This is a genomic window from Ramlibacter sp. (genome assembly GCF_035548915.1).
In the GTDB taxonomy this organism is placed as follows: domain Bacteria; phylum Pseudomonadota; class Gammaproteobacteria; order Burkholderiales; family Burkholderiaceae_C; genus Ramlibacter.
This window is the reverse complement of record NZ_DASZSE010000042.1, coordinates 54621-110419: the sequence shown is the minus strand read 5'-3', so window position 1 is coordinate 110419 and position 55799 is coordinate 54621. Positions and strand designations below refer to the sequence as shown.

The window sequence follows — 55799 nt, the reverse complement described above, 5'->3', positions numbered from 1 at the left end:
CTGGGACGTTTCGATGCATGTTCGACAGGGCGAGCTGCTGTGCGTCGTGGGCCCGAACGGCGCGGGCAAGACGACGCTCGTGAACACGCTCGCGGGCATCCTGCGACCGATCTCCGGCCGCATCGTCATGGACGGCCGCGACATCACGCAAGTGGCGCCGCACCGCTATTGCGAAGCGGGCATCGCTCTCGTGCCGGAGGGCCGAAGGCTCTTCACGGGCATGACGGTGGCGGAGAACCTCGATGTCGGCAGCCTCTTGCCGGCCGCGAAGGCGAAGCGCCGCGAAAGCCTCGGCGAAGTGCTGCAACTCTTTCCCGCGCTGAGAGAGAAGCTGAAGTCGCCCGCGGGCGAGCTCTCGGGCGGGCAGCAGCAGATGGTGGCGATCGCGCGCGCGCTGATGGCGCGGCCGCGGCTGCTGCTGCTCGACGAGCCGTCGCTCGGCCTGTCCCCGCTCATCGTGACGGACATGTTCCGCGCGATTCGGAAGATCAGCGCGAGCGGCATCACCATCGTGCTCGTGGAGCAGAACGTCGCGACGGCGCTGGGCATCTCGCATCGCGCGTGCGTGCTGGAGCTGGGGCGCGTCGTCGCCGAAGGCGCGCCCGACGAATTGATGAAGCGCAGCGAGATTCGGCGAGCCTATCTGGGCAGCTGAAGTCCGCGCGGCAACGAGACGAAGAGAAGGAGATCGAGTCATGCTTTTTCCCACCACCATCGTCGGCAGCTTTCCGCAGCCCGAATGGCTGATCGATCGCGCGAAGCTCGCGGGGCGTTTTCCGCCGCGCGTGCGCGCGAAGGAGTTGTGGCGGTTGCAGGAGCCCTACCTCGCGCAGGCGCAGGACGATGCGACCTTGCTCGCGATCCGCTTCCAGGAAGAGGCGGGGCTCGATATCGTCTCCGACGGCGAGATCCGGCGCGAGAGCTATTCGAACCGTTTCGCGACCGCCCTGGAAGGCGTGGACCTGGACAACCCCGGCACCGCGCTCGACCGGTCGGGCCATCCGAATCCGGTGCCGCGCATCGTCGGAAAGATTCGCCGCAAGCATGCGGTGGAGGTGGAGGACCTTCAGTTTCTCAAGCGCAACACGACGCGCAGGACGAAGATCACCGTGCCCGGCCCGTTCACGATGCTGCAGCAGGCGCAGAACGACTTCTACAGGAGCGAGGAAGAGGCCGCGGCCGACTATGCGGAAGCGGTGAATGCGGAGATCAAGGACCTCTTCGCGGCGGGCGCGGATGTGGTGCAGATCGACGAGCCGTACATGCAGGCGCGGCCGGAGAAGGCGCGGCAGTATGGCCTGGCGGCGCTCAATCGCGCGCTGGAAGGAGTTGAAGGGACGACCTGCGTGCACATCTGCTTCGGCTATGCCGCGATCATCCATCAGCGGCCGAGCGGCTACTCGTTCCTGCCGGAGATGAAGGGCTGCCGCTGCAATCAGGTGTCGATCGAGACGGCGCAGTCGAATCTGGACACGAGCGTGCTGCGCGAACTCGGCGACAAGCAGGTGCTCGTGGGCTGCATCGATCTGAACGACATGAACGTGGAGACGCCGGAGGTGATCGCCGACCGCATCCGCAAGGCGCTGAAGCATGTCGAGCCGCGGCAGGTGGTGCTCGCGCCGGATTGCGGCATGAAGTACCTGCCGCGCGATGTGGCGCGGGGGAAGTTGCAAGCGATGGTCCGCGCCGCTGCGACGCTGCGTGAAGAGCACGGCTACGCCTGAGCCGTCGGGCGGCGCAGGAAGCGAGCCGGACGCCTCGCAAGGCTCGCAAGCCGCGCCCGCGGCTTGCCCGCGGGCAAGACCCGCGTACCGCATCCTCGCGGCCGTCAGCGCATCGCACATGGTCGACGACATGATGCAGTCGCTGATCCTCGCGATGTACCCGGTGCTGAAGGGCAACTTCGCGCTGAGCTTCGCGCTATGGCTTCCTCGTGCGCGCGCTCGCGGCGGGAGGGTTCAGGCGCGGGTCGATGGCGAGCCGTTCCTGCAACGCCATCGCCTTCCAGCGGCTACTGCGCGAGGCGGGTGCGGGAAGACTGGTGAAACCGTCGCGTCCCGCGCCCGCGAGGCATGGAATCTCCGGTCGAGGCCGGTATGGTGTTCGGCTCGCCCACCTACCTGGGAGGCGTGCTGGGCCCGTTCAAGTCGTTCATGGACGCCACGGCACCCGGCATCGACCGGACAGGCCCGACGCTGCGTCGATCATTCCGCCCGCCACGGGGTGATCCGCGGTATCCAGCGCGGGACGGCGGCGCGGAACGCCTCGTACTCTGCGCCGAACGTCTGCTCGAGCGTCGGCTCTTCGTACGCGACGACGAAGACGTGGAAGAAAAGCCAAAGCAGCGCGCCGTAGACGATGAGGCGCCCATCGCCCATCAGCACCGCTTGACCCAGGATGATCGCAACGACCGCGACGTAGATGGGATTGCGCACATACCGGTAGAGACCGGTCACCACGAGATTGCGGGGTGGCGCGATGGGCGCGGGGGTGCCGAGACCCTGCAGCGCGAATCGCGCGAATGCGTCGACGAGCCCAGGCACGCCCGCGAGAATCATGATCGCACCGAGGCCGCGCGTCAGCTCCAGGCCAAGGAACGGCGGCTGGAGTTGCCACCCCGTGATGGACCATGGAACGAGCCCCGCCAGCGTGCACGGAGCGACGACGAAGAACACCGTCGACCCCAGGACGGCGGCGGCGCGTGCGATGAACAGGCCGGACGAACTTCCTTCAGTAGATGGCTTCATTTCTTTCCTCCTCGCGGCTCACCGCCTTGCAGGTACTCGCGCAGAAGTGCTCTGCCGCGATGAATCCGGCTCTTGCAGGCTTCGCGAGTGATGCGCAGGCGATCGGCCGCCTCGGTGATGGTGAGCTGCTCCATGTCGCGCAGCAGGATCACTTCGCGGTACATGTCCGGCAGCGACTCCAGCGCCCGGACGACGTCGATGCGCAGCTCGTCCTGCGGAACATGCGCGAAGTACTCCGCCTCGTGCCGCTGCGTGAGCTCTTCCGCGCCGCGTATCAGCCCGAGCACGGGAAGCATGCACAGCCGGGTGACCACGCGGAATATCCAGCCGGCGATGGCCAGAGGGTCGCGCACATTGCCCAGGCGGCGGTACAGCACGATCAGCGCTTCCTGAACCACGTCCTCGATGGCTGTCGTGCGGTGGCACTGGTGTCTTGCATAGCGGCGGATGTCGGGCTGGAGATCGCGCAGCATCCTCTCCATGGCGACCGGATCGCCGGCCTGGGCGGCGGCGAACAAGGCTGCATCGACGCGGATCATCGTGGACTTTCGCGTGGCTTGCGGCCGGCCATGGCACAAGCGGGGCAGAAGCCGATCAGCCCCGTGAGCGCCGTCACGGCGCCACTTGCGGCAAGCACCAGGCCGAGCAGCGTCGGACCGATTTGGGCGAGCGAGCACGCCACGATCAGCGTGCCGCCGATCGCCCGCGCCCAGCTTTCCATGAAACCCATGTTCTTGCGGTAAACCATCTCGTCACCTCGGTCTGCCCGATCACAGCGGACATCGTAGGCAAGGAGGGGCATTCTGTCGAAAAGGATTCGCATCGAACAAGGCGACGATGCCGAGCATGGAAGTCACTCACCGGATGATCGAGGCTTTCCGGGCCGCCATGCTGAACGGGGGCGTCAGTGCGGGCGCGGACGCGCTCGGAATCCCTCAGCCCTCGATGAGCAGGTTGATCGCCGACTTGCAGCGCGTGGTGGGATTCCCCCTGTTCCAGAAAAGCGGGCGCTCGGTCAAGCCTACGGACGAAGCACTTGTGCTCATGACGAAGGTGCAGCAGTCGTTCATCGGTCTCGAAGAGATCACCGGCTTTTCCGAGCAGTTGCGCAAGCAGAGAATGGGCAGGTTCTCGATCTGCACCATTCCGTCGATCGGCCATTGGTTCAGATCCCTTGCATCGAGCGCAATGCGCTCGCCTCCGTCAAGGCGATCAATGCCGCGCGGATGGCCCTGCATGGGGACGGCACCCACCATGTGAGTCTCGACCAGGTGATCAAGACGATGCGCGAGACCGGCGCGGACATGATGACCAAGTACAAGGAAACCTCGCTCGGCGGCCTTGCCGTCAACATCGTCGCGTGCTAGTTGGCTCCAGCGATCGTTCGACGACGGCGACGCGAATCAGTCCCCGAAAGAGATCGTGATCCGCGTCGGCCCGCCATCGCGCGACTCCGCGCGCATCCAACCGCCGTGCCGATCCAGCAGCCTCTTGGCAGCGGCGAGGCAGAGGCCGACCCCGAGGTAGGCGGGGTCCTGCGTGAGCTGCACGAACGTCTCGAACGTGCCTGCCCCTTTCGTCATCGGGAACCCCACGCCGTTGTCGATCACTTGCAGCGCGCCGCTCGCGTCGAGCGAGACCTCCACGGCGGGTTCGGGCGCCAGCGCCGAATGCCTGAAGGCATTGGTGATCACGTTGACGAGCACGTGCCGCACGACGATCGGGTCGGCATGGATGATTGGCAGCTCGCTCGAGATGACGCGTGTCGCGGGGTAGCCGGGCTGCGTCTCGCGAAGCACGTCGCGCACGAATTCGTCCAATGGCAGGTCGCGCTTTTCCATTTCGAGGCGCTCGGCGCATGCGAGCGCCACCGCGTCATCGATCGCGCGCTCCATCTTCGACACGGCGTGCGCAATTCGCCGCAGGCGCGATCGGTTCGCCGGAGCAAGACACTGGGCGTCGAGTTCGATGGCGCGTGCGAACCCGCCGATCGAGAACAGGGATTCGCGCAATTCGTGCGAGGCGGCGACGACGAACGTGTCGAGTTCCGCCAGACGCTGCTCGAGCCGCGGCGCGTCCTGCGGGAAAATCGTGATGTCCTTTTGAGGTTCAGGCATGGGTGTTGGGCGGTGATGTCATTGACCGTCACTTGGTGCGATGATGCGAACGAGCAACCCGGGCTTTGTTCCGCCTGGAACAATGGGGTCGAATTTGAGCCGGAATGTCCCCCCGGGAAACATTCGCGGCGGCAGGAGCGGTCATGCCTGAAGCCAGACCGGGGTACGCGCGGATCCGCCTTGGGTTCGGCAAGAGCGCTTATTTTCGGGATTTGCCCGCAGCCACGCTGGACACACTCGCTGCCGCCTCGACCCTCGCTCGAGATCTGGCCGGCGCCTTGCACGGTCCCAACGAAGCGGCGAAGACATTCTGGCTGGTGCTCGAAGGCAGCCTCATCGTTTCCTGGCCCGACGCGGCTGGCGAAAGCGTACCTGTGGCGGCGATCGGAGAGGGGAGTTTCTATTGCGCGGCTTCGCTCGTGGAGGGCAGTGTGACGGTGACCGAGGCGCGCGCGCAACGCAATACGGTGGGCGCCGCGATGCCCTCCGCCACATTTCGAGCGATCGCTCGCGCCGACCCGGATCTGGCCGCGCTCGTGCCGAAACTGCTGCTCCAGCGCTTCGAGGCGGCGCTTTCCTTCGCTGCCGCGGCGGTGTCCGCGAAATTGCCGCAGCGCCTGGCACGGCGGCTTCTCGCACATGGGCTCGCCGTCGGTCCGCACGACAGCGGCCGGCAAGTGGAATTGCGTGTCTCGCAGACCGACCTCGCGCGGATGCTGGGCGCGAGCCGTTCAAGAGTGAACGAAGAACTGCGCCGGCTGCAGGACGCCGGCTTCATCCGCATCGGGTATGGGCGCATCCATCTGCTGCACTGCGAGGGGCTGGCCGACGTCGCGGGAGGGTGGGTGCCGATGCTGTGACGGCGTGCGGATGGCGCTGTGTGGGCGTGCGAGCTTCGCGGCGGCTATCGGCGCCTGTGGGGTAGCTTCCCGCGCCCCGAGCGTGAAGTAGAACCTCGCGCCGCCGCCAGGACTCGACTCCGCCCACACGCGCCCCTTGTGCCGCTCGACGATCTTGCGGACCAGGGCGAGCCCGATGCCCGTGCCGGGAAATTCTTCCTGCGTGTGCAGGCGCTCGAAGGCGCCGAAGAGGCGCGACGCATGCGACATGTCGAATCCCACGCCGTTGTCGCTGACGCAATACGCCGCCGAGCCGTCGGGCGCCGCCACCGATGCAAGCTCGACACGGGGCCGCTCGCTGCGCGCGCTGAACTTCCAGGCGTTGGACAGCAGGTTTTGCATGACGTGCGTCAGCAGCACTTCGTCACCGACGGCGGCCAGGGCCGGCGGCGCGACGAACTCCACGTCCCGATCCGGGGTCGCGTCGCGCAGCAGCATCGCGACGTTGCGGCCGATCTCGGCCAGATCGACGGGCTGGGGCTCGAGGCGCGCCTTCGTGAGTCTCGCCAGGCCGAGCAGGCCCTCGGTCATCGCATCCATCTGCTTGCCCGCGGCGAGCAGCCGCGAGAGGAAGCGCCGGCCGCGCGCACTGAGTGCGCTGCCTTCCGAATCGGTGAGCATCTGGGCATAGCCGCAGACGGCGGACAGCGGCGCGCGCAGGTCGTGGGCGACGGAGTACGAGAACGCCTCCAGCTCGCGCGACGCCGCCTGCAATTCGGCGGTGCGCTCCTGCACGCGCTCCTCCAGTGCCACGGTGAGCCGCAGGATTTCCTGCTGCGCCTCGACTTGCGCGGTGATGTCGCGAAACGACACGGCCAGGCCTTGCGGCGACGGGAACGCGCGCACCTGTACCCAGATGCCCAGCGGCGGGTAGTACTCCTCGAACTCGACCGGCTGGTTCCCATCCATTGCGTGCCGGTACATGCTGTGGAACTTGCTGCCGACGGCCTCGGGGAACATCTTCCAGATGGATTGCTCGATCAGTTCGTGGCGCGCACGTGCGAGCATCCGCTCGGCGGGCTTGTTCACGTAGGTGAAGCGCCACTGGCGGTCCAAGGTGAAGAAGCCGTCGGTGAGGCTCTCGAGCGTCATCGTCAGGCGCTCGGCCAGCTCGCGCGAACGCTCGGCCGCCTGCTTGGCCTGCGTGATGTCCTGGAAGGCGCCGCGCACGCGCACGATGCGGCCCGTCGCATCTCGTTCGGCTTCGCCCATCGAGCGAACCCAGATCCACTCGTCGCGCGCCGTGACGAGCTGCAGTTCGAGGTCGTAGGGACGGCCTTCCTCGGCGCACAGCCGAAAGGCCTCGGCCATGACCGGCCGCGCCCACGGCGCGTAGAACTCGACGGCCTGCTCCACGCTGCAGGTGAAGCCGCGCGGCACCTGGTGAATGTCGCAGACCTCGTCGGACCAATGCAGCTTCATTCCATCCAGCTCGACGCTCCACGCGCCGAGCCGCCCCATCGTCGCCGCAATCCGCAGCAGCGCCTGCGCATCGCGCAGGTCCGTCGTGCCGCCGAACCGGGCATCCTCGCACGCTACTTCGGCAAGATGCGCCATGGCAGACTACCCCTCGTGTATTTGTGAATCCAGTATCCCGGAACGGTCACGGGACGCGGATAAGGAAATTGCGTAAGGCTTTCGGTGTAGCACCGCGGGCGACTCGATCGTTTCGGGTTTGCGCATGTTCAGGCAGGAAATGGGGCAGGGAATGGGGCAGGGAAGGACTCAGTACTCGACCGTCAGGCTCACGGAGGTCGAATAGAGCCCGGGTGGGAGTGCCTTGAAGTCGGCGGCACGAATCGCTCCATACAGCGTGACCGTCTGGTTCGTTCCGTCGCGGGGGAATGCAAGCGGTGCGCCCGGCGTGGCGGCAGGCAGGTCGCCGGCGCCGGGTGCGACGAGACTGAGTCGGAACGGCAGGCTCATCGCGCCGTACTGCATCACGCGCGCGGTGCCGGAGTAGAGCCGCGGCGCCGCGGTGACTTCGCTGTTGCAGTTGATCCAGAAGCTGCCGGCGCTGTCGGTCGTGCGGTCGCCCGTGCTCTCCAGCGCGATCACCGTGCCGAAATCGAGTCGCGCATTCGTCGACACGGAACATTGCGGCGCCGCGGATGCTGCTGCGGTCGCAGCCGCGGCCGCGGCCGCGATGCTCGCGCGCAGCAGGTTCCGCGGCCCACGGCCACCGTTGCTGCCTCGCCGTGTCATGGCGTGACACTCCCGCAGGTCAAGGGGCCGATGCGCGCTTCGGCGGGCGCCGCGGCGTCGAGCTTCAGCGGCAGTTCGCACCCGCCGGACTTCCACCGGACGGCGATGCTGCCTTGCGAGGCGATGTCGGTCAGGTACACCTCGCCGCGCCTGGCGACGACGAACTCCCGCCCGCCGGGCAGCAGCGCGACCCGCGCTCCCGCAGGGACCGGCGTGCCGTCCGCCTGTTGCAGGGTCACGAGGACATTGCGTGACCGCTTCACCGGAAACGACACCATGACGCCGCTGCGCGCGCCCGGCACGGCGGTCTCCCGAACACCCGCCACATCGACGTTCATCGGCAGGGCTTCCGGATCGATGCTCAGCTGGTTGCGTTGGTACGGCAGCAAGCCCGTGACGAGCGCGAGGCCCTTGCCGTTGGTGGTCGCGGCGACCTGGTTGCTCCTCGACACGGCAACGTCCTCGAGATCGCCGACTCGCACGACCGCGAAAGCACCGTCGCCGATGCGCCGCGAAGCGAACGCCAGGCCGCCCATCCATCCCAGCGAGCCGTTGATGCCGAGTCTCACCGCGTTGTTGTTCCTGCCCGCATTGATTTCGCCGGTGAATTGCGCGGCGTTGGTGTTGAGCGTCGCCCTGGCTTGCGCGAGCTGGCCCGGCACGTCGCTCGCGCCCACCGTCCAGCCCCATCCGGGGCCTTGCGGCGCGGAGCGTGTCGCCTGCGTCTGGGTCGCAATGCCGCCGTCGAAGTTGCGCCGCGTCGACCCGCTCATGCTCACTTGCGCGTCGAGCGGCACGACGAGGCTCGCGCCCGCGCTCCAGCCCGGCGATGTGCCGAACTGCGTGCCCGCGTACGCGGAGAGATAGACGTGCGCAGTGAGCTTCACCCCCACGTTCATCGCGAGCAGCGCATAGGTGTCGCCTTCCCAGGTTGTCTGCCGGATGAAGCTCGCACCGACGTCCACGCCGCGACCGAGTGGCATGCCCGCGCCGGCCTGCAGGCGGTCGCGCGGTCGCGCTTCGTTGGCGGCAGCGGCCAGCGGCCGGAAGCCGGCGCTGAAGTGTTCCGCCTGCACCGACACACCGCCGCCGGGCGTGACACGCTCGAAGCGCGCGAGCCAGCGCGTCCCGCTCGCAGCGCCCGTCGGATCCGCTTCGGTCGTGCGCGACGCGGCGACTGCGCCCTGCACGACGGCATAGGTTCCGAGCAATGCCGTGGCATTGACACCGGCCGCCTGCCGCGTGCGCTGCAGCTCGAGCCGCCCTCCCGCCGTCAAGGCCGGCGAGACGCCGTAGCGATAGCCTCCCGCGGCGAACACGGGACCGTAGTCGTTGCTCTCGGTCCCGAAGTGCTCGCGCAGCGCACCGGCTTCGAAGGAGAAGTCGGACAGGCCCGGGCCGAGCAGGGACGGTGAGGCGTAGTAGCTTTGCGACACCACCGTCTCCATGCCGCGAAGGTCGCGCACCACGAGATTGATGTCCCCCGCGCCGTTGACGACGGGAACGTTCGTCAATTCGAACGGGCCGGTGGGAACGCTGGTGGTGGATTGCTTCCTGTTGTTCACGAGCAGGTCCACGGTCGAAGGCAGCGCGGCCGAACCGCCGATCGTGGGCATCGGCGTGGTGACGAAGCCCGGCGCGAGCGAGAAATCGCGCGCATAGCGGATGCCGCCGTAGCGCACGGGCCGGCTCCACGTGCCGTCACTGCCGATGGTGTCGCCGACGACCAGCGACTCCATCGCGGCCGGGAAGTCGCGGCGATGGAAAGTCTCCGTGCGCACGGCGCGGCGCGAGTTGCCCTCCGCGGTCACCGCGGCTGCGGCCGAGAACGATCCCCAGCGGTTGAAGAAGACGCCCTCAAACAGCCCCGTGTAGGTCGCTGCTCTGTCGGCACGCGTCGCGTGGATGTCGTAATTCAAGTACGCGCCCGGCACGGCCGCATCCGTCGGCACGACGGCACCGCCGGTCATCCGCAGCGAGCTGGTTTCGAACGCAGCGGCAGGCGCAGTGACGAACAACATCAGGTGCCCGCGGTCGACGCGGTACGACAGGCCGGGCACGGCTTCCAGCGCATGGCCCGGCTCGCCGCCGCTTTGCGAGATCGATTCGCCGGCAGGGCGCAAGCGCGCCGCCTGCCAGGCGGCATCGGGCACCACGAGTCGTCCGTCGGCGAGGCGGTCGACGCGGAAGATGCCCGGCACCGGCTCGCCGTTGACTTGCAACTCGACAAGCAGGGTCTCGGGTTGGCGAGTGTCGCGGCGCGCGAGTTGCGTTCCCGCGTGCGGCGCCGACCAGGCAGCGGGCAGCGCGCCGATGCATGCGGCGGCGAGCACGCTACGCAGCGGTGGCCAGTGCGGGTGCGCTCGCAGCATCGCAAGAGACGTCGCTCATTCACGCGGTCGGCCGCACTAACGGGTGCGGGCGGGCCACTGCGCGGCGATGGCGCCGGCGGAAGTGTCCGCGCCGACCGTCAACGGCCCTGCCGCAGCCGCAGCGGACGGCGTGAAGGTCCATTGCTTCCACGCGCCTGCCAGCACCGTGGCCGACGCCTTGATCTCCTGCCGCCACCCGCTGCCTTGCGCGACGAGCTGCTCGACGCGCAGCCGGTGATCGCCGTCGTTGTAGAGGCGAACGCAGTTCGCGACGTCGGGCTGGGTGCATGGCGCCAGATGCGCACTGCCCTTGTCCTTCGCGGCCGGCCCGGCGAACACCGGCAAGCTGTGGCGCAATTGCAGGCGCACCGTCGCGCCGTCTTGCGGCGGCGCGGTGTCTTCGGTGATGTCTTCGAGGATCAGGCGATAGGCCGCTTCCCGCATCGGGGGCGGGCGTCGCAGCGTCACGCGGAAGATCTGGCTCGCGCCGGGCGCGACGTCGGCAACGGGCGGCACGACGAGCAGGTCGTCGCTGTCCGCCTGCTGGTCGACGCCGCCGCCTTGCGTCCAGGCCACCGCCTGGGCCTGGTAGGTCATCGCCCGCGACGACTTGTTGGTGAGCGTGATCGAGACCACGCGCCGCGCGGGCGTCAATTCGACCAGCACGGGCGCGATGGTCTGCGCCCGCGCGGCACCGCAGCCTGCAAGAAGCAAGGACGTTGCAGCCAACGCCGCCACGCGCGAAACGCCGGCGAGCGCGCTCCCTTTCGAAAGCAGGCAGCGGTTCCTCATGGGCGCGCTCAGTAGAGGACGTTGATGGTCACCGTCTTCGAGTAGGCGCCGGCGGGCAGCCCCTTGAAGTCGGCAGCCTTGATGCGCGCGTAAAGCGGCACGGCGTGCAGGCTGCCGTCGGTGGTGATGTCGATCGGCGTCGCCGCGTCGCTCGAAGCGCCCATGCCGTTCGAGCCGGTGCAATCGGCAACGCACAGGTCGAACGGCAACTGGTCCGCGCCGTTGAGCATGTTCCTGTCCGTCGCCGAGTACAGGCTGGGGCTCAGGCCGTTGCTGCAGGCCACGGTGAGGCCGGTGGCGTTGCTGACCGCCTGGTCTCCGGTGCTCGCGAGGGCCACGACCGAGCCGAAGTCGATCGAGCCCGAGGTCTGCACTTCGCACGCGCTCGTCAGCGTCGCGCTGACGGACATGTCGCCGCTGGTCGGCGCCGCGGCGAAAGCCGTCGAGGCGGCCCCCAGCGCAGAGGCAGCAGTGATCGCGACGAGCAGCACTTTGAGATTCTTCATGGGTTGTCCTGAATGGAAGGTGAAAAAAATAAAACAGTGAGGAACACGGTGGCTGAAACGAGAACCATTGGCGCTCACGGCCCGCAGGGCATCTGCCGCCTGCCCTGGCGTGACTGGAATGCGAAGCAGGTGGACACGATCGCACCGTGCGCAAACGCTAGGCCGGCAATGCGCGATGGACCGGCGAATCCGCCGTGTCCCGCGCCGCGCCGGCGGACTCGTCGCGCGATTCGCCGAGCGTGAAAAAAAACGTCGCGCCCTGCCCCGGAGCCGCCTGCGCCCAGACCTTGCCGCCGTGGCGCGAGACGACCTTGTGCACCGTGGCGAGTCCCGCCCCGGTTCCCTCGTAGTCCGCTGCGGAGTGCAGGCGGCTGAAGATGCGAAAGAGGCAACGCGCCTCCTCGAGTCGAAAGCCCACGCCGTTGTCCTTGACGAAGTACGCGCGGTCTGCGCCGGATTGCGGGGCGACGCCCACCTCGATCGTGGCGAAGGGCTGGCTCGCGGAGAATTTCCACGCGTTGGAGATCAGGTTTTCCAGCACGCGCGTGATGAGGGCCCGGTCGGCCCACGCGGTGATCCGCGGCGCCACGCGCACTTCCACGTTGCGCGCCGGCGATTGTTCGCGCAGCTCGGCGAGCAGCCTGGCGGCGATGGGCGCGAGATCGAGGTCCTCCTTGTTCAGCCCTTCATGCGAAAGCCGCGCGAGCTTGAGCAGCGCGTCCGTCATGTCGCGCATGCTGTGTGTCGCTTCGCGAATCCGGCACAGGTAGTGCAGGCCCTTCTCGCTGAAGCGCGAGGCCTCGCGCTCCTGGAGCACGGTGCCGAAATTCCCGATGGCCATCAGCGGCCCGCGCAGGTCGTGCGCCACCGAGAGCGCGAAGGACTCGAGGTCGCGGTTGGCGGTCTCCAGTTCCGCCGTGCGCTGCCGCACGCGCTCCTCGAGCCGCGTCCTCGCGGCAAGAATGGCCTCGCGGGCCCGCTTGCGCTGCGTGATGTCGCGCACGAAGAAACTGGTGAGGGAAGCGCCGCTCGCATCGAGGTAGGTGGCGGAAGCGACTTCGGCATCGAAGCTCGTGCCGTCGCCGCGCTTCATGGCCATCTCGCCACGGGCGTTGCCTGTCCGCGCGCGCTCTTCGAGCAGACCGGCGAAGCCGGGTTCGCTGGCGTCGACCAACCCGCTCCAGTCCTGCCGCACGAGTTCGTCTTCGCTCATCCGGAACAAGGTGCACGCCGCGGGGTTGGCCTGGGCAATGGAGCCGCAGGGCCCGGTCAGCAGGATGCCATCCAGCGCGTTGTCGAAAACGAGGCGGTACTTCGCCTCGCTCAAGGAGAACCGGCGGTGCTCCTCGCGAAATTCAGACGCGCCTGTGAGGGGTGTCGATGCGGTATCCATGAGCAGCGTGAAGGTTTCAAGGTGTTCACGCCGAGCTTATGGATGAGCGTCACTTCGGTCTGCGAGGAACCCTGCGCAGTGCGTGCCGGGAGTTCTCCATGGATGAGCTAGCGTCCGCGCGGCGCGGACTCGCGGGCCCGCACCCGTTCGATCGCGGGCACGAGTTCGTTCCAGTCGCGCTTGGACACGAAGGCGGCCGCGCCGAGACGAGCCGCTTCGCGCCGGAAGACCGCATCGTCGAACGCCGAATGGATCACGAATCGCACGCCATCGTGCATTCGCCGCACTTCGCGCAGCGTGTCGAGGCCGCTCGCATCGGGCAGCACGATGTCCAGCACGACGACCCCGGGGATGGCGGCGCGGCACAGCGCGAGCGCGTCGCGCGCGTTCGATGCGCCTCGCAGCGGCTCGCCGGGGAAGGCCAGGCCGATCATGTCGAGCAGCACGTCGCGCACGGTGCAATGGTCCTCGACCACGAGGATGCCGCGAGGTTCACGATCGCGAAGTGCCACCCGGCGACCTTACGCGTCCCGCGCCTGTGCGTCTGCCGGGAAACCTTGCAGCAAGCGGCTTTCAGTCCAGCGGGATCACGCCGTGCCGGATCGCGAACTTCACGAGCGCCGTCACGTCCGCAAGCCCGAGCTTGCCCATCAGCCGGCTGCGGTAGCTGTCCACCGTCTTCGGCGAGAGGAACAGGAGCTCGCCGATCTCCGCGCTGCTGTGTCCTTCGGCGACCAGTTGCAGGATTTCGCGCTCGCGTCGCGACAGCAGCTGCAGCGGGTTGTCGCCAGTCTTGCGCGACGCGAGATGTTCCGCGACGAGCTCCGCGATGCCCGGCCCGAGGTACCTGCGCCCCGCGCGCACGGCGCGCACCGCTTCGACGATGTCGCTCGCGGCGGACTCCTTCTGCAGGTAGCCCCGAGCCCCGGCCTCGATCGCCTGGAACACGTATTCGGGCGAAGCGTGCATCGAGAGGATCACGACCGCGCAGGCCGCCCCGCTCTCCTGAAGCTGGCGCGCGACCTCGATGCCGTTCAGGCCCGGCATCGAGATGTCGAGGATCACCACGTCCGGACGCAGTTGCGCGACGAGCTTCAGGCTTTGCCGGCCGTCGCCGCTCGAACCGACGACCTCCAGGTCGGGTTGCTGCGCCAGGACCTGGCCCAATCCCTCACGCAGGATAGCGTGATCGTCGACGATCACGATCGAGATGGTCATGCCGGGACCATCGCGGGTTCGTGCTTGCGTTGCAGGCGCGCGATCACCACGGTCTCGCTTTGCGCGCCCGTGGTGACTTCGAGGCTGGCGCCGATGGCCTGCGCCCGTTCGCGCATCGTAGTCAGGCCCAGCCCCGCCGGAAGCGGCGCTGCCTCGGGTTGCTTCACCCAGCGCCCGTCGTCCCGGATGACCAGGGAAAGATGACCGGCTTCCTGCGACAGGCGTGCGTGCACGCGCGACCCGCCGGAATGCTTCGCTGCATTGGTGAAGGCCTCCTGCGCGATCCGGTAGAGCGCGATCGAGGCGTCCGGAGCGAGCCGCGGGGAGGGCTCGTCGCCTTCGACGATGAAGCGCATCACGCCGGTCCCGGCCATTGCCGCGGCGAGCTGCCGCAGGGCGGCGAGCAGCCCGAGGTCGTCGAGCGCGGTCGGCCGCAAGTCTCCCAGCAGGGAACGGACCGCTGCCGTCGTCTGGCGCAGCAGGTCCTCGCAGAATTCGAGCCGCGTGGACAGCGAAGCGATCGTGGCCGGGTCCGACTGCTGGCGCATCAGCTGCAGCGACAGCCCGAGCGTCGCCAGGTTCGCGCCCACCTGGTCGTGCAGTTCGCGGCCCAGCAGGCGCTTCTGGTCTTCTTCCACCCGCATCAGGCGCCGCGCAAGCCTCTGCAGGCGCTTGATGTCGTCGGCGCGTGCCTTCTCCACCGCCAGCTGGGCCGTGATGTCGCGCGCCACGGCGGACAGGCCTGTGACGTTGCCGTGCTCGTCGTGGATGGGCGCCATCGACTGCGATACGTCGATGAGTGCGCCGTCCTTGCGGATCCTGCGCGACACATGCTCCACGAAACGCTCTCCCTGCATCGCCCGCGCCGCGATGGAGGGATGCTCCGGCGGATACAGCATGTCCGGACGCCTGCCGAGTACCTCGTGCGCCGCGTATCCGGTCATCCTCTCCGCGCCGGGGTTCCAGTGGGTGACGCGGCCCTGCGCGTCCACCGCCACGATCGCGTCGCTGCTCGATTCGACGATCGCGGCCAGCCGCTCGGCAAGCACACGCTCCTCGAGGCGGCGCGTGGCGTCGCGCAGGATCATGGTGCACAGCTTGCCCGCACCTTCGCCCACCTGCATCACCGAAGCGTCGATGGGAAATTCCTCGCCGTTCGCGCGCAACGCGGCGAACTCGCCCGGCCGGCCCAGCCGGCGGTTGGCTTCGCCGCCGGATGTGAATTGCTCGAGGTGGCGGCGGTGCCGCTCGCGCAGGCGCTCGGGAATCAGCAGCTCGATGGATTTGCCCAGGACATCGCGCGCCGCGTAGCCGAACATCGCCTCTGCGGCGGGATTGAAGAGCACGATCGAACGGTCCGGGGCCACGGTGACCACCGCGTCCATCATGGCGGCGGCGCTGGCCGTCATGCGTTCCACGTAGGCGGACGTGAGATGGCGGTGGAGCCAGACGATAACGCCGATGTCGAGCAGCGTGCTTGCGACGACGACCGCCCGTGCCCCGACGCCCAGCCAGAGTGCCGCGAGCAGCACGGCATTGCTGAGCATCGGCAATGCCAAAGCCGCGCCAGCGCGGGGAGGCGTCTGTCGGATCAGCCAGGGCAGGGTTTGCAGTCTTCGCACCCCAGGATGATCGGGGAGGCGGCCCCGCTGCTTTGTTCCGCGGGGAACAAAGCAGCGAGAATTTCGGCCCAACGCGCCAACGCGAACGATGCACTCCCAGGAGCCGCCCATGCCTGCCACCCAGCCCGAGCACTCACGCATCCGGCGCGCGTTCGGCAAGAGCGCCTATTTCCGCGACTTGCCGGCGGCCACGCTCGACGCGCTGGCCGCTGCGTCGACCCTCGTGCGCTATTCCCCGGGACCCGTGCACGGGCCGAGCGAAGCGGCGCGGACGTTCTGGCTGGTGCTCGAAGGCAGCCTGATCGTTTCGTGGCCGAACTCGCGCGGTGAAAGCGTTCCGGTCGGCGCGGTGGGGGCCGGCAGCTTCTATTGCGCGGCGGCTCTGCTCGACGATGGCGTGACGGTGACGGAAGCGCGCGCGGAACGCAATACAGTTGCGGCCGTCATGCCGGCCGTGAGGTTCCGCGCGCTGGCGCGCCGCGACCCGGCACTCGCCGCGCTCGTGCCGCGACTGCTGCTTCGCAGATTCGAAGCGGCACTGTCCTTCAGTGCCGATGCGGTCTCCGCGCGACTGCCGCAACGGCTCGTCCGCCGCCTGCTCGCGCAGGGCCTTGCGGCCGGCGAAGACGCGGGCGGCGATGAAGTGGAGTTGCGTATCTCGCAAGCCGACCTTGCGCGCATGCTTGGCGCGAGCCGCTCCAAAGTCAACGAGGAGTTGCGCGACCTGCAGGACGCCGGGTTCATTCGAATCGGCTACGGGCGCATCCACATCCTTCAGGGCAAGCGGCTCGCAGAAGTCGCGGGGGGCTGGGTGCCGATGCTGTGAAAGACTGGCCGACGCGGGCGTCTACCGGGCCGGCAAGTCGAATTTCAGCGGATGCGATCCCCGTCTCGAGAACAGCCCCTGCACTGGGTCGCGCCAAGAAGGGATGTCAAACTGATTCGCGAGCGGCTCAAGCTGTGCAGTTGGCGATGCGTTTGATCGATCTGCTCGCAGGAATGACGCAGACCGCTGCTGCGAAACGTCTGGGGATTTCCCAGCCGCACGTGTCGGAGCTGAAGCGATTCAAGCTGGCGCGTTTCTCGAGCGAACGCCTCCTGCATCTCACGCTGATGAATCGCGATGTCGAGATCTTCATCCGGCCCCGGGTGGCGAGTCCGCGGCGCGGGTCAACGGCTGGCGAAGTGACTGTCTGGGCTGCAGCGTAACGAACTTCTTGGATCGGAGCTTGGTCGGCTGGAGAGCGCACGTCGCACGGGATACGTCTGTTTCGGGCCCACGAGCGGCATGGGACGAGGGCATCTCCAATGCGATTGCGCCACTTGTCGGGTCGATTCTGCCTTCGCCGGGACAGATCATTGCGACACGAGCGGCCTGATGCGGCGCGCTGCTCGAGGCTAGGAGGTGCCGTTGGACCTGTCCGCAGGAGAATCCCTAGACTCACGCAGCGAGTGTCAGTCGAGAATGCCTGCATGGCGCTCTACACCCTGAACATGGATTCGGTCCAGCTATCGGCAGTTCCACCCACCCGATTCACGTCGCTCGGCGTGCGTGAACGTGAGCATCTTCAGCGTGCTTTGCAGGAAAAGATCGAAGTCATTGCTGCTGGCACGATGGTTCTGACTGAAGAATACGGCCAGTGGGAAGAGGCAAGGCGCAGGATCGACCTCTTGTGCATCGACAAACACCGCCAGCTCGTTGTTATCGAGCTGAAGCGCACGGATGATGGTGGCCACCTGGAGTTGCAGGCGATCCGTTATGCGGCCATGGTGTCCGCTATGACGTTCCAGCAGGCGGTGGATGCACACCAAGCCTACTTGGCGGGGCGCGGTCACGAAAGTGAGAATGCCGAAGCTCGCATCCGCGACTTCCTCGATGTCCCGGAAGGTGAAGTCGTACTGAGCAACAAGGTGAGGATTGTCCTTGCGGCCGCAGGCTTTTCGCAGGAGATCACGACCACGGTGCTCTGGCTCAATAACCAAGGCCTCGACATCACTTGCGTGCGCCTGCAGCCGCTACGCGTGGGCGAGCAGTTCCTCATCGACGCGCAGCAGGTCATCCCCCTGCCGGAGGCGCAGGCGTATCAGATCGCCATACGCGACAAGGCCAGTTTGCAGCAGCGGGCGGAAACGACGGGCCGCGACTTCACCAAGTATGAAATCACGACGTCATTCGGGAAGTCCACGGGCCTCCCCAAGCGGCGATTCATGTTCGAAGTCGTCCGCGAAGCTGTCAAACGCGGCATCACGCCGGAGGCGATCAACCATGCGGTACCTTGGAGGCGGACCACGATGTTTGTACGGGGCGACGGCACGCTCTCCGGATCGGACTTGATGGCCCAGGCGGAGAAAGACCCGGGGCGATATTTCAGCGATGACGAAGAACTGTTCCGGGTTGATGGCGTCACCTACGCCATGAGCAATCAATGGGGCGCGACCACGGAAGAGGCCGCGAAGAACGTGATCCAGCTTCTGCCGGCCGGTGCAGTCACCTATCGGGCGATGGGTGCGGAGTAGCGACTCATGCCGTCGATACACCTCATAGAGCGACTCAACAACGTGCGGCGCCTGGCGGACGGAACCTGGGAGAGCGGCTTTTGGGTCGTGGCGGAGGAGAAGGCGCGAGAGTTGATCGGCGGAGACCTCCACTTGCATTCAGGGCAGAAGGAGCCATCGCACTTTGGAGGGCGCATCCTTGGATACAGGGTGCACCGTGACGCGAACGATGCGCAGATTGATGGCCGCATCGTGTTCCGGATCGAACCGACGGGGGCGCACAAGGGCGTGTCGGCTACCGGGTTGCGGTGGGGAAACGAGAAGGCTTTCAACTAGATCGACCAGCGGCGGGCATCTGTCGAAAGACGGTCGGCAGATTAGCACTGAAGGCGAATGGGCGCAGGCCGTCTGGCGAGAGGCAGGGCTTACACTACTTCTGCCATGACTCGACCCTCTTCGCTCCTCGGCACGGGCATGTACCCGCTGGCGCGGGCCGCCCGGCTCGTGGGAGAGGAGCCGCGCACGGTGCGCCGATGGTTGAAGGGATATACGTGGAAGTATCGCGACGGGCGAAGAGCTTCGGGCCCGCTTTGGGACTTGCAGTTCGCGGACGATGAGCAACTGGGCGAGGAAAGGGTATTGGGCTTTCGGGACCTGTTGGAGCTGCGTGTCGTCGCCAGGTTCGTCCAGCATGGCCTGTCCCTGCGGCTGATTCGGGAAACCATCCAGGTGGCTCGGGAATACTTTGGCGACTACCCGCTGCATTCCCGCCGCCTGGTCACCGACGGACGAAAGATATTCCTCGAGGCGGTCAGGCGTTCCGGCGACGATCCGACATTGCTGGATGTGCGCGGGCGTCAATTCGCGATCGACGCGGTCATTCGGCCGAGCCTGATCGAGGGCATCGAGTACGACCGGGATGCGCATGCACTGCGTTGGTATCCGGTCCCGAAACGGCGCCTGATCGTTCTCGACCCGCAGGTGCAGTTCGGCGAGCCGATCATTGCCGATGCCGGTGTGCCGACGGATACGCTTCGCGATGCATATCTTGCCGAAGGCAAGAGCGTGGGGCGTGTCGCGCGCCTTTTCCGGGTGTCGCCGCAAGCAGTTCAGGCGGCAGTCGCCTTCGAATCTCGCTTGGCTGCGTGAGATTTCTCTTCGACGCGAATCTGCCACCTGATCTGGCTCACGCGGTTCGCGAGCTATGTCAGGGTGAGGGCGATGTGCAGGAGGTCGCGCATCTCACGGACAAGTTCAGAGGCAACACGCCGGACCTGACCCGGATTCCGGGCCTGGGCGCAGGTTGGTACGTCATCAGTGTCGACAAGTTTATGAAGAGCCGTGGGCAGGAGCGCGAGGCTCTGAGGCGTGCTGGTCATACAGTCTACGTTCTGGATTCGCAGTGGGCGTCCCATTCGTTCTGGCTCAAGTCCGCGCGCATGATTCTTTGGTGGCCGCAGGTGCTGGAGCATGCGAGGTTTACGCAGGGCGGTGTATATCGGGTGCCCTGGCGTCATTCATCGGGGAAGAAGTTCGTCGGGGCATGACAGCGATGCGCGTACTCCTGACTTCATGAGGACGATATTTGCAGGCTGTGGGACTACTTCGGGTCGAGGCTGTGTGGAAACGCTGGACGGCGATCCCTGAGTTGGGGGTGCAGCGAGTCTTGCGGTTGTAGTGGCCCGCGGACCGCGTAGATTGCGCCTCAAAGTCTCTGAGGCGCTCCGAGCGCCCTACGGGCCTTTACAGCGACGGCGAAGGGCTTACGCCCCCACCATCTGCATCGCCTTCATCATCTTGGCGTGTCCGAGGATACTCAGGACCCTCTTGAGGTTGTAGGCGAGCACATTCAGGCTCATCTCGGTGCTCACGTTCGGCAGCCGGCGCATCAGGAAGTGTGTGTGGCCCATCCAGTTCTTGAACGTGCCAAACACGTGTTCGACAGTTCTGCGCCGGACCGTCATCGCGTCTTGCATACGGTCCAGGCGCCGTTGTGCGGCCTCCAGGACTTCCTCGTGTTCCCATCGCGTGATTCGTCGATACGAGCTCGGCGTGCATTGAGCTTTCATAGGGCACTGAGGGCACGCGCTGCTCCAGTAGCGGCGCACTTGCAGGCCGCCTTGTTCTGCGCTGAATCGGTAGATCGCGCGCTCACCGGCGGGGCACTCGTACTCGTCGTCCTTCGCGATGTAGATGAAGTCTGATCGGTCGAACCGACCTTCCGCCTTCGCTCCGGATGTCGTGGGCTTCGGCAGGATCGCCGCGACGCCGCTGTCGGCACAGGCCTTTATCTGCATTGCACTGTAGTAGCCGCGGTCTGCGATCACACGCAGTCGCTTCCTACCCATCGCATCTCGTGCGGCCTGCGCGACAGGCGCCAGCGACACGCGGTCATGACCGAAGTTGGTCACTTCGTGAGCAACGATCAGGTGGTGCTTCGCATCGACGGCAACCTGCACGTTGTAGCCGACGATCCCGGAGCCGCGGCCACTGGTAGCCATCGAACGCGCATCCGGGTCCGTCTTGGAGATTTGCCCGTCGGCCTGTGCGGCGACTTGGACCTTCATTTCATCCAGTACGCGCATCTGCTGGCGCAACTGCTCGATCTTGGTCTTCAGGCGCGTGGTCTTCGCCTCGAACTCCACCGGCTGCGTGCGATCCGCCGTGTCGAGGGCGACCAAGTAGCGGTGAATGCTCTCTTCGATCTGCTGCTGGCGCTTGTGGATCTTGCCCGCGGTGAAGTTCTTGTCGCGGGTGTTCACCGCTTTGAACTTGCTGCCGTCAATGGCAACCAGCGCTTGGCTAAAGAGCTTCAGGTCCCGGCACAGGGCAACGAATCGCCGGCAGACGTTCCGAATGCCAGGGCCGTTGTCCCGGCGGAAGTCGGCGATCGTCTTGAAGTCCGGTGCGAGGCGACCAGTCAGCCACATCAGCTCGAGGTTGCGCTGGCACTCGCGCTCCAGGCGACGGCTGGACTGGATGCGATTCAGGTAGCCATAGATGTAGACCTTCAAGAGGTCGGCTGGGTGGTAGGACGGCCTGCCGGTCGCGGCCGGCTCGGCGCCCTCGAAGCCGAGCCCGGCAAGATCCAGTTCGCTGACGAATGCGTCGATGACTCGAACCGGGTTGTCCACGCCGATGAAGTCGTCCAGGCACTCGGGCATCAAGGTCACTTGCTGCCGGTCCTGTCCTTCGATGAATCGAGGCATGTCGACTCCGAGGTTCGCGATGGCCGGAACTCTATCGGCGTGGCGTGGAGATGCTCAGAGGGTTTTCACACAGCCTCGGTCGGAAGCGGACATGGCGCAGCCTTAGCTGTTGCGCGGAGTGAAATCATCGGCTAGGAGTCTTGACCCGGTGCTGCCTCAATGATTACTCTGCGAAGAGGCAGAATTGCGGGGTTCCGGCCCAAACAGGGTCTGGCTGAAAGGACACCGATGGCCGAAGCACAACAGCCGCGAACTCGCCAGGACCTCACTGCTCGAGGAAAAACGGCAATTCATCGACTCCATCATTTCGGGATACCCGGTACCTATCGTGCTCCTTGCCGAGCGGAAGGCCGAGGCGCAGAACCTCTTCGAGATCATCGATGGCATGCAGCGCCTGAATGCGATCTTCTCCTTCATTGAGAACGAGTATCCCGTCCGCGAGCATTACTTTGACCTGAACACTATGGCGGAGACCAAGGTGCTGCTCGACGAGGGCAAGCTCCAGCAACGCCAACCGATCTTGGGGCGAGAGGCGTGCGTACAAATCGCGGCCTACACCGTTCCGCTATCGATTTACGAGTTCGCGCGCGACGGTGACGTCGACGAAGTGTTCCGCCGGATCAATTCGGGTGGGCGCAAGTTGTCGCGTCAGGAACTGCGAATCGCCGGGGCCACGGGCCATTTTGCGCAGGCCGTGCGCCTCATCGCATCCAAGGTCCGTGGCGACGTGTCGGCCTCGGATGAACTACCGCTCAACGAGATGAAGAAAATCTCGATCACGAACCGCGAACTACCGTACGGCATCGATGTTGACGAGATATTCTGGATTAAGCAAGGGGTGTTGACCAAGGAGCAGGTGCGCGAATCGCGCGACGAAGAACTCGTGGCCGACGTCCTTGCGTTCATGCTGATGGACGACAAACCCTCATCCCGCAGCGAATTTCTGGACGATTTTTTCGGCTATAGCGAGGGCGAGGCTCAGCAACAGCGGCACGCACAAATCGAACTCGCGACACAGAAGCACACCATCGAGATTGCCACGGCCGACTTTCAACGCGTGCTTGATCAGATAAAGGTTACTCTAAACCGCGCCCGCAAAACTTTGGGGCAATTGCTCTTCGGGGAGCAGTCGCCGCGGGCGCCGCGCTACTTCCAAGTCGTGTTTCTAGCGTTGCACAAGCTCATTGTTCTGCAGAACCAGGAGGTCACTGACCAAGACATGCTGGTGAAGCTGATAGATGGCAGTGGCGCCAACATTCCCGTGCCGGAAGGTGGGCGCTGGGGTGCGGACGACCGAGTGAAAGCTGTCAATGGCGCGGCGGGTGTGTACGGACCCGCATTCGGTCCGGCCAAAGGGTACGATCCAGCGCAGGTACGCTGGATCACCCAGATGGAAAACATCCTCACCCAGTCGTACACCGAGCAGGGCGCGTACGACTTCAAGCAGGGCTTTGTGCGTCTCGATGGCAAGAACGCATTTGACGAGGACAGCTTCGACAAGATCTTGAAAACGCTTGCGGGGATCGCCAACATACGCAAGGGTGTGCGCGGCTACGTGCTCGTGGGCGTAGCTGACACTGAGGCCGATGCCCAGCGAGTCACGAAGCTCTATGGTGTGGATGCACGCCCTTTCGAGCGGTTCTTCATTTCAGGCGTTGAGCATGAGGCGAAGGCGCTGGGCAAGTCACTCGACGACCTGTTCATGGAGTTGACTACGCGAGTGAAACGTTCGGCGCTGTCGGAGCCGCTACGTGACTACGTGGCGCGACACGTCAAGGCAGTCCGCTACTACGACAAGACAGTCTTCGTGTTCGAGGCCCAAGCGCAAGACGAACCATCGAACTTCAATGGAGCGTTTTTTGTTCGGCTCGGTAACAAGTTGGACAAAGTCCCGCCACAAAAGTACGGTGAGTTGTACAAGCGCTTTATGGCGGGCATGTAGGTGCTGCGTGAGTGTGTGTCCGCTTTTCGTCCAGAAGCGGAGACTCGCGCATGTTTCCCTGTCGCCGACTACTCAGTGGCAACTGGCTTCCAGTAAAGCTTTACCATGATCCTGGGACTATTGCAAAAGCCGGGCGACCGGGTCCATGTGCAGCGCTTCCCTTCAGACATTGGTGCAGCGCAGCGCGTCACTGTGGAACTGGGCGGCGTTATGACGCACTTAATGAATGTCGAGGGACTCGCCCTCCGGAGACCCAAATCACGTCGAGAAAAGCGGCAACGTCGCTTCACGTTGCTGGATATGGAATTTCTTCAGCGAGTGATCGCGAGGGAGTTGAGGGTGAACCTGACTACTTCAGAGGTCTTCTTGATCGGCAGGACCTACTCCCCAGTGATTCTCGCCGAGGAGATTTTGACGCCGAACAAGTCAACCCTGACTACCTATTACAAACGCGAGGGTGGCAAGAAGAAGATCCTGCACGCGTACTACTACTCCGCCGGGCATCCGTTCATTAACATTGACCGCGTGCTCGATACGTACGATCGCGTCTTTTGCATCGATACGAACACTGGGGTGAATCGGCGCGGGCAAACCATCGCTGTGACCACAGCGATTTGGGGGAAGGGGAAGAGACTAGGCGACGTAGCTTCGCATATGCAATCGGACGCCACCCTTCAGGTCATCGACAAGGACCCGGCACCGGGGAACGCGGAACTCCATGGTATTGCAAAGGTCTTTTCCCACTTGAATCACAATGCGCCCCAATTTCTCGAAGGGCGGATCGCGATCATCACTGATACAGAGTACGACCGCATCAAAGCTTGGAACCAAAGAACAGAGACGTTCTACAACGACCACAATCTTCCCGTGGGTGTCGACATCTTCTACGCAACTTCCGATTCGGGAAGCGACGAATTTATGGCCAATAAGATGATGCGCGCGTGTGACACGTTGAGCACCCAAAAGTTGCGCGAAGAACTGGCGAAGTGAGTTCTCGAGTCAACACAGGATGATGCATCGGGCGCCGATTGTGGTGCACACGCTAAGGGTCCGAGGGAAGACGTCTGCTTTCGGCCAAGAGCGGCCGCGCGTGGGAAGCCACCCGAAGAGTGCCGTCCGTCAGTACGCGCGGCTTCACCGGGGTGCGGGCGTGGCGCCCAGCTCGGCCGGCCTTCCATCGAACTTCGAAAACAAATGCTTGGGTTCGTCCCTGCTGGCGCATCCCGGCTCTACGCCGATCCCGCGATCACCGCCCCACCCGCCCCCTCGACACCCTCGCCGACCCCGCCTTCACCCGAGCCGGAATCGCGTTCCCATGTGACGCGAGCAGTTCTCCCACCTCCACGCCCAGCGCCCCCGCCAGCGCGTGCAGTATCGACAGCGTCGGATTCGCCGTCCCCCGCTCGATCCGGCTCAGATAGGTCCGAAACAAGTCGGACCGATCCGCGAGCTCTTCCTGGGTAATCCCTCTCTCCCCCCGCAGCTCCTTGATGCGGCGGCCGAGCGCCAGGCACTCCGCGTTGAGCGTGGAAGCGACAGCCGCCTTCTTTCCACGCGGCTTCGATGACGTCGAAGACATCTTGCCAATGTGCGGCGCGTATACTCATTCATACACACCGTAATTCATACATTGCGTCGGACTCGCCTCGTTGTCTCGCGCGGTCCGCAGGAACCGTGCCCATCGTGACCAACGCAGATCGCATGCCTCGGACCGCACACCTCGCCACCAAGCAGGCGGAGGACAGGACGATAGAAAAAGCCATCGCCATCCTCGCCACCCGCCTCTCCCACCGCGACACTCTCTCCACCCCCGACGCCGTCCACCAGTTCCTCCGCCTCCAGGCCGCCGGCCTCAACCACGAAGTCTTCGCCGTCATGTTCCTCGACCCGCAGCGCCGGCTCATCGCCTACGAGCCGATGTTCCGCGGCACGCTCACCGAAATGTCCGTGTACCCGCGCGAAATCGTGCGCCGCGCGCTCGAACTCGGCGCCCACGCACTGATCCTTCATCACAATCACCCCGCCGGCCCGTGCACGCCGACGCCGCAGGACCTGACGGCCACCCACCTCATCCGCGCCGCCCTCGGGCTCGTCGGCGTGCAGGTCGAAGACCACGTGATCACGAGCGAAGACGGCGCGGCGTCGATGGCGGATCAAGGTCTGCTTTGAGGAAGCCCACGCCCCCCACGCTCCCCCCCACCTCACCCCACCCCACCCCGCGGCGATGATGCAATACTTCGGTCCACATGCTTTACTTCGACCGAGACGATTCCGACGACGCCAAGCGGCCTTCGAGCCGATCCGGCGCCATTGCCGACGTGAACGCAACGCCACTCGCATCGCCAGCGATGGCCGAGCCGGCAAGCTTCCTCCCCTGCCACTACCGCTGCCGGCAGGAGGCCCGCCCTCTGGTCTCCTTCTGCATCACCTGCAAGGACCGCCTGCTGCACTTGCGCGAGACCCTGCCGCGCAACCTCGCCTGGCACGAGGACGACCCGGACGTCGAATTCGTCATCCTCAACTACAACTCCGGCGACGAACTGCAAGGCTGGGTCCGGCAGACGTGCGCGCGCCAGCTCGCCAGCGGCCGGCTCGTGCACTTCTTCAACGCCGAACCCGCCGAATTCCGCGCGAGCCACGCCAAGAACCAGGCGTTCCGCCTGGCACGCGGCGCGATCCTCTGCAATCTCGACGCGGACAACTTCACCGGCCCGGGATTCGCCGCCTACGTTCGCAGCCAGCTGCACACGCTCGACTTTCTCTCGGGCGGCGTGATCGAGGGCAACCGCGTGGTCGCCACCAACGTGCGCGGGGTTGAAGGCCGCAACGTCGTGCCGCGCGAGCTCTTCTGGTCGTTCGGCGGCTTCGACGAAGATTTCAGCAGCTGGGGCTACGAAGACAGCAATCTTTCCGAGCGCATGATGGCCGTCGGGCTCGCGGGGCGCACCATCGCCGGCGACTACCTCTCGTGCATCGATCACGGCGACGACCTTCGCACGCGCTTCTTCCGCAACAAGGTGACCGGCCGCAACACAGGCCGGGCCTTCGGCAGCTGCAAGGACAACTACGACATCTGGCTCGAGAAGAAAGCCTCGGGCCGATGGGTGTGTCCCCCCGAAAAGTTCGGCTGCGGCACGGTGTACCGGAACTTCGCGGCGCAGCCCCTCGTCCTCGCTCCCCGCGCATGATCACGGCTTCGGTGATCGTGCCCTACTACGGCGAGCGCGCCGCGCTGGACGATTGCCTGCGCGCCCTCGGCCGGCAAACGCTGGCGCGGCATCAGTGGGAGGTGATCGTCGTGAACAACCGGCCCGATCGCAAGCTCGTGCTCGCAGACGGCTGCGCGGGCCTCGAGGTGACGGTGACGGAGGAAGAGCGGCCCGGCTCGTACGCCGCCCGCAATCGCGGCGCGGCGCTGGCTCGCGGCCGCTGGCTCGCCTTCACCGACGCCGACTGCATGCCCGACGAACGCTGGCTCGAGGCCGGCTTGCATCACGCGGCACGGCACGATCCATTGGGCGGCCATATCCGGCTCGTGAGCCGCAATGAACGCCCGGCACGCTCGCTCGCGGAACGTTACGACATCGCCTTCGGACTCGATCAGAAATGGTACGTCGACAAAAGCGGCTTCGCGGCCACGGCGAACCTGTTCGTCTCCAGGCGCGTCTTCGATGCCGTCGGCCCCTTCGACGCGCGCCTGCGCTCCGCCGGCGACTGGGAATGGTGCCTGCGTGCGGCGAAGTGCGGCCATCCGGTCACTTACGGTCCCGATGCGATCGTCGCGCATCCGACCCGCACCACGTGGCTGCAGATCGCCCGCCGGGCGCTGCGCGTGCAAGGCGGCATGCTCGCCCTGCACAGGCAGCTTCATCTCGAGCTGGCCCCGGGGGCTGTTCGAAGCGTCATCGATGCGTTCTATCCGAGGCGATTTGCCGCACGGATCTTCGCGATGAAGGATTCGGGCGACCGGTCCTGGTGGCAGCTCTATGTCTCGGCATGCCTCATCAACGGCCTGGCCGTCGCCGAGTCGTTCCGGTTGCGCCTGGGGGGCGTGCCCCTGCGCTAGTCCATGAGCCCGGACGGCCGAAGTCCCCAAGCTCCCTCTCCCTCTGGAAGAGGGTCGGGGTGAGGGCATCGCAGCCGCGCCCGCGCAGGAGCGTGTAGGTGTCCGCGAGCACGCGCGAAAGCGCCTGCCCGTCAATGCGCGCGCATTCGGCACGGGCTTGCGGCTGCCATCGAGAAAACCCGCCATCGCGTTGACTCCGCGCAAGCCCGGCCGCGCGCGAACCGCCTACGCTCGTGCTTGATGGAACATGCGCATGCACTGGCCTGCGACGACTTGACCCGGCGCCTGCACGTGGCCGCCGCGGACGGCCTCACGGAACAGGAAGTCGTCCGTCGCCGCCTGCAGCACGGGCCCAACACCATCGCGTCGCGCCGCGCCGCGAACGTCGCGAGCGTGCTGCTGCACCAGTTCCTGAGCCCCGTCGTCTTCCTGCTCGGCGCCGCCGCGGCCCTGGCGGTCGCGTTCGACGAACACAGGGAAGCCGCCGCGATCGTGGTCGTGCTCGCGATCAACGCGCTCATCGGCTTCGCCACCGAGCTGAAGGCGGCGCGCTCGATGGAGGCGCTGCGCGAACTCGGTTCTCGCTCCGCGCGCGTGCGCCGCGAAGGCCATGTGCGCCTGATCCCGGCGGAGGACCTCGTCCCAGGCGACGTGGTACTGCTCGACGCGGGCGACACCGTGCCCGCGGACCTGCGCCTGCTCGAGATTTCGCGTCTCGCGGCTGACGAGTCGACGCTCACCGGCGAATCCGTGCCCGTGGAAAAACAGGTGCAAGCCGTGAGCGCCGCCGCGCGATTGCAAGAGCGCGCGTCGATGCTCTTCAGAGGCACGGCGATCGCGCGCGGCAGCGGCGTCGGCGTGGTCGTCGCGACCGGGCTCGACACCGAACTCGGGCGTGTCACGCAACTGGTCGAAGCGGCCGACCCGGGCAGCTCGCCCCTGGAGCGCAAGCTCGCGCGCCTCTCGACCCAGCTCGTCTGGGCGACGATCTGTCTCGCGGCCGTGTTCGGCGCGATCGGCGCGCTCGGCGACGAACCGCGCATTGCCGTCGCGGCGGCCATCTCGCTTGCCGTGGCCGCCATCCCCGAAGGGTTGCCTATCGTGGCGACGCTCGTCCTCGCGCGCGGCATGTGGCGCATGGCCCGGCAGAACGCGCTGGTGGAGCGTCTGTCCGCGGTGGAGACGCTTGGCGCGACGACGGTCATCCTCACCGACAAGACGGGCACGCTCACCGAAAACCGCATGACGGTGCGGCGTCTGTGGACCGCTTCGGGCGAAGTGGACATGGTGGATGTGCGAGAGCCACGGAGGCACAGCGAACATCGCCGGCCGCAAGCCGACGCGCAGGTTGCCGAACTGTTGCGCGTCGCCGTACTGTGCAACGACGCGAGTCTGGAGAAGGCTTCGGATGCCGGCTCCGGCGATCCGATGGAAGTCGCGCTCCTGCGTGCGGGGATGAACGCCGGCCTCGAGAGGTCCGCGCTGCTGCGCGGCCACCGCACGGTTCGCAAGCATGCATTCGACGCGGCGACCAAGATGATGGCGACGGTGCACGAAAGCGCGGAAGGCTTTCTCTTCGCGGTGAAGGGCGCGCCGGAAGCCGTGCTCGCTGCGTCGGTCCTTGCGAGAGGCGAACATGGCGAGCTCGCCGAGCTCGCATTGGATGCCGGGGCGCGCGCGGAGTGGCTGGCCCGCGCCGCGCGGCTGGCGCAGCACGGACTTCGCGTGATCGCGTGCGCGATGAAGACGGATCGCACGCGCGGCGACGCCGCACCGGACGATGGCCTCGTCTTCCTCGGGCTCATCGGCATGGACGACCCCGCGCGCGCCGACGTGGCGCAGGCCATCGGCGACTGTCATCGCGCGGGCATTCGCGTCGTGATGGTCACCGGCGACCATGCCGCGACAGCCCGCAGCGTCGCAAAGGCCGTCGGGCTCGTGAGAGAGGGTGACGGCGACGGCATCGTCGAAGGCAGGAAGATCGAGGAAACAATCGCGCATGGCGCGCAAGCCCTGCGCCGCGCGAGCATCTTTGCGCGCGTCAGCCCCGCGGAGAAGCTCGCGCTCGTGCGCGCCTGCCAAGCCATGGGCGACGTGGTCGCGATGACGGGAGACGGCGTGAACGACGCGCCCGCCTTGCGCCAGGCGGACATCGGCGTCGCCATGGGCCTGCGCGGCACGGAAGTCGCGCGCGAGGCCGCGGCGATGGTGCTGCTGGACGACGCCTTCCTCACGATCGTCCGCGCCATCCGCGAGGGCAGGGTGATCTTCGCGAACATCCGCCGCTTCGCGATGTACCTGCTCTCGTGCAACCTGAGCGAGGTGACCACGGTGGGTCTCGCGATGGTGCTGGCGCTGCCCTTGCCGCTCCTGCCGCTGCAGATCCTCTACCTGAACCTCGTGACCGACGTTTTCCCCGCCTTCGCGCTCGCGATGGGCGAAGGCGATGCGCGCGTCCTCGAGCGACCGCCGCGCGATCCGAAGGAGCCGCTCATCGGCGCCCGGCAGTGGGTCACCGTCGTGCTGCAGGGTCTGACGCTGGCCGCGGGCACCTTCGCGGCGCTGGCGGCGATGCACTTCGCCGGCGCAAGCCGGGCCGAATCGGTGACGGTGACCTTTCTCACGCTGGCGCTCGCCCAGCTCTGGCATGTGTTCGACATGCGGCAGGCACGCTCCGGACTCTTCGTGAACGAGGTGACGCGCAATCCCTGGGTCTGGGCGGCGGTGGTGTCCTGCGCGCTGCTCGTGATCGCTCCGCCGTACTTCCCGGGCGCGGCGAGCCTGCTGCACCTGGTCCCGCCGGATGCGCGGATGTGGGCGATCGTGATCGCGTGCAGCACCGGGCCGGTGATCCTGATCCAGGCCGCGATGCTCGTTGCCGCCCGGCTGAGGCGGCCGCGGTGAGCAGCGCGGCGCGGCCCCGGTTCGTTGGGACGCCGCCCGTGCCCACAGCTTCCTGAAAGCCACCCGGCGGCTTTCGCGAGACAATCCCCGCTTCAGGGGAAAGCGTTGTCACTGGTCTCCCGTTTCGCATCTATTCGCACGCAGGCGCTCGCCTATTCGCGCCGTCCGATGTTCCGCGAAGGCGCGCGCGACGCCGTGCCCATGGGCATCGGCGTCGCCGCATGGGGGCTCGTCGCGGGCGTTGCCGTGGCCAAGAGCGGCATGGGCGTGCCCATGGCCATCTTCATGTCGCTCATCGTGTACGCGGGCTCCGCGCAGATCGCGGCGCTGCCGCTCATCGCGGCCGATGCGCCGATGTGGGTCGTGTGGGCGACCACGCTGTGCGTGAACCTGCGGTTCATGGCTTTCAGCTTCCACTACCGGCCGTATTTCCTGCACCTCCCCCGCCGGCAGCGCATCGCCATGAGCTACCTGATGGGCGACACGAACTTCGCGCTTTTCATCCGCCGCTTCCCCGAGCCCGTCCCCCACTGCAGGCACGAAGAATACTTCCTGGGCAGCGCGCTCCTGTCCGGCGCGATGTGGCAGGTTGCGATCGTGACGGGCATCGTCGCGGGCGCAGGCATCCCGGCCTCGTGGGGACTCGGCTTCGCGGGCACCATGGCGCTGCTCGCGCTCACGTGCACGCAGTTGCGCAGCGCCTCGACCTGGGCCGCGGCCGTGGTCGCAGCCTGCGCGGCGATTGCCGCCTACGCGCTGCCGCTGAAGCTGAACATTCTCGTCGCCATCGCCGCCGCCGTCGCGGTGGGTGTGCTGGCCGACCATGCGCGCGCGCGCTCGAGGGCCGCCACGTGAGCGCTTTCGAGATCTTCATCACGTCACTGGGCATGGCAGCCGTCACGCTTCTGTGCCGCGCGTTCTTCCTGCTGCCGAAGGACGACCTGCCGATGCCGCGATGGCTGGTGGAGGGGCTTCGCTATGCGCCCATCGCGGCGCTCGCCGCCGTGGTCGCGCCGGAGCTCGCGATCACTCAGGGGCACCTCATCGACACATGGCGCGACCCCCGCATCTTCGGTGGCCTTGCGGGCCTCGTCTTTTACATGTGGCGAAGCAGCCTGTTCGGCACCATCGTGTGCGGCACCGGCGTGATGCTGCTGTTGCGGTTCGGGCTGGGGTGGTAGGCCTGCGCTTCGGGCGTGCTCGACACGAGCTGTCCGGCGCCGACCGCCGATTCGCAATCACCCTTGGCGCCACAGCTGCATCCAGGCGTCATCGCGCACCGGCGCCTCGCGCTTCTGCTCGGGCTGCGGTGCACGGGTGACGACAGCGCGCAGGGGCGCCAGCCATCCGCGAACAAAGAAGATCGCCGACAGTGCCTCGCGCACCGGCGAGCCGTGTCGAGCGAATCCGGGAGGAAGGAGTTTCGTATGCTGCATGCGCAGCAGTGTCGGCCGGCCTCGGTCCGCTTGCCTTGACGCGAGTCAAAGCTCAAGCAATCGGTGTTCATGAATGGCATACCACTAAGGCGCCACGATCCGGTTGCGCAGCGCCATGGCGGGTTGCTCGAAAGCGCACTCGACGACGTCTCCCGGCTTCAGGAAGAGCGCTTCGGCATTGGCCTGCCCGACCGCCACGCCCCCGGGTGCACCCGTCGAGAACATGTCCCCCGGCATGAGCGGCACGAGCCGCGAGAAGTGCTCCACGATCTGCGGCAGCCGCCAGATCTGGTCGCGCGTGTTGACGCGCATGCGCTGCTCGCCGTTCACGCTGCACGTGACCCAGATGTCGTACGGGTCGGGCACTTCGTCCATCGTGATGAGGTACGGGCCGAGAGGCCCGAAGCCGGGCGCGTTCTTGGCGGTCCAGAAGCGGGAACCGGAGGCCACTTCGCGCTTCTGCGTATCGCGGCACGTGAGGTCGTTCAGGATCGTGATGCCGGCCACGTGATCGAACGCGTGCTGCGCCTTCACCTGGTATGCGGGCTTGCCGATGACGAAGACGAGTTCGGGTTCGTAGTCGAGATGCGTGACCGAGGCGGGCCGCACCACGGGCTCCTCGTGCCCCGCGAGGCAGTCGTTCAGCTTGATGAAGCCGGTGGGCTCGGTGGGCAATTCCTTGATGAGGTCGTTGCGCCTCAACTCCTCGAGGTGGCTTCGATAGTTCTTGCCGACGCACAGGAACTTGTTCGCATCGGGCACGACCGGAAGGAAGCGCACGTCGGACAAGGCGTGCCCGGTCCCCGGCAGCCGGTCCACCGACGCGCCGATGGCCGCGAGTCTTTCGGGCCCTTGCGCGAGCAAGGCCTTCATCGAAGCGGCGTCGAGATCGAACAGGCGCTCGCCGCGCAGAACGCCCACGCGGCGCATCGCGGGGTCGTTGCGCAGCACGTAGCTTGCGAGTTTCATTGAACTTCTCCTGGGTCTTGCGGTGTTTCAGATGTCCAGCGTGAGCGAAGCGCTCGCGCAGCGCGAGACGCAAGGCAGCACGAGCTTGTTGGAAGCGCGCTCGGCGCCCGTCAGGTACGAATCGAAGTGCTTCGGTTCGCCGTCGAGCACGCCCACCGCGCACCAGCCGCAGACGCCGTATTCGCATTCGCTCTTCATCTCGAGCCCCGCATCGCGCAGGGCCTGCAGCATCGTCTTGTCGGCGGGAACGGGAATGCCGCGGCCCGTGCTCGCCTGGACCACGACGAACTCGGCGGGCTGCGCCGGTTCGCGAGGCTCCGGTTCCTGCGGTGGCGCCGAAAAGAACTCGAAGCGGTAGCGGTCGATGCGCCCGAGCCGTTCGCCCGCCTCCTTCACGGCGTTCATCAGCGCAGCCGGCCCGCAGCAATAGACGGCGGCGTCGGCTGGCGCATCGGCCAGCGCGGCGCGGACGTCGTATATTGCGCCCGCCTCGGCATCGCAGTGGACGTGCACGTCGTGAAACGACGCGAGATCCTCCAGCCAGTCCGCGAACGCGAGTTCGGCGCGCGCGCGGCACATGTGAACGAGCCGTGCCCGCACGCCGCGCTCGCGCAGGTGCAGAAGCATCGCGAGGATGGGCGTGAGGCCGATTCCGCCGCTCAGGAAGAAGTAGGCGGGACGTCCTTCGTCCAGCGGGAAATGATTACGCGGTGCGGAAATGCGCAGCGTCGTGCCCGGCCTCGCGTTGTCGAAGAGCCAGCGGCTGCCACCGCGCGAATCGGGCGCGAGTTTCACGCCGAGCAGGTACTGCGCCGCAGCGTCGCCGCGGCCGCAAAGCGAGTAGTGGCGCACGGCGTCTCCGCAGCGCACCGCGACGTGCGCGCCGGGCTCATAGGAAGGAAGCGTGCCGCTTGCCGCGCACAGCTTCAGCAGCAGCGTGCCTTCTCCCACGGGCGTTGCATCGCGAACTTCAGCGTCCAGCCATTCGCCGCCAGACATTTCGGGTGCATTCATCGCATCGAGTCCCATTGCGCCGTCAGCGTGTGAGCACGCTCGTCGAGACGGCGAGGGACCGCTCGTGGCCCATCCGCCTGCGCGGTGCGACGGGCGTGCGATCGACCGCGACCCCGCCCTTGTAGACCGCGAGAATCCGCCTCGCGTCGCCGAGCACACGGATGTCCTTCAGCGGGTCGCCGTCGAGGATCACGCAGTCGCCCCACAGGCCCGGCAGGAGGCTGCCCACCTGCCGGTCCCAGCCGAAAGCCCTGGCGTTGCCGGACGTGGCGGCGACGATCGCATCCATCGGCTTCATGCCGAGCAGTTCCACCATCAGTTCGATCTCGCGCGAATGCCATTGCCCGTAGGGCGTGACGGAAAAGCCGGCCTCGGAGCCCGCCATCATCGGCACGCCCGCTTCGATCGAGCGGCGATGCACCGTCACGAGCGAATCGAGCTCGCGCTGCTTGGTCTCGATGTAGTTCGGGTCCACGCCGACGTCGCGTCCGTGCTGCACGATGTTGGCGGTGTAGGTCATCGTGGGGCAGACCGGCACCTGGCGGTCGCGCAGGAGCCCGATGTCTGCCGGGTCCATGTACGACGCGTGGATCACCCAGTCGACCCCCGCGCGCGCCGCGGCGGCAACGGTCTTCGCGTAGCGCGAATGGATCGTGACCTTGCGCCCCAGCGCGTGCGCCGCCTGAACGATGCCGGCCATTTCGTCGTCGGACATGCAAGGCCCGGCGTTGCAGTCGCGGTCCTGCGCCTGGCTGTCGCCGCTGATCTTCACGAGGTCCACGCGGTTTTTCACCTGCATGCGGACTTCCTTGCGCATCTGCTCGAGCGTGGAGCACAGCACGCCCTCGGCCGACACGGGCATGCCGAGCCATCCCGGAAAGTAGTCCGCGAAGCCGCCGTCCGCGGCGATGTGGCGGCCCGCGGCGAAGATGCGCGGACCGGGGAACATGCCGCTTTCGATCGCATCGCGGCACGTGACCGCCACGTTCCAGGTGGAGCCCGGATCGCAGAACGACGTGAAGCCGCTTTGCAGCACCTTGTTCGCGTTCCACACCGCGCGCACGGCCGCCCATTCGGGGCCGCCGTAGATGTCGACTTCCTCCGCGCTCTTGCCTTCGCCGTACGAGATGTGGCAGTGCGAGTCGATGAGGCCCGGGATCACGGTCCTGCCCTGCGCCTGCACCACTTCGTCGGCGGGCGCGGCCGCGTCGCGCGGACGGTCGGCGTGCTGCCAGGAGGCGGCGATGCGGCCGTCCACGATGCGCAGCGTCGCGTCTTCCATCGGTGCGCGGCCCGTGCCGTCGATGAGCGTCGCGCCCGCGATCTCCAGGATCTTCGCCATGGCGCCTCCGTCAGAGCTCGATGCGGAAGAGCTTCGCGGCGTTGCCGGCCACCACCTTGAAGCGGTCCTCGGGAGTGAGCTCCGAGAGGATGCGGTCGATGTTCTGCGTGGTGTTGGGATAGGGGCAGGGCGGATGGGGGAAGTCCGAGCCCCACATGATGCGGTCGATGCCGATTTCGTTGCGCAGCTTCGCGGCGAGCGGATCGTTGATGATCCCGGCGTAGACGTTCTCTTCCACGTAGCGGCTCGCGGGCTTTTTCTGCAGGTGGTCGAAGCCGGGGAAGGTCTGGATGCGGTTCAGGCGGTACTTGAGGATCGGCAGCCACGAGGCGTCGTATTCCGACAGGAAGATCTTCAGCCGCGGGAAGCGGTCGAAGATGCCGCCGAAGATGAACTCGTTGGCGAGCGCGGGCTGTGCCTCGTAGAAGAGGTCCAGGAAGCTCGCGGGCACGTTCTCCCGCTCCTTGTCGCCATGGTAGGTGAAGGGGTCGCGCACCTTGCCGGTGACGATGTGCAGCGTGACCGGAAGGCCCGCTTCCTGCGCGGCGGCCCAGAACGGGTCGTAGCGGCGGTCGCGGTAAGGCGCGGCGCCGTCCACGGGATTGGTCCCGATCATGATCGCCCGTGCGCCGCGCTTCACGACGCGGTCGAGCTCCTTCACGGCCCAGTCCACGTCGACGATCGGAATCATCGCGACCGCGAGCAGGCGCTTCAGGTCCTGCGAGCAGTACTCCTGAATCCAGTCGTTGAAGACTTCCGCGCATGCGTTGCGTGCGGCGGCGTTGGCCATGCGCGGAATCCACAGGCCCCAGGTCGGGTTGAGCACTTCGGCATGGATGCCGTCCTGGTCCATGAGCTGCAGCCGGTAGACGGGATCGGACCCTGCTTTGGCCAGGTCGTCGAGCCGGCGGTCCTTGCCGTCGTCGGCGACGAGTTCGTCCATGCGCGCCGCCTCGCCCGGGCGGCCGACGCAGAAGAAGTTGCCGCTGTGGCCCTCGAAGTTGCTCACGCCGTGCGGCACGTCGTCGCCGAATCGCGCGCCGAGCGTCTTCTGCCAGAGATCCGTGGGCTCGAAAACATGCGAATCCGAGGAAATGATGATCTTGTCCATGACCGGGGTCTGCCTTGCTTCGTGAGTGGGAGTGTCGTGAATATATACCGTAATGGTATGCCAGTCAATGCGCGGATGCTTGCCCGGAGCGATGCCGCAGCAGGAATTCGAGCGCGTCGCGATTGAACGCCGCGGCTTCGAAGTTCAGCAGGCGATGAGGCTTCCCCGGGTAGATGCGCAGCTCGGAGCCGGCGATCGCCTCGTGCATGCGGCGCGAATGAGCAGGTGGCGTCACGGCGTCCGACGAGCCGACCGCGATCCACGTCGGACACCGGATCGCCTGCAGCCGATCGAGCGTGTCGTGCGAGAGGATCGCGCGGTAGTGGCCCGCGAGGCCATGGCGATCGGGCGCGCTGCCGCTTTCCCAGCGCGCGATGCGCTTGTCGATCTCGTCGCGCACGGCCTGCTCGTGAGCGTCGATGTACTCGGCGCCGAAGGCCGAGAACGCGCTGTACATCGCCCACAGCCGCGGGCTGCAATGCAGCGTGATGTCGACGAGGATGTCGTAGCGAAGCCGCATGTACGGCTGCGGACGGTCGTAGCTCGCATAGAGCGACAGCGACAGCACGCGCCGCGGCTCGGCCAGGACGAGCTCCTGCGCGATCGCGCCGCCGAGCGAATAGCCCGCCACGTGCGCCTGCTCGATGCCGAGCGCGTCGAGCAGACCGCGCGCGTCGCGTGCCATCCCGGCGGTCGTGTAGCCGTCCGCCGGCACGTCGCTCGCGCCGATGCCGCGCAGGTCGTAGACGATGCAGCGGAAGTGCCGCGCGAAGGACGGCAACTGCTCGTCGAAGGTCGTGTGCTCCATGCCGTTGCCGGCGATGAGGAGCAAAGGAGGACCCTCCCCGGCCGAGCGGTAGAAGGTCCGGATGCCGTTGGCGACGACGTGCGGCATCTCAGCGGCGCGTCATCGGGGCGATTTCGCGGTCCCACGCGTCCTGCCACTTCGCCCGGCCGGCGGCGATGGCCGGTTCGCTGAACGTCACGAGCCGGCGAAAGTCCTCGTCGGAGACGGTGTACTTCGCATGCTCCGGCGTGAGCTTCGCGTGGCGATTGACGGGCGTGATCTTCAGCTCGCGCGTGACGTTCGCGATGGTGTCCGCGCGCAGGTAGAAGTCGATGAACTTCTTCGCATCCGACGGATTGGGGCCGTTCTTCACGAGCGCGACCACGTCCATCCCCGCCGGGGCGCCCTCGCAGGGAATGACGAACTTCGCCGGCACACCTTCGTCGATCAGCTTGTACGCGGCGCTCGAAACCATGGGGACCGCCCACACTTCGCCCTGGCCGAGCATCCGCTGCTGGCCCGCGGAGTCGTCGACGACGGCAACGAGGTTGGAGCCCATCTTCTTCACCATCTCGAGCCCGGGCGCCACGTCCGCTTCGCTGCCGCCGGCGAGCTTGTTCGCCATCAGGAGGAAGTAGCTGTTCATGTACTTCGGCGAGGAGACGCCGACGCGGTTTTTCAGGTCGGGGCGCCAGAGGTCCTTCCAGCACTTGATTGCGTCCTTGACTTTGTCCGTGCGATAGATGATCCCGTAGGGATACACCCACATCCCCGCGAACATGGCCGCGCCGTTGCGGTCCCTGCGGACGCCGCTTTCGGGCAGCTGCGCGAGGCTCGGAATCTCCTTCGGGTCGAGCGGCGCGAGCAGGCCGTCGCCGTAGGCCGTCGCGGCATCGCTCGTGGTCGCCATCACCAGGTCGATCTTCGGCGCCGCACGCTGCGCGGCAATCATCTGGATGTTGCCGAGCGACACGCCCGAGATGACGCGGACGGTGACGCCCGTCGCCTTTTCGAAGGGAGCGATCGCCTGCTCGGCGATTGCCTTGCCCCAGGTGCCGCCCCAGGTCGCGAGCACGATTTCCGATGCCGCCGCCGTCGTGCAGGCGAGCTGTGCGGCCACCAGCAGCAGGGCGGCTGGAACGATGCGAGTGAGTTTCATGGTCGAAGTCCTTGCGCAATGAGGGGTGAATGAGAGCATGGTGCAAATTCGGCATGTATCATTGGTATGCCGATACAACATACTGAACGCCATGGAGGCAACTGTCAACACCGATTCCCCTGTGGCCGATGTGCTCCAGGAACAGTTTTCGCGGCTCGCCGTGCGCCGCCGCTCGGTCTACGCCTATCTCGACGAGGAGGTGCCGCGCGGCGTGATCGAGCGGGCGCTGAGGGATGCCGCGCTCGCGCCGAACCACCATCGCACCTCGCCCTGGCGGTTCTTCGTCGTCGACCGCGGCGCGCGTGACAGGCTCGTGGCGGCCTACGAAGCCGCCGCGAAGCGCACGGGGCGGGATGTGGCCCGCGCCGTGCAGCGCGCGAAGGATGCGCCCGTCAATGTGATCGTCGCGTGCGTGCCCGCCGTGACCCATCCGAAGGTGAGCGTGGCGGAGGAAGAGTTCGCCACGGCCGCCGCCGTGCAGAACTTCCTCCTCTCGCTCGCGGCAGCCGGCGTGGCAAGCCTCATCACCACCGGCGAGCTCGCGCAGTCGCCCGAAGTGATGGCGCTCACCGGCGTCGCCGAACCGCACTCGCGCGTGATGTGCGTCGTGAACGTCGGCCTGCGCAATACGGAGCGCCCTCTTGCGCCCAAGCCGGCCCCCGACCTCGCGCGCATCGCGACCTGGATCGAATGAACGCTTTCAACCCCTGCAAGGAGCCTTTCCGATGACGAAGATCACCCGCGGCGACCCGCCGGAGCTCGCGAACGTTCGCAAGACCGTGTACCACCACTACATCCGCGTCGACAATCCCGGATCGCTCATCTTCCTGTCCGGCCAGCTCTCGCGCGACGGCGAGGGCAGGCTCGTGGGCCCGGGTGACATGGCGGAGCAGACGCGGCAGTGCATCCGCAACATGCGCACCGTGCTCGAAGCGGCCGGCGGCGATCTCGAGGACATCGTGCAGCTGATCGTCTTCACGACCGACGTGCGGCAGTTCAAGGACATCGTGGCCGCGCGGATGGAGTTCTTCAAGGATCGCCTTCCCACGAGCACCATCGTCGAGGTGAACCATCTGGCCGACCCCGGCCTTCTCATCGAGTTCCACGCGATTGCCGCGATCTGAGAGGGGCGGGCGCACCGTGGAAGGAAAGCGGCCGGGAACACCGGCCGTGCATCGGAAGTCAGCGTTCGGGAGCCGCGCGCAAGCGGATCAGGCCGCGGCCTTCTTCCTGGGCGGCGCCTTCTTCGCGGCGGAGCGGGCCGTGCCGGATGTTCGCGGCGAAGGCGCGCTCCAGGCGGGGACCTGCAGGCGGTTCTCGTAGGTGCTGATGGCCGCGCTGATCTGCTGGCAGACCAGCTGCTGGAACGCCGCGGCGTCGCGGCGCTCGAGCGCCTTGATCATCTGGTTGTGGATGTCGAGCGTCTGTGCCGCGCGGTCGAAATCCTGCCAGTGATAGTGGCGGACCATGTACGCCTTGTCGCGCAGCATGGCGAGCACCATCTCCAGCCAACGGTTCTGGGTGGCCCCCGCGAGCACGCCGTGGAACTCGGCCCGCACTTCCAGCATCCTCAGCAAGTCCCGCTGCATCAGCGCGGACTTGAACTTGCGGTTGATCTGCTTCAGCGCTTCGATCTGTTCGGGCTGGATGTTGGCCGCGATCTGCCGCGCGGCCGCTCCTTCGAGCTGCAGACGCAGGCTGTAGAGCTTGCGCAGGTCGTCCGGACCGATGTCGACGACCACCGCCACGCCCTTGGGGCCCGCCTCCACGAAACCGCGCTCGAGCAGTCGCTTGGTGGCTTCCCGTACGGGCGTGCGGCTCACGCCGAAGCGGGACACCAGTTCGCGTTCGGAAAGGCGGTCGCGCGGCCGGATGACCCCTGCCATGATGTCGGAGACGACACCGTTGAAGACGCGATCCGCCTCGGTGGATTTGCTCATTGCGCGTGAAGTGCCGCCCGGCGACTGCCGGCTGGATGTGCCGGGCGCGAGTCTACCCCGAATTGCCTCGGGCGCCTCGCGTTCGTCCCGCGCCGGGGCGGGCGCGTCACGCAGCATGGCCGGCTCCGAAGGCGCGCAGGTCCGCGGGCTGCCAGCCGGCCGACTCCCAATCCGCGAAAGCGAACCGGCGGCCCGAAGGTGGCGTCACGCCTCCGCGGAACACGCCGGGCCTCGAATCGCCGAAGAATGTGCAGGCGCCCGGCGGCAAGGGGCGGCTGCCCGGTGTCGCGAGCCACAGGCGCAACTGGGTGCGGCGCTTCGCGACGTCCTCGTGGTCTTCGTAGTCGGTGCGCGAGTGATAGGTGACGTGGTTGTTGAAGAATTGCATGTCGCCCTTTCGCAGTTCGATGGTCACGCTCAGCTCGTCGGCGAGCCGCGACACGAATTCGATCGCCTCCTGCTGCGGGCCGGTCAGCCGCGGCACCTGCGCCATGCGCTGCGCGCTTTCGATGTAGGAGCGCGAAAAAATGCTCGTGAAGAAGCCCTGCTCGGTGTCGAAGATCGGCCGCTCGTACCAGGGCAGTTCGTCGCCGTACTCCTCGCCCTGGCGGCTGAAGAAGAAAGGCCCGCGCAGTTCGGCGAGCAAGTCCGGCCTGCGCTCGAGCACGGCGTTGTGAATCGCCGCCGAACTCACGACGCGGCTCTCGCCGCCCGAAATGGCTTCGCGCACGCACAGAAGGGCGAGCACGTCGCACTGGTCGGTGTGAAAGCGCAGCGGCCCGCCGGCGCGGTACGCGCGCGTGGTGGCTTGCCCCATCGCCTCGCCGATGTTCCTCACTTCGGCGATGTAGTTCTGAAGCTTGCTTTGCGACAGCGGCGCGCCCAGCTGCAGGCCGAGGCCCCAGAAGAGCGTTCTGCATTGGTCGTCGCTCAGGCCCTGCAGATCGAGCCCTCGCACGAGAACGAATCCGCGGCCGCTTTCCAGCTCGCGCGAAAGGGCCTGGAACTTCGCCTGCAGCCGCGGCAGCGGGAAATCGGTGCGCCGGATCTGCTCGAGCGGCTTGCCCGAAGAGCGCGCCGCGGCCAGCGCCGACAGCACATCGTCGGCTTCGGACGCCGTAAAGGTGGTGATCCAGTCGGTGCTTTGCGCGAGCTCCGTGCCGCTCCAGACATGGCGGCCCTGCTGCACTGGGATGGAAGACGTCAAGGTCGCTTTCTCCTTGCCTCGTGCGGCTATTCCGCGTGGATGTTCGCTTCGCGCGCCACGCGCGTGTACTTCTCGAGCTCGGCGTGAATGAGCTCGCCGAACTGCCCCGCGCCGGCCGAGACGGGGACGATGCCCATTTCGGCCAGCTTGCTCCTGATGTCGGCCGCGCCGAGCGCGGTCGCGATGTCCTTGCGCAAAGCCTCCAGCACGGGAGCCGGCGTGGCCGCGGGCGCGAGGAAGCCATACCAGGCATTCTCGACGACGTTGCCGTAGCCGGTCTCCAGGAAGGTCGGCACCTGCGGCGTGAGGGGGTTGCGCTTGTCGGTGAGCGTCGCCAGCACCTTCACGCGCTTTTCGTTCATCTGCTTGGCCGACAGCTGCAGGTTGCTGATGCCCATCTGGATGTGGCCGCCCATCACGCCCAGCATGATCTCCGACTGGCCCTTGAACGGCACCTGCATCAGCGGGACGCCCGTGCTCTTCTCGATCAGCGTGCCGATGAAGTGCCCGTGGCTGCCCACGCCGAGCGTGCCGTAGGTGATCGGCTGCCTGGAGGCGCGCGCGGCCTCGAACAGGTCCTTCAGCGAATTGGCCGGGGAATTCGCGGGCACGACGATGGCATAGGGGAGGTAGCCGACGAGCGCGATGGGCGCGAAATCCTTCATCGCGTCGAAAGGCAGGTCGTTGCGGATCGCGGGCGTGGTCGAGAAGTTGTTCGCGACCAGTGCGATCGTGTTGCCGTCCGGCTTCGCCCGGGCCACGACCGCCGTTCCGACGATGCCGCCGGCGCCGGTCCGGTTGTCGACGATCACGGTTCGCTTCGTGTGTTCCTGGTAGCGCTCGCCGACCATGCGCGCCACCGCGTCGATCGTCGAGCCCGCGGCGAACGGCACGACCATGCGCAAGGGCTCGGAAGACACCTGGGCGCGAGCGGCACCGCAGCCGGCCGCGGCGAGCGCGACCCACGCGGCCGCGGTGCGCCTCGAAATGCTGGAAGAATTGCTCATGGGAAAGTCCTGCGGAAGCGATTGAGGAATTCCGTAATGGTATGCCAATAGAGGATACTGTCAAGCTCGCAGACCGACGAACCTGTCCATTCCGAGGACCCGTTCGACCGCGATGACGGTGATCACCGCGCAGAAGACGAGCATGGCCGACACGGCCGAGACCGTGGGATCGAGATTGAATTCCATGTACTGGTAGATCGCGATCGGAAGCGTCCGCGTGCCGGGCGTGATGAGAAAGATCGTGGCTGCGAAGTCGTCGAAGGACATCACGAAGGAAAAGAGCGCCCCCGCGAAGAGGCCGGGGCGGATCACCGGCAGCGTGACGTGCACGAAGGCGTCCAGCGGGCGCACGCGCAGCGAGGCGGCCGCCTCGTCGAGCTGCCGGTCGTAGCGGGCGAGCGCCGCGAGCACGGCGCGGAAGCTGTAGGGCAGCGTGATGATCACGTGCGCGAGCGCGATGTTCACGATGCCCGAGCCGAGGGGAACGCGATTGAAGAACACGAGCAGCGCGAGCCCGGTCACCACGAGCGGCAGCAGGATCGGCGACATGAGCACCGTCTCGAGCGCGCGGGCGCCGGGCAGCGGGTGCTTCCACAGCGCGTACGCGGCGAGCGTCCCCGACGCGACGGAGACCGGCGTCGCGATCGCGGCGACCGCAAGGCTCGTGAAGAAGCCCGACACGAACTCCTCGCGCGCAAACACATTCGCATACCAGCGCATCGAGTAGGTGCTCGGCGGCAGCGAATTGAACGCGTCGCCCGCGAACGACATCACGATCACGAGCAGGATGGGCACGAAAAGGAGCGCGAGGGCGCCCGCGCGAATCGCCCACACCGATCCGGATGCCGCCCGGCCCAGTGCGCGCCGTCCGGCGCTTCGCGGCCTACGCATGTCGCCTCCATTTCGCGAGCCGGCCCGAGACGACCAGGCACAGTATCGTGAAGCCGAGCGCGAGCACGCTCAGGCCCGCGGCCACGGGCATGTTCTGCGCGAACATCGCCTGGTCGTAGATCACGTTGGCGATCATTCGCACGGCGCTGCCGCCCAGGATGAGCGGCGTGGCGAAAGCCGTGCCGGCCAGCACGAAGGCGAGCGTGCCGGCGGCGAGAAGGCCGGGCGCCACGAGCGGCAGCGTCACGCGCAGGAAGGTCGCGATCTCGTCCGCGCCGAGGTTCTGGGCCGCTTCCTCCAGCGTCCGGTCGAACCGGCGGAAGCTGCCGGCCAGCGTGAAGATCACGAACGGCAGCACGAAGTACGTGAGGCCGATCGCCACGCTCACCTCGTTGCGGATGAGCGGGATGAAATCGTTCTCCGCGATCAGGCCGAACTTCTGGAGCAGCGTGTTCACGAGGCCGCTGTTGCCAAGCACCAGCATGAGCGAATAAAGGCGCACGATCAGGCTCGTCATGAACGGCACCGCCACCAGCATGATGAGGGTGGCGCGCACCCGGGCCGACGGCGTGCGCACGATCCAGTGCGCGATCGGAAGGCCGAGCACGAGGCTGCATGCGGTGGCGATCGCCGAAAGGCGAAACGTCGCGAGGATCGCGCCGAGATAGAGCGGATCGGTGACGAGACGCGCGTACGTCCCGAGGCCGACCGGCCCTTCCGGGAGCATCCCGATCTTGCCGCTCGCGCGCAGGCTCCAGCCGAGCAGGTCGAGCAGCGCGACGAGGAAGATCGCGACGGCGACCAGCGCCGGCGCGAGCATCGCCCACTGGAGCAGGGCGGGCGAGGCAGCGCGCGGCACCTGCTGCTGCAGGCCGGCTACCTCCGCAGGATCGAGCTTGGCGTCGCCCACGCTCATGGGAGCAGCGCCCGCACGTCCGCGGTGGCCCATTGGATGGTGACGGGGTCGCCGACGGCCAGCCGGCGGTCGTCCGACGAGGCGGGCAGCTTCACGAGGATCTGCATGTCCGCGGCTTGCGCGCGCAGTTCGGTGTAGGCGCCCATGTAGGCGGCGCTCAGCAGGCGGCCGCCGAAGCAATTGATGCCCTCCCGGGGCGACGCATCCGGATGGCCGCCGGTGATGCGGATCGCTTCCGGGCGCACGAGGAGCTGGCGCGCGCGGCGGCAGACGCCGGGGTCGCCCGCGACGGCGATGGGGGTCCCCGACCCCGTGCGAAACAGCGAGTCGCCGGCGGAGGTGAAACCGTCGTGGCTCGCATCGATCACGTTCGCATCGCCCACGAAGCCGGCGACGAACGCGTCGGCGGGGTGCATGTAGATTTCGTCGGGCGTGCCGGCCTGGCGGATCGCGCCCTCGGACATCACGACGATGCGGTCCGACATGGCGAGCGCCTCTTCCTGGTTGTGCGTGACGGCGACCGCGGTCATGCGCAGCCGCTTGAGGAGTGCAACGAGTTCCACGCGCATCTCGGCGCGCAGCCGCGCATCCAGATTCGACATGGGCTCGTCGAGCAGCAACAGGGAAGGACGCATCGCGAGCGCGCGGGCGATCGCCGCGCGCTGCTGCTGTCCGCCGGACAGCTCGTGCGGATAGCGGTCGACGAAACGCTCGAGGCGAACCTGTGCCAGCGCCTCCGATGCGCGCGCCCGGATCTCGTCGGGCGCGATCTTCATCATGCGCGGGCCGAAGCTCAGGTTCTGAGCGATCGTCATGTGCGGGAACAGCGCGTAGTTCTGGAACACCATGCCGACGTCGCGTTCGTGCGGCGGGACGTCGTGGACCGCATTGCCGCGCAGCAGGACGCGCCCCGCACTCGCGGGCACGAACCCGGCGACGGCGCGCAGCAAGGAGGTCTTGCCGCTGCCGCTCGGGCCCAGCAGGGTGATGAATTCGCCTTCGTCCACATGAAAGGATGCGCCGCTCACGACGAGGTTGCCCCCGTAGCGGATCGCGACGTCCTGCAGCTCGAGTACGGGGGTGCGGCGTGAAGTCTGCACGGGGGATGCTTCTCCGGAGATGGGACCGACGTTGGCATCCTTCATCGGTATGCCAATGAGATGCAATCGTCGGGCCTGTGCGGAAGAATGTCAACCCCCAATTCCCCCAGCACCCTCATTTCGTCTCGCCGGATACGAAAGCGAAGCGTTCCGATGCGACTGCGGCATTCGCCGCGAATGCCGACCCGCTTGCCTTGCGGCAGCGGGAGCAGTGGCAATAGAAGGCGCGTCCGAACGGTGCACGGATGCGATAGCGCACCGTTGCGCACAGACATCCGCCTTCCAGCGTCGATTCATCCGGCATGAATGAATGGTATACCGAAGAGACCGCACGGTATCGGCGGACCACCGCTCGAGCGCGTGCGCCGTCAGCGCCGATGTCCCTGCCGCTCCTTCGTCACTGCCGGCCAGAGGTCTTCCAGCGCGAGCCGCAGCACGTCCTGCGGCGGCTCGGGCGCGAGTTCTTGCAGCAGCGCCTGCCCGCTGTCGCTGCGGGCCCGCCAGCCCGGCAGCGCGGGTGCACGCGCCGCCAGCCGCAACAGTGCCGCGAACGGCCCGGACCCGCTGTCGCTGCGGATCGCGCGACCCACGCGCCGCCAGCCGGCCGCCGCCAGTTCGGCTCCCTGCACGAACCCGGATGCCCACGCGAAGACGTCGCGCTCTTCGTTCGCGACGGCGCGCACCGTCTTGTCGAACGGAAACGTGGGCCGCGTGTCCGTCGCCATCAACGGCGTGACCAGACTGTTGTACAGGCTCATGAGCGCGGCGAGCTCGGCGTTCGCGTCTTCCAGCGATGCGGGCGGATTCGCACGCAGCGGCTCGAGCATCGGAAGCCACTTGCCCGGCATGACCATATCGGGGGACCAGGCGACGGCCGTCAGCAAGCCGTGCAGCCGGGCAAAGTCGCCGAAGCGGCCGCGCAGGTGGCGCTCGTCTTCGGCGCCGTACTCCCCGATCTGGCGCGTCCGCGTCGCGGGGGCGGAAGTCTCCTTGCGTCGCCGCGAAGACGGCTTCGCGGGCGCCGGCGCTTTCAGCCCGAGGCCGCGCACCCACTCCAGCGCGCCGGTGCGCATCCACACGCCCCGCATCCTCATCCTGTGTTCCCAGGCTTCCTCGTCGCCGCCCACCGTCACACCGGGCCCGCCTTCCGGCGCGGGTGCGTCGATCGTGTCGGGCAAGAGGAACTGGATGATCCGCGGGAACGCGTCGTGCGCGGCGCGCAGCGTCGCCTCGGCCTCTTCGCGCTTGCCTTGCGCGAACAGGGCGAGCGCGCGCAGATGCTCCATCGGCGGCATGTCGTCCGGGTAGCGATCCATGAGCGCCAGGGCTTCGTCGGTGCGGCCCTCGCTCAGCCAGAGCGGCACGAGGACCATGCGCCAGCCGTGGTTGTCCTCCGGGTTGAGCTCGATGCCCCATGCGGCAAGCCGCTCGACGCGAGCCGTGTCGCCGAGCAATTCGGCGACCGAGATGGCCTGCGCGATGAGCCGCAGCCACGGACGCGAGCCCATGTCCCTCCACTCGAGGCGCGCCGTCTCGCGGCCGATCAGGAACTCGAGCAGTGCCACGCCATGCTCCGCGACGCGGGACATGGCGTGCAGCACGGCAGAGGGTGCATGGGGGCCGCCCAGATCGTTTCCGGCGAGCAGGATGTCGTCCAGCACTTCGACCGCGAACCATGCGTGCGGGTGCTCGCTCATGAACTCGCGCACCTGCGGCAGCTGTTCCAGCAGGCCGCTCGCGTTCCCGGAGAAGCACTCGGTGAGGATCGGCCTGGAAACCGCGAATCGGCGGCTCCACTGCTGCTGGAGCATCTCCAGATCGCGACCGGGTGCGATGAGCGCGACCGGCGGCTGCGCGGGGTCTTGCGCGGATTCGCGCACGACGGTGTAAAGCGCAAGGCATTCGTCCTCGTCGAGCAAGTCGGGCGACTGCTCGCAGAGTTCCACCCATTCCTCGTCCTCGGGATCGAGCTCGTCGTCGTCGCCGGATTCTCCGGCGTATGCGAAGCCCTCCTCGCCGAACGCCTGCAGATGAGCGGCCAGATCATCCAGCCCGGCGCGCCTTGCCTTGGTGGACAGGACGCCACCGCGCAACCGCGCCTCCTCGGCGCGGCCTTGCGCGTGCAAAAGCGTGAGTTCGAGCTGCCAGACTTCCGGGTCGTCCGGGCGCAGGCGCTGCGCCTGCTGGAAGGCCTGCCAGGCGCCCTCTTCGTCTCCATGATCGACCAGCATGGTCGCCACCCGGCATCGCGCCGTCACGGCGAGGACCTTGTCGCGGCTCGTTGCCACGCGCTCGGCGATCGCACGGCGCTGCGAGTTCCGGCCGGTTTCGAGCAGCGCGTCCATCAGCGCGTCGAATGCGTTCGCGTGGCGGTCGCTCAGTCTGTCGGGCTGCTCGAAGAGCGGCGCCAGGGTTTTCGCCGTGCGTTCGTATTCCCCCTCTTCGTTCCAGCCCTGCGCTGCGATGCCGAGCGCCTCCGCGGGGAGTTCGCGCAGCGACTTCGCGTCGAGCGTCGACGGGTCCACCTGCGACAGCGCGAAGACGAGCATTTCCTCGCGTGGCATCGGAAGCTCCGCGGCGGCAAACTCGGCACAGCACTGCTTGTATTTGCGTCCGGACCCGCAGAAACAGGGCGCATTGCGCTCGGGCTTGGGCAGCGCGCGCGCACGCCAGTGATTCGAGGGTACGGGCACCGACTGCCAGAGGCTGCGCGCCATCGCGTGGGCGCGCCTTTCCTCGGTGTCACGCCCTTGCGCATCGAGCGCGTGCTCGGCGGCCGGCAGCGCCGTCAGTTCCGCGCAATACCAGGCGCAGAAGGGATCGAGGGCTTCGCCCGCGAGGATGCGGCGCACCGCCTCGTTCATGAGCGGCTCGAAGCCGGGGGGGACGTTGAGGTCTGGATCCGTGGTCATGGTGTCGAAGCGTGGATCGCCATTGTGCCCAGGGCCGGGCCGCGGTACGCCGCTCGGCGGGCGGCTGCCGGGGGCCTCGCCCGGCGCCTCTTTGGGCAGAGACGCCGCGCTTTAGGCCGCGGCGAGGCGTACGGGTGGCTTCTTCGCGCCGACGAACAAGGCCGCCGCCACGATGCACGAGACACCCGCGAAGAGGAATGCCGGCACGTAGCTTCCGATCAGGTCGCGGCTCACACCGGTCGCGATCGCCATCAGCCCGGCCGACACGTGATGCGAAGCGAAAATCCACGCGAACACGGCCGGCCCCACGTCAGGTCCGAAGGTCTGCACGGACAGGCGCACCGTCGGCGGCACGGTCGCGATGAAGTCGAGCCCGTAGATCACCGCGAACGTGACGAGCGCGAGGGTCGACACATCGCCGAACACGAGCCAGACGAGCGCGACGCCGCGCAGGCCGTAGTACATGGCAAGCAGCCAGCGGTTGTCGTACCGGTCGCACAGCCAGCCGGAGCCGATGGTGCCGATCATGTCGAACACCGCGATGACCGCGAGCAGCCACGCCGACACGCCGAGCGGCACGCCGATGTCGCCGCAAAACGGCACGAGATGCGCCTGCGTGATGCCGAAGCTCGAGAGGCCGCACACGCCGAACGTGAACGCGAGCAGCCAGAACATGCGCGTCTTCACGCCCGCGGCGAGCGCGGCGAAGCTCAATTGAACGAAGTTGGCCGTCGGCGCGGCAGGCACGGGCACCGGCTCCTTCGCGCCGAGCGGATCGAGTCCGATGTCTTGCGGCCGGTCGCGCGCGAGCCAGAGAAAGAGAAGCCATGCCACGAGTACGCCGATGGTAGGGATGAGGAGCGCGACGCGCCAGTTCGCAATCTCGCTCACCCAGGCCGCGAGCGGCATGAAGGTGAGCGTGCCGGTCGCGACGGCGGAGCCGAGCACGCCCACGGCGAGGCCGCGATGCGCGACGAACCAGCGCGCGGGAACGACGGCCGTGAGCTGCATCGCGGTGATGCCCGGCGCGACCCCGAGCAGCACGCCCATGCCGAGCCACAGCTGCCACTTCGTGGTCATCGTGATGGAGATCGCGAGGCCGATCAGAAGAAGCACGCCCGAAATCGCGGTCAGGCGGCGGGGGCCATAGCGCAGCATGAGGCCGCCCGCGAGCGGCGCGCACAGGCCGAAGATCGCAAGCCTCAGCCCCTGCGGCGCGGCGAGTTCGCCGATGCTCCATCCGAGCTCGCGCGACATCGGCAGGATCAGCACCGCCGGCACGCCGAGCGACGACGTGGCGAACACGCTGTAGAGGAAGGCGACGCCGAGCATGGTCCACGCGTAGTGGATGCGCGTGGATGCGGGCGCCGCGGCCTCGGCCGTTGACGTGTCGGACATGGTGCGTCCCCTCGGGTGGAGGACGCACGATAGCATCAAGGGCGCGATGCTGCAGACCGCGGGTTTGCCGGCGCCCGGGCGCCGGCGCGAGTCAGCCGGCGAGCGGGATCACGCTGTCGTGGCGAGTCCGAGCCGTCGTCGCAGCATGTGCTCGTACTCCCAGTCGGCCGCGCAATCGGCGTCGCAGAAGAGACGCTCGGCGATGCCGTCTTCGTTGCCGCAGTGGTGGCACGAGCCCTGGGGCTTCAGGAAGGATGCGCGGCTGCGTTGCGCATGGAGGGCCATCGCGAGCTGCCGCTGCTCCGTGTCGAATGCGAGGTCTGCTTCGTCTGCCATGGAGCGCATTCTTCGGCCGCTCGCGCGGCGCGGGTTGGCGCGGCGGCCGAAGATGGTGTAGGACCGCAGGGTCGCGGCTCGTCGGAAGACAGAGGGGGCGACGCGATTCGCAGACGCGCAGACGCGCAGACGCGCGATCACGCCGCCTTGCCGGTGGGCAGCGGCAGCGCCGTCTTGTATCTCACCTGCTTCAACGCGAAGCTCGAACGGATCTTCTCGATGCCCGGGATCGGCGTGAGCTGCTCCAGGATGAAGCGCTCGAGCGCGGCCATGTCGGCGACGGCGACGCGAATGAGATAGTCGCTGTCGCCGGTCATGAGATAGCACTCCATGACCTCGTCGTGTTCCGCGATGCGGCGCTCGAATTCCGCAAGAGCGGACTTCGACTGCTCCTTCAGGCTGATGCTGATGAACACGTTCAGCCCGAGCCCGAGCGCCTTCGCGCTCGCGAGCGCAACGTAGCGCTCGATCACGCCGCCGGCCTCCAGCGCCTTCACACGCGCGAGGCATGGGCTCGGCGACAGGTGCACTCGGCGCGCCAGCTCGACATTCGTGAGCGCGCCGTCCTGCTGCAACTCGGCGAGAATCCGCAGATCGATCGCATCGATGTTCATTTGCCGGAACATTATGCTGCTGGGCAGCGTTTGCGCGTGCATTTCGATAGCCAATGCGGCGGCGGGGAATCTACAGTGCAGACCATGAGCGACCCGAGCCTCACCCGATACCTGCGCAACGAGACCGGCGACACCGATCCCGCCGAAACACGCGAGTGGCGTGACGCGCTGCTCGCGCTCGTCGCGAGCGAAGGCCCCGAACGCGCGCGCTTCATCCTCGACGAGCTCGCCATCCTCGCGCGCGACCCGCGCATCGGCTGGTCGCCGGAGCTCGTCACGCCGTACGTCAATACGGTGCCGGTGGACCAGCAGCCGGCGTTTCCCGGCGATCTCGCGATCGAGGAGCGGCTCGCTTCGGTGATGCGATGGAATGCGCTCGCGATGGTGGTGCGGGCGAACAAGGCGTACGGGGAACTCGGCGGGCACATCGCGTCGTACGCGAGCGCGGCGGATCTGTTCGAGGTGGGGTTCAACCACTTCTTCAGGGCGAGGAAGACACTGGATTCCCGCGTTCGCGGGAATGACGGCGGTGGCGGCGGAGGCGGAGGCGGAGGCGGAGGCGGAGGCGGAGGCGGAGGCGGGGGTGCGGGTGGGGACCTCGTGTTCTATCAGCCGCACTCCGCACCCGGTGTCTACGCGCGGGCATTCCTCGAAGGGCGCCTCACCGAAAACGACCTTGCGCACTACCGGCAGGAGATCACGGCGTCGGCGCACGGCGCGCGCGGGCTTTCGTCCTATCCGCACCCCTGGCTGATGCCGGACTTCTGGCAGTTCCCGACCGGCTCGATGGGGATCGGTCCCATCAGTTCCATCTACCACGCGCGCTTCATGCGCTACCTCACGCATCGCGGGCTCGTCGATTGCACCGGGCGCAAGGTGTGGGGCGTGTTCGGCGACGGCGAGATGGACGAGCCCGAGTCGATGAGCGCGCTCACGCTCGCTTCCCGCGAGAAGCTGGACAACCTCGTGTGGGTCGTGAACTGCAACCTGCAGCGGCTCGACGGGCCGGTGCGCGGCAACGGCAGGATCATCGACGAGCTGGAGAAGCTCTTCCGCGGCGCCGGCTGGAACGTGATCAAGCTCCTCTGGGGCAGCGACTGGGACGGCCTCTTCGCGCGCGACACGACGAACGCACTCGTGAAGGCGTTCGCGCACACGGTCGACGGCCAGATGCAGACGTTCGCCGCGAAGGACGGCCGCTTCAACCGCGACAACTTCTTCGGCCAGAACGAGGACCTCGCGCGCCTCGTGCAAGGCATGACCGACGAGCAGATCGACCGGCTGAAGCGCGGCGGCCACGACATCGTGAAGATCCACGCGGCCTACGACGCCGCGGCGCGTCACGCGGGCACGCCCACCGTGGTCCTCGCGCACACGAAGAAGGGCTACGGCATGGGCGCGGCCGGGCAGGGCCGCATGACGACGCACAGCCAGAAGAAGCTCGAAGAGACCGACGTGCTGGAATTTCGCAACCGCTTCAACCTGCCGATCGCGGACGAGGCGTGCAAGGCGCTCGCGTTCTACAAGCCGGCGGACGATTCGCCGGAGATGAAGTACCTGCACGCACACCGCCAGGCACTCGGCGGCTACATCCCCTCGCGCCAGACCGCGGCCGATCCGGTGCCTGTGCCCGACGTGGACGCCTATGCGCAGTTCGCCGTGCGCGCGGGCGGCAAGGAGATGTCCACCACGATGGCCTTCGTGCGCCTCTTGGGCAACCTGCTGAAGGATGCGCGCCTGGGCCCGCGCATCGTGCCGATCGTGGCCGACGAGGCGCGCACTTTCGGCATGGCCAATCTCTTCCGGCAGGTGGGCATCTATTCGAGCGTGGGGCAGAAATACGAGCCGGAGGACATCGGCTCGGTGCTCTCGTATCGCGAAGCCCTGAACGGCCAGATCCTCGAAGAAGGCATCAGCGAAGCGGGCGCGATCGCGTCGTGGACCGCGGCCGCCACGAGCTACAGCGTGCACGGCTTCGCGATGCTGCCGTTTTACATCTACTACTCGATGTTCGGCTTCCAGCGCGTGGGCGATGCGATCTGGGCGGCGGCCGACCAGCGTGCGCGGGGCTTCCTGCTGGGCGCCACGAGCGGGCGCACGACGCTCGGCGGCGAGGGCCTGCAGCATCAGGACGGCTCCTCGCATCTGGTCGCTGCGACGATTCCCAACTGCAGGGCCTACGATCCCGCGTTCGCGAGCGAGCTGGCCGTGATCATCGACCACGGCATGCGCGAGATGCTGGTGGAGCAGCGGGACGTCTTCTACTACGTCACGCTCATGAACGAGAACTATGCGATGCCCGACCTGGCGGACTCGCAGCGCGCGGGCGTGATCCGGGGCGCGTACCGGTTCGGCACGTTCGGAGAAGGCGAGCCGAAGGTCACGCTGATGGGGTCGGGCGCGATCTTCACGGAAGTGATCGAGGCGGCGAAGATTCTCGCGAGCGAGGGCATTGCGAGCGAGGCGATCAGCGTGACGAGCTGGAGCGAGCTGGCGCGTTGCGCTCCTGCTTGCGCCTCTGTCATTCCCGCTCCCACCTCCGTCAATCCCGCTCCCACCTCCGTCATTCCCGCGAAAGCGGGAATCCAGCGTCTTCAACGCGTCCTGGATTCCCGCTTTCGCGGGAATGACGGAGTAAGGGGCGGGAATGACGGAGTAAGGAGCGTGAATGACGGAGTAAGGAGCGGGAATGACGGAACAAGGGGCGGGAATGACGGAGGCGGGAGCGGGAATGACGGAGTAAGGAGCGCGAATGACGAAAGCCACATCGCACGCCTGCTCGCGAGCGCGAACGGCCCCATCGTCGCGGCGACCGACTACGTTCGTGCCGTTCCCGAGCAGATTCGCGCTTTCGTGCCGGGCCACCGCCCCTTCACCACACTCGGCACCGACGGCTTCGGCCGCAGCGACACGCGCGCTGCGCTGCGCGAATTCTTCGGCGTGGATGCGGCAAGCATCGCGCGCGCGGCACGCGCCATGCTCTGAAACGCTCAGGCGGACTTCAGCACTTCGCGCAGATTCGTCATCGCCGCCGCGGCCTGCCGTGCCAGCATCCACTTCGCCACCGTCGAATCGAGCAAGCTCCAGAGACCCCGGGACCTGAACTCGCAGGTGCGTTCGAAATGCGTCCCGCCGTCCTTCGGCGACAGGCGATAAGTGATGGTGGATGCGCCGTGTTCGGTGGCCGTCTCGATGCGCCAGAGAGTCGGCCGCTCGCATGCCGTCACCGTCCACTTCGCGTCGAATTCCCGGTGGGCGGCCTTGATGTGCTCGATCACGGTCTCGCCGACTCGCAGCGGCCGCGACGGCGTTTCGCGCACCGCATGCGTGGCCGGGTGCCAGCGATGCCATTGCGAGGCGTTGGTCACGAAGTCGAAAAGCGCCTCGGGCGCGACGGGGATGTCGATGGTGTGCTGAATGGCCGGCATGTGCGGATTACGCGGCATGCGGGCTCGCGGATGCAAGCGCGTTCGCCGCTGTCGCCTGTCAGATTTACCAGACGCCCGGCACGAGCCGAGCCGATTCGGCCTGGTAGCGCACGTATTCGTCGCCGAGCGCCTCGGCGAGCTTGCGGTCTTCCACGCGCACGAGCCACACGAACACCACGATCGACGGCAGCGACAGCACCAAAAGCCCGAGCCAGCTTCCCACCACGAGCGGCAGGCCGAGGCAGAAGAGGATGAAGCCGAGGTAGCCCGGATGCCGCACGAACCGGTACGGCCCTTCGCGCACGACCGTGTGGCCTTCCTGCCGCACGACGCCGATCGTGAAGAAGCGCCCCAGCACGCGCCGCGACCAGTAGCGCAGGCCGATGCCCGCCACGCACAGCACCACGCCGAGCGCATTCACGAGCTCGCCCGCCCACACGGAGCCGAATGCGCGCAGCGTGCCGCCCGTGACGGCGATGCCGATCGCGGGAACCCAGATCGCGGCCAGCTCGATGCGGCGGCTCAGCGGGTCGGACTGCGCGATGGTGGAGACCGGCTTGATCAGCACGAACTCCTCCAGCGCATAGGCCACGCACATGACGACGAACGCCAGTGCCCACACGGTCATCGCCGGGTTCACGAAAAATGCAGGTTCGCGATGGCGAGCCACGGCAGCCGCCAGCCGGTGCCGTCCTGGGTTTCGCGGCTCACGCCGACGATGTCCTGGAGCATGCGCCCCATGTTGCCCGTGATCATGGTTTCCGCGAGCGCATGGCGCACTTCGCCGCCTTCGATCGCGAAGCTGTTCTTGATCACGCCCGAGAAGTTGCCGTTGGGCGCCGGCATGCCCATCGAGAGGCGCCCGACCAGCGCGCCGCGCTGCACGCGCCCGATCAGTGCGGCAAGCGGCGTGTCGCCCGGCGCGACGTCCCAGCCGCCGCCCGCCACGGGCACGTGCGGCAGGCCCGTCTTGCGGCTGCCGTAGAGCGTGGGCGTGAGCGTGCGCAGTACGCCTTGTTCCACCAGCGTGACGGGCTTCGCGACGAAGGCATCGCCCGACACGGCGGCCACGCCGGGCGCATCGAAGCGGCTGCGGATCGTGAGGAGCTTCGATGCGACCGCCTCGCCCACGCTTTCCCGATAGAGCGAGCTGCGCGCGATCAGCTGCATGTCCGAAAGCTGCCCCAGGAACCACTGCAGCAGGTCTTCCGCCGCGTTGGGCATCAGCACCACGTCCCCCACGAACTTGCCCGCGAACGGCGCGGTCTCGATCTGCCGCTCGGTGTCGCGCAGCATCGCGCCGATGCCGAACTGCTCGTGCACGGGCTGCGCGCAAAGGTCGTGCGTGGTCCCACCGGTGTAGTTGAAGGAGCTCGACTTCTTCCCTTCGCGCGCCGTGCCGAACGCGCCGGCGGAGTACCAGCCGAGGCGGCCCGCGATGTCGCTGCCGCCGGTGGTGAGCGTGTGCCAGCGCACGAGGCGGTGGCTTGCCTCGCCCTCGTCGATCATCATCCGCGGCGTCTCCTTCACGCGGTAGTCGAGCAGGTCTTTCACCGTCCGCGCGAGCATGTCGCGCGAGCCTTCCTGCGGACCCTGCACGATGCGCGCGCTTTGACCGCGGGAGACCGCGTTGGCCGCGTCCTGCGGCGCCGACTTCGCGTCGGCAAAGAGGGCTTCGGCGCATTCGCGCATCGATTCGGCATCGAACTGCGTGGTCTCGGTGGAAGCCATGCGGCCGTCCACG

At 67.0% G+C, this 55799-nt stretch carries 54 protein-coding genes and 3 pseudogenes (2 of these 57 cut by a window edge); 22 read left to right on the top strand and 35 right to left on the bottom strand.

The genetic code is table 11. The features are described from left to right. Window positions 1-655 carry the 3' portion of an ABC transporter ATP-binding protein gene (locus tag VHA82_RS17640; RefSeq protein ID WP_325546142.1) on the top strand. It extends 50 nt beyond the left edge of the window, so the window shows 655 of its 705 coding nt (coding positions 51-705); the start codon falls outside the window, past its left edge; its stop codon occupies window positions 653-655. 40 nt (window positions 656-695) lie between these two features. Then, window positions 696-1724: a uroporphyrinogen decarboxylase family protein gene (locus tag VHA82_RS17635; protein WP_325546140.1), complete on the top strand. Its 1029-nt coding sequence runs from the start codon at window positions 696-698 to the stop codon at window positions 1722-1724. A 480-nt stretch (window positions 1725-2204) separates the two neighbouring features. Here the strand turns inward: VHA82_RS17635 and VHA82_RS17625 are convergent, their stop codons facing one another. From VHA82_RS17625 to VHA82_RS17615, 3 genes are read right to left on the bottom strand one after another with little or no spacing between them, the layout of a single operon-like run. Further along, window positions 2205-2747, bottom strand: a complete 543-nt coding sequence (locus VHA82_RS17625; RefSeq protein WP_325546138.1) for an isoprenylcysteine carboxylmethyltransferase family protein — start codon at window positions 2745-2747, stop codon at window positions 2205-2207. Continuing rightward, entirely contained in the window at window positions 2744-3286 is a 543-nt protein-coding gene (locus VHA82_RS17620; protein ID WP_325546136.1) for an RNA polymerase sigma factor, read from the bottom strand. The genes VHA82_RS17625 and VHA82_RS17620 overlap by 4 nt, the downstream gene beginning before the upstream one ends. Further along, window positions 3283-3495, bottom strand: a complete 213-nt coding sequence (locus tag VHA82_RS17615) for a DUF2892 domain-containing protein (protein WP_325546134.1) — start codon at window positions 3493-3495, stop codon at window positions 3283-3285. Before VHA82_RS17615 ends, VHA82_RS17620 begins: the two co-directional genes overlap by 4 nt. Window positions 3496-3584: 89 nt before the next feature. On the opposite strand from VHA82_RS17615, the pseudogene VHA82_RS17610 reads away from it, so the two are divergent. After that, window positions 3585-3770: pseudogene (locus VHA82_RS17610) on the top strand (helix-turn-helix domain-containing protein); the annotation flags it as partial. 83 nt (window positions 3771-3853) lie between these two features. Next, window positions 3854-4114, top strand: a pseudogene (locus VHA82_RS17605) (L-serine ammonia-lyase, iron-sulfur-dependent, subunit alpha); the annotation flags it as partial. 36 nt (window positions 4115-4150) lie between these two features. Here VHA82_RS17605 and VHA82_RS17600 read toward each other — a convergent pair. After that, window positions 4151-4864 carry a sensor histidine kinase gene (locus VHA82_RS17600; RefSeq protein ID WP_325546132.1) on the bottom strand — a complete coding sequence of 238 codons (714 nt, stop codon included), beginning with the start codon at window positions 4862-4864 and terminating at the stop codon, window positions 4151-4153. A gap of 278 nt (window positions 4865-5142) precedes the next feature. Here VHA82_RS17600 and VHA82_RS17595 point away from each other — a divergent pair, with 278 nt between their 5' ends. Next, a complete protein-coding gene (locus VHA82_RS17595) occupies window positions 5143-5724 on the top strand; it encodes a Crp/Fnr family transcriptional regulator (protein ID WP_325546130.1) in 582 nt (193 codons plus the stop codon). 87 nt (window positions 5725-5811) lie between these two features. Here VHA82_RS17595 and VHA82_RS17590 read toward each other — a convergent pair. From VHA82_RS17590 to VHA82_RS17550, 9 genes and pseudogenes are all read right to left on the bottom strand, one after another. Continuing rightward, window positions 5812-7185: pseudogene (locus tag VHA82_RS17590) on the bottom strand (sensor histidine kinase); the annotation flags it as partial. A 303-nt stretch (window positions 7186-7488) separates the two neighbouring features. Beyond that, complete coding sequence (locus VHA82_RS17585; RefSeq protein ID WP_325546128.1) at window positions 7489-7968, bottom strand: spore coat protein U domain-containing protein; 480 nt, start codon at window positions 7966-7968, stop codon at window positions 7489-7491. Beyond that, window positions 7965-10340 (bottom strand): fimbria/pilus outer membrane usher protein, encoded by a 2376-nt coding sequence (locus tag VHA82_RS17580; RefSeq protein ID WP_325546126.1) that lies wholly within the window; start codon window positions 10338-10340, stop codon window positions 7965-7967. Before VHA82_RS17580 ends, VHA82_RS17585 begins: the two co-directional genes overlap by 4 nt. A gap of 36 nt (window positions 10341-10376) precedes the next feature. Further along, complete coding sequence (locus VHA82_RS17575) at window positions 10377-11132, bottom strand: fimbrial biogenesis chaperone (protein ID WP_325546123.1); 756 nt, start codon at window positions 11130-11132, stop codon at window positions 10377-10379. 8 nt (window positions 11133-11140) lie between these two features. Beyond that, complete coding sequence (locus VHA82_RS17570; RefSeq protein WP_325546121.1) at window positions 11141-11638, bottom strand: spore coat protein U domain-containing protein; 498 nt, start codon at window positions 11636-11638, stop codon at window positions 11141-11143. A gap of 157 nt (window positions 11639-11795) precedes the next feature. Further along, the gene (locus tag VHA82_RS17565) at window positions 11796-12965 is read right to left on the bottom strand and encodes a sensor histidine kinase (RefSeq protein ID WP_325546119.1); all 1170 of its coding nucleotides are present in this window, start codon (window positions 12963-12965) and stop codon (window positions 11796-11798) included. Window positions 12966-13138: 173 nt separating this feature from the next. Continuing rightward, on the bottom strand, window positions 13139-13543 hold the full coding sequence (locus VHA82_RS17560; protein WP_325546117.1) for a response regulator transcription factor: 405 nt from the start codon (window positions 13541-13543) through the stop codon (window positions 13139-13141). A gap of 61 nt (window positions 13544-13604) precedes the next feature. Beyond that, entirely contained in the window at window positions 13605-14249 is a 645-nt protein-coding gene (locus VHA82_RS17555; protein WP_325546115.1) for a response regulator transcription factor, read from the bottom strand. Beyond that, window positions 14246-15982, bottom strand: coding sequence for a PAS domain S-box protein (locus VHA82_RS17550; protein WP_325546113.1), 1737 nt, complete (start codon window positions 15980-15982; stop codon window positions 14246-14248). The genes VHA82_RS17555 and VHA82_RS17550 overlap by 4 nt, the downstream gene beginning before the upstream one ends. Between VHA82_RS17550 and VHA82_RS17545 the strand changes: the two genes are divergently transcribed. The 6 genes from VHA82_RS17545 (at window position 15981) to VHA82_RS17520 (ending at window position 19914) form a co-directional block, all read left to right on the top strand. Continuing rightward, window positions 15981-16697: a Crp/Fnr family transcriptional regulator gene (locus VHA82_RS17545; RefSeq protein WP_325546111.1), complete on the top strand. Its 717-nt coding sequence runs from the start codon at window positions 15981-15983 to the stop codon at window positions 16695-16697. The two genes, VHA82_RS17550 and VHA82_RS17545, sit on opposite strands and share 2 nt — an antisense overlap. Before the next feature lie 146 nt (window positions 16698-16843). Beyond that, a complete protein-coding gene (locus tag VHA82_RS17540; protein WP_325546109.1) occupies window positions 16844-17080 on the top strand; it encodes a helix-turn-helix domain-containing protein in 237 nt (78 codons plus the stop codon). A gap of 264 nt (window positions 17081-17344) precedes the next feature. Next, entirely contained in the window at window positions 17345-18388 is a 1044-nt protein-coding gene (locus VHA82_RS17535) for a hypothetical protein (RefSeq protein ID WP_325546107.1), read from the top strand. 6 nt (window positions 18389-18394) lie between these two features. Next, window positions 18395-18703 (top strand): hypothetical protein, encoded by a 309-nt coding sequence (locus VHA82_RS17530; RefSeq protein WP_325546105.1) that lies wholly within the window; start codon window positions 18395-18397, stop codon window positions 18701-18703. Between the two features lie 138 nt (window positions 18704-18841). Continuing rightward, on the top strand, window positions 18842-19516 hold the full coding sequence (locus VHA82_RS17525) for a DUF433 domain-containing protein (RefSeq protein WP_325546103.1): 675 nt from the start codon (window positions 18842-18844) through the stop codon (window positions 19514-19516). Next, a complete protein-coding gene (locus tag VHA82_RS17520) occupies window positions 19513-19914 on the top strand; it encodes a hypothetical protein (protein WP_325546101.1) in 402 nt (133 codons plus the stop codon). The genes VHA82_RS17525 and VHA82_RS17520 overlap by 4 nt, the downstream gene beginning before the upstream one ends. 216 nt (window positions 19915-20130) lie before the next feature. Here the strand turns inward: VHA82_RS17520 and VHA82_RS17515 are convergent, their stop codons facing one another. Then, window positions 20131-21576: an IS1182 family transposase gene (locus tag VHA82_RS17515; RefSeq protein ID WP_325546098.1), complete on the bottom strand. Its 1446-nt coding sequence runs from the start codon at window positions 21574-21576 to the stop codon at window positions 20131-20133. 184 nt (window positions 21577-21760) lie between these two features. On the opposite strand from VHA82_RS17515, the gene VHA82_RS17510 reads away from it, so the two are divergent. Next, entirely contained in the window at window positions 21761-23518 is a 1758-nt protein-coding gene (locus VHA82_RS17510) for a DUF262 domain-containing protein (RefSeq protein ID WP_325546096.1), read from the top strand. Between the two features lie 105 nt (window positions 23519-23623). Beyond that, window positions 23624-24508: a hypothetical protein gene (locus VHA82_RS17505; RefSeq protein WP_325546094.1), complete on the top strand. Its 885-nt coding sequence runs from the start codon at window positions 23624-23626 to the stop codon at window positions 24506-24508. 256 nt (window positions 24509-24764) lie between these two features. Here the strand turns inward: VHA82_RS17505 and VHA82_RS17500 are convergent, their stop codons facing one another. Then, on the bottom strand, window positions 24765-25097 hold the full coding sequence (locus tag VHA82_RS17500; RefSeq protein ID WP_325546092.1) for a helix-turn-helix transcriptional regulator: 333 nt from the start codon (window positions 25095-25097) through the stop codon (window positions 24765-24767). 95 nt (window positions 25098-25192) lie between these two features. Here VHA82_RS17500 and VHA82_RS17495 point away from each other — a divergent pair, with 95 nt between their 5' ends. The 6 genes from VHA82_RS17495 to VHA82_RS17470 all read left to right on the top strand — a co-directional run bounded on the left by VHA82_RS17495 (window position 25193) and on the right by VHA82_RS17470 (window position 31669). Further along, window positions 25193-25687 carry a JAB domain-containing protein gene (locus tag VHA82_RS17495; protein ID WP_325546090.1) on the top strand — a complete coding sequence of 165 codons (495 nt, stop codon included), beginning with the start codon at window positions 25193-25195 and terminating at the stop codon, window positions 25685-25687. Window positions 25688-25764: 77 nt separating this feature from the next. Continuing rightward, window positions 25765-26706, top strand: a complete 942-nt coding sequence (locus tag VHA82_RS17490; protein ID WP_325546088.1) for a glycosyltransferase family 2 protein — start codon at window positions 25765-25767, stop codon at window positions 26704-26706. Beyond that, a complete protein-coding gene (locus VHA82_RS17485; protein WP_325546086.1) occupies window positions 26703-27584 on the top strand; it encodes a glycosyltransferase family 2 protein in 882 nt (293 codons plus the stop codon). Before VHA82_RS17490 ends, VHA82_RS17485 begins: the two co-directional genes overlap by 4 nt. 240 nt (window positions 27585-27824) lie before the next feature. Beyond that, window positions 27825-30488 carry a cation-transporting P-type ATPase gene (locus tag VHA82_RS17480; protein WP_325546084.1) on the top strand — a complete coding sequence of 888 codons (2664 nt, stop codon included), beginning with the start codon at window positions 27825-27827 and terminating at the stop codon, window positions 30486-30488. A 105-nt stretch (window positions 30489-30593) separates the two neighbouring features. After that, the gene (locus VHA82_RS17475) at window positions 30594-31343 is read left to right on the top strand and encodes an AzlC family ABC transporter permease (protein WP_325546082.1); all 750 of its coding nucleotides are present in this window, start codon (window positions 30594-30596) and stop codon (window positions 31341-31343) included. After that, complete coding sequence (locus tag VHA82_RS17470) at window positions 31340-31669, top strand: AzlD domain-containing protein (protein WP_325546080.1); 330 nt, start codon at window positions 31340-31342, stop codon at window positions 31667-31669. Before VHA82_RS17475 ends, VHA82_RS17470 begins: the two co-directional genes overlap by 4 nt. A gap of 339 nt (window positions 31670-32008) precedes the next feature. On the opposite strand, the gene VHA82_RS17465 is transcribed toward VHA82_RS17470, so the two are convergent. The 6 genes from VHA82_RS17465 to VHA82_RS17440 form a co-directional block, all read right to left on the bottom strand. Then, window positions 32009-32893: a fumarylacetoacetate hydrolase family protein gene (locus tag VHA82_RS17465; RefSeq protein WP_325546078.1), complete on the bottom strand. Its 885-nt coding sequence runs from the start codon at window positions 32891-32893 to the stop codon at window positions 32009-32011. A 27-nt stretch (window positions 32894-32920) separates the two neighbouring features. Further along, window positions 32921-33907 (bottom strand): PDR/VanB family oxidoreductase, encoded by a 987-nt coding sequence (locus VHA82_RS17460; protein WP_325546076.1) that lies wholly within the window; start codon window positions 33905-33907, stop codon window positions 32921-32923. 22 nt (window positions 33908-33929) lie between these two features. After that, window positions 33930-35249 (bottom strand): amidohydrolase family protein, encoded by a 1320-nt coding sequence (locus VHA82_RS17455; RefSeq protein WP_325546074.1) that lies wholly within the window; start codon window positions 35247-35249, stop codon window positions 33930-33932. A gap of 10 nt (window positions 35250-35259) precedes the next feature. Next, window positions 35260-36360: an amidohydrolase family protein gene (locus VHA82_RS17450; protein ID WP_325546072.1), complete on the bottom strand. Its 1101-nt coding sequence runs from the start codon at window positions 36358-36360 to the stop codon at window positions 35260-35262. Between the two features lie 64 nt (window positions 36361-36424). Further along, window positions 36425-37255 carry an alpha/beta hydrolase gene (locus VHA82_RS17445; protein ID WP_325546070.1) on the bottom strand — a complete coding sequence of 277 codons (831 nt, stop codon included), beginning with the start codon at window positions 37253-37255 and terminating at the stop codon, window positions 36425-36427. A gap of 1 nt (window position 37256) precedes the next feature. Continuing rightward, the gene (locus tag VHA82_RS17440) at window positions 37257-38306 is read right to left on the bottom strand and encodes an extracellular solute-binding protein (RefSeq protein WP_325546068.1); all 1050 of its coding nucleotides are present in this window, start codon (window positions 38304-38306) and stop codon (window positions 37257-37259) included. A 91-nt stretch (window positions 38307-38397) separates the two neighbouring features. On the opposite strand from VHA82_RS17440, the gene VHA82_RS17435 reads away from it, so the two are divergent. Then, window positions 38398-39000 carry a nitroreductase family protein gene (locus VHA82_RS17435; protein ID WP_325546066.1) on the top strand — a complete coding sequence of 201 codons (603 nt, stop codon included), beginning with the start codon at window positions 38398-38400 and terminating at the stop codon, window positions 38998-39000. 31 nt (window positions 39001-39031) lie between these two features. Beyond that, window positions 39032-39430, top strand: a complete 399-nt coding sequence (locus VHA82_RS17430; protein WP_325546064.1) for a RidA family protein — start codon at window positions 39032-39034, stop codon at window positions 39428-39430. Window positions 39431-39517: 87 nt separating this feature from the next. Here the strand turns inward: VHA82_RS17430 and VHA82_RS17425 are convergent, their stop codons facing one another. The 11 genes from VHA82_RS17425 to VHA82_RS17380 all read right to left on the bottom strand — a co-directional run bounded on the left by VHA82_RS17425 (window position 39518) and on the right by VHA82_RS17380 (window position 50627). Next, window positions 39518-40246, bottom strand: a complete 729-nt coding sequence (locus VHA82_RS17425; RefSeq protein ID WP_325546062.1) for a GntR family transcriptional regulator — start codon at window positions 40244-40246, stop codon at window positions 39518-39520. A 106-nt stretch (window positions 40247-40352) separates the two neighbouring features. Further along, window positions 40353-41453, bottom strand: a complete 1101-nt coding sequence (locus VHA82_RS17420) for a TauD/TfdA family dioxygenase (protein WP_325546060.1) — start codon at window positions 41451-41453, stop codon at window positions 40353-40355. A 26-nt stretch (window positions 41454-41479) separates the two neighbouring features. After that, window positions 41480-42460 (bottom strand): Bug family tripartite tricarboxylate transporter substrate binding protein, encoded by a 981-nt coding sequence (locus VHA82_RS17415; RefSeq protein ID WP_325546057.1) that lies wholly within the window; start codon window positions 42458-42460, stop codon window positions 41480-41482. 60 nt (window positions 42461-42520) lie between these two features. Continuing rightward, window positions 42521-43351: an ABC transporter permease gene (locus VHA82_RS17410; protein ID WP_325546055.1), complete on the bottom strand. Its 831-nt coding sequence runs from the start codon at window positions 43349-43351 to the stop codon at window positions 42521-42523. Then, window positions 43344-44267, bottom strand: a complete 924-nt coding sequence (locus VHA82_RS17405; RefSeq protein ID WP_325546053.1) for an ABC transporter permease — start codon at window positions 44265-44267, stop codon at window positions 43344-43346. The genes VHA82_RS17410 and VHA82_RS17405 overlap by 8 nt, the downstream gene beginning before the upstream one ends. Further along, window positions 44264-45367: an ABC transporter ATP-binding protein gene (locus VHA82_RS17400; protein WP_325546050.1), complete on the bottom strand. Its 1104-nt coding sequence runs from the start codon at window positions 45365-45367 to the stop codon at window positions 44264-44266. The genes VHA82_RS17405 and VHA82_RS17400 overlap by 4 nt, the downstream gene beginning before the upstream one ends. A gap of 115 nt (window positions 45368-45482) precedes the next feature. Beyond that, on the bottom strand, window positions 45483-45671 hold the full coding sequence (locus VHA82_RS25255) for a GFA family protein (RefSeq protein WP_414708669.1): 189 nt from the start codon (window positions 45669-45671) through the stop codon (window positions 45483-45485). A 64-nt stretch (window positions 45672-45735) separates the two neighbouring features. Continuing rightward, complete coding sequence (locus tag VHA82_RS17395) at window positions 45736-48279, bottom strand: UPF0149 family protein (protein WP_325546048.1); 2544 nt, start codon at window positions 48277-48279, stop codon at window positions 45736-45738. A 111-nt stretch (window positions 48280-48390) separates the two neighbouring features. Then, window positions 48391-49677 carry an MFS transporter gene (locus VHA82_RS17390; protein WP_325546046.1) on the bottom strand — a complete coding sequence of 429 codons (1287 nt, stop codon included), beginning with the start codon at window positions 49675-49677 and terminating at the stop codon, window positions 48391-48393. A 108-nt stretch (window positions 49678-49785) separates the two neighbouring features. Continuing rightward, the gene (locus tag VHA82_RS17385) at window positions 49786-50013 is read right to left on the bottom strand and encodes a hypothetical protein (protein ID WP_325546044.1); all 228 of its coding nucleotides are present in this window, start codon (window positions 50011-50013) and stop codon (window positions 49786-49788) included. Between the two features lie 137 nt (window positions 50014-50150). After that, window positions 50151-50627, bottom strand: a complete 477-nt coding sequence (locus tag VHA82_RS17380) for an Lrp/AsnC family transcriptional regulator (RefSeq protein ID WP_325546042.1) — start codon at window positions 50625-50627, stop codon at window positions 50151-50153. Window positions 50628-50711: 84 nt separating this feature from the next. Here VHA82_RS17380 and aceE point away from each other — a divergent pair, with 84 nt between their 5' ends. Next, window positions 50712-53612: a pyruvate dehydrogenase (acetyl-transferring), homodimeric type gene (gene aceE / locus VHA82_RS17375; RefSeq protein ID WP_325546040.1), complete on the top strand. Its 2901-nt coding sequence runs from the start codon at window positions 50712-50714 to the stop codon at window positions 53610-53612. 5 nt (window positions 53613-53617) lie between these two features. Here the strand turns inward: aceE and VHA82_RS17370 are convergent, their stop codons facing one another. From VHA82_RS17370 to VHA82_RS17360, 3 genes are all read right to left on the bottom strand, one after another. After that, window positions 53618-54055 carry an SRPBCC family protein gene (locus VHA82_RS17370; RefSeq protein ID WP_325546038.1) on the bottom strand — a complete coding sequence of 146 codons (438 nt, stop codon included), beginning with the start codon at window positions 54053-54055 and terminating at the stop codon, window positions 53618-53620. Between the two features lie 64 nt (window positions 54056-54119). Beyond that, complete coding sequence (locus VHA82_RS17365; protein ID WP_325546036.1) at window positions 54120-54695, bottom strand: isoprenylcysteine carboxylmethyltransferase family protein; 576 nt, start codon at window positions 54693-54695, stop codon at window positions 54120-54122. After that, on the bottom strand, window positions 54692-55799 hold the 3' portion of the coding sequence (locus VHA82_RS17360) for a metallopeptidase TldD-related protein (RefSeq protein WP_325546033.1). It continues 188 nt past the right edge of the window; the window shows 1108 of its 1296 coding nt (coding positions 189-1296); its start codon lies beyond the right edge, outside the window — the gene reads right to left on this strand; it ends in the stop codon at window positions 54692-54694. Before VHA82_RS17360 ends, VHA82_RS17365 begins: the two co-directional genes overlap by 4 nt.

Coding starts and splice junctions, on each gene's coding strand:
- VHA82_RS17460 (WP_325546076.1), bottom strand. CDS start 33,907: ATGAATGCACCCGAAATGTCTGGCGGCGAATGGCTGGACGCTGAAGTT.
- VHA82_RS17395 (WP_325546048.1), bottom strand. CDS start 48,279: ATGACCACGGATCCAGACCTCAACGTCCCCCCCGGCTTCGAGCCGCTC.
- VHA82_RS17415 (WP_325546057.1), bottom strand. CDS start 42,460: ATGAGCAATTCTTCCAGCATTTCGAGGCGCACCGCGGCCGCGTGGGTC.
- VHA82_RS17555 (WP_325546115.1), bottom strand. CDS start 14,249: ATGACCATCTCGATCGTGATCGTCGACGATCACGCTATCCTGCGTGAG.
- VHA82_RS17445 (WP_325546070.1), bottom strand. CDS start 37,255: ATGCCGCACGTCGTCGCCAACGGCATCCGGACCTTCTACCGCTCGGCC.
- VHA82_RS17465 (WP_325546078.1), bottom strand. CDS start 32,893: ATGAAACTCGCAAGCTACGTGCTGCGCAACGACCCCGCGATGCGCCGC.
- VHA82_RS17490 (WP_325546088.1), top strand. CDS start 25,765: ATGCTTTACTTCGACCGAGACGATTCCGACGACGCCAAGCGGCCTTCG.
- VHA82_RS17635 (WP_325546140.1), top strand. CDS start 696: ATGCTTTTTCCCACCACCATCGTCGGCAGCTTTCCGCAGCCCGAATGG.
- aceE (WP_325546040.1), top strand. CDS start 50,712: ATGAGCGACCCGAGCCTCACCCGATACCTGCGCAACGAGACCGGCGAC.
- VHA82_RS17480 (WP_325546084.1), top strand. CDS start 27,825: ATGGAACATGCGCATGCACTGGCCTGCGACGACTTGACCCGGCGCCTG.
- VHA82_RS17425 (WP_325546062.1), bottom strand. CDS start 40,246: ATGAGCAAATCCACCGAGGCGGATCGCGTCTTCAACGGTGTCGTCTCC.
- VHA82_RS17625 (WP_325546138.1), bottom strand. CDS start 2,747: ATGAAGCCATCTACTGAAGGAAGTTCGTCCGGCCTGTTCATCGCACGC.
- VHA82_RS17545 (WP_325546111.1), top strand. CDS start 15,981: ATGCCTGCCACCCAGCCCGAGCACTCACGCATCCGGCGCGCGTTCGGC.
- VHA82_RS17370 (WP_325546038.1), bottom strand. CDS start 54,055: ATGCCGGCCATTCAGCACACCATCGACATCCCCGTCGCGCCCGAGGCG.
- VHA82_RS17540 (WP_325546109.1), top strand. CDS start 16,844: ATGCGTTTGATCGATCTGCTCGCAGGAATGACGCAGACCGCTGCTGCG.
- VHA82_RS17405 (WP_325546053.1), bottom strand. CDS start 44,267: ATGAGCGTGGGCGACGCCAAGCTCGATCCTGCGGAGGTAGCCGGCCTG.
- VHA82_RS17525 (WP_325546103.1), top strand. CDS start 18,842: ATGTACCCGCTGGCGCGGGCCGCCCGGCTCGTGGGAGAGGAGCCGCGC.
- VHA82_RS17385 (WP_325546044.1), bottom strand. CDS start 50,013: ATGGCAGACGAAGCAGACCTCGCATTCGACACGGAGCAGCGGCAGCTC.
- VHA82_RS25255 (WP_414708669.1), bottom strand. CDS start 45,671: ATGCCGGATGAATCGACGCTGGAAGGCGGATGTCTGTGCGCAACGGTG.
- VHA82_RS17615 (WP_325546134.1), bottom strand. CDS start 3,495: ATGGTTTACCGCAAGAACATGGGTTTCATGGAAAGCTGGGCGCGGGCG.
- VHA82_RS17600 (WP_325546132.1), bottom strand. CDS start 4,864: ATGCCTGAACCTCAAAAGGACATCACGATTTTCCCGCAGGACGCGCCG.
- VHA82_RS17440 (WP_325546068.1), bottom strand. CDS start 38,306: ATGAAACTCACTCGCATCGTTCCAGCCGCCCTGCTGCTGGTGGCCGCA.
- VHA82_RS17515 (WP_325546098.1), bottom strand. CDS start 21,576: ATGCCTCGATTCATCGAAGGACAGGACCGGCAGCAAGTGACCTTGATG.
- VHA82_RS17505 (WP_325546094.1), top strand. CDS start 23,624: ATGATCCTGGGACTATTGCAAAAGCCGGGCGACCGGGTCCATGTGCAG.
- VHA82_RS17575 (WP_325546123.1), bottom strand. CDS start 11,132: ATGAGGAACCGCTGCCTGCTTTCGAAAGGGAGCGCGCTCGCCGGCGTT.
- VHA82_RS17430 (WP_325546064.1), top strand. CDS start 39,032: ATGACGAAGATCACCCGCGGCGACCCGCCGGAGCTCGCGAACGTTCGC.
- VHA82_RS17535 (WP_325546107.1), top strand. CDS start 17,345: ATGGCGCTCTACACCCTGAACATGGATTCGGTCCAGCTATCGGCAGTT.
- VHA82_RS17620 (WP_325546136.1), bottom strand. CDS start 3,286: ATGATCCGCGTCGATGCAGCCTTGTTCGCCGCCGCCCAGGCCGGCGAT.
- VHA82_RS17570 (WP_325546121.1), bottom strand. CDS start 11,638: ATGAAGAATCTCAAAGTGCTGCTCGTCGCGATCACTGCTGCCTCTGCG.
- VHA82_RS17550 (WP_325546113.1), bottom strand. CDS start 15,982: ATGGGCGGCTCCTGGGAGTGCATCGTTCGCGTTGGCGCGTTGGGCCGA.
- VHA82_RS17580 (WP_325546126.1), bottom strand. CDS start 10,340: ATGCTGCGAGCGCACCCGCACTGGCCACCGCTGCGTAGCGTGCTCGCC.
- VHA82_RS17500 (WP_325546092.1), bottom strand. CDS start 25,097: ATGTCTTCGACGTCATCGAAGCCGCGTGGAAAGAAGGCGGCTGTCGCT.
- VHA82_RS17450 (WP_325546072.1), bottom strand. CDS start 36,360: ATGGACAAGATCATCATTTCCTCGGATTCGCATGTTTTCGAGCCCACG.
- VHA82_RS17380 (WP_325546042.1), bottom strand. CDS start 50,627: ATGAACATCGATGCGATCGATCTGCGGATTCTCGCCGAGTTGCAGCAG.
- VHA82_RS17530 (WP_325546105.1), top strand. CDS start 18,395: ATGCCGTCGATACACCTCATAGAGCGACTCAACAACGTGCGGCGCCTG.
- VHA82_RS17485 (WP_325546086.1), top strand. CDS start 26,703: ATGATCACGGCTTCGGTGATCGTGCCCTACTACGGCGAGCGCGCCGCG.
- VHA82_RS17455 (WP_325546074.1), bottom strand. CDS start 35,249: ATGGCGAAGATCCTGGAGATCGCGGGCGCGACGCTCATCGACGGCACG.
- VHA82_RS17410 (WP_325546055.1), bottom strand. CDS start 43,351: ATGCGTAGGCCGCGAAGCGCCGGACGGCGCGCACTGGGCCGGGCGGCA.
- VHA82_RS17585 (WP_325546128.1), bottom strand. CDS start 7,968: ATGACACGGCGAGGCAGCAACGGTGGCCGTGGGCCGCGGAACCTGCTG.
- VHA82_RS17435 (WP_325546066.1), top strand. CDS start 38,398: ATGGAGGCAACTGTCAACACCGATTCCCCTGTGGCCGATGTGCTCCAG.
- VHA82_RS17390 (WP_325546046.1), bottom strand. CDS start 49,677: ATGTCCGACACGTCAACGGCCGAGGCCGCGGCGCCCGCATCCACGCGC.